The 55,553-nt window shown below is 65.7% G+C and carries 55 protein-coding genes and 4 pseudogenes; 30 read left to right on the plus strand and 29 right to left on the minus strand.

The window, feature by feature from the left end; genetic code table 11:
• Positions 1-213: 213 nt before the first annotated feature.
• Positions 214-1,428 (minus strand): annotated as a pseudogene (locus AC3IT0_RS20290) (ISAzo13 family transposase); the annotation flags it as partial.
• Positions 1,429-1,624: 196 nt separating this feature from the next.
• Between AC3IT0_RS20290 and AC3IT0_RS20295 the strand changes: the two are divergent.
• The 3 genes from AC3IT0_RS20295 to AC3IT0_RS20305 all read left to right on the plus strand — a co-directional run bounded on the left by AC3IT0_RS20295 (position 1,625) and on the right by AC3IT0_RS20305 (position 4,048).
• On the plus strand, positions 1,625-2,128 hold the full coding sequence (locus AC3IT0_RS20295) for a MarR family winged helix-turn-helix transcriptional regulator (protein ID WP_489321445.1): 504 nt from the start codon (positions 1,625-1,627) through the stop codon (positions 2,126-2,128).
• Positions 2,125-2,619 (plus strand): SgcJ/EcaC family oxidoreductase, encoded by a 495-nt coding sequence (locus AC3IT0_RS20300; protein ID WP_489321446.1) that lies wholly within the window; start codon positions 2,125-2,127, stop codon positions 2,617-2,619. Before AC3IT0_RS20295 ends, AC3IT0_RS20300 begins: the two co-directional genes overlap by 4 nt.
• 301 nt (positions 2,620-2,920) lie before the next feature.
• Positions 2,921-4,048: an NAD(P)/FAD-dependent oxidoreductase gene (locus AC3IT0_RS20305; RefSeq protein WP_489321447.1), complete on the plus strand. Its 1,128-nt coding sequence runs from the start codon at positions 2,921-2,923 to the stop codon at positions 4,046-4,048.
• Positions 4,049-4,265: 217 nt separating this feature from the next.
• On the opposite strand, the gene AC3IT0_RS20310 is transcribed toward AC3IT0_RS20305, so the two are convergent.
• Positions 4,266-4,847, minus strand: a complete 582-nt coding sequence (locus AC3IT0_RS20310; RefSeq protein WP_489321448.1) for a recombinase family protein — start codon at positions 4,845-4,847, stop codon at positions 4,266-4,268.
• Positions 4,848-5,081: 234 nt separating this feature from the next.
• Between AC3IT0_RS20310 and AC3IT0_RS20315 the strand changes: the two genes are divergently transcribed.
• Entirely contained in the window at positions 5,082-5,543 is a 462-nt protein-coding gene (locus AC3IT0_RS20315) for a putative transposase (protein WP_489321449.1), read from the plus strand.
• A gap of 216 nt (positions 5,544-5,759) precedes the next feature.
• Here AC3IT0_RS20315 and AC3IT0_RS20320 read toward each other — a convergent pair whose 3' ends face one another.
• The 11 genes from AC3IT0_RS20320 to paaZ form a co-directional block, all read right to left on the minus strand.
• Positions 5,760-5,969: a hypothetical protein gene (locus AC3IT0_RS20320; RefSeq protein WP_489321450.1), complete on the minus strand. Its 210-nt coding sequence runs from the start codon at positions 5,967-5,969 to the stop codon at positions 5,760-5,762.
• Positions 5,970-6,047: 78 nt separating this feature from the next.
• Complete coding sequence (locus AC3IT0_RS20325) at positions 6,048-6,473, minus strand: CBU_0592 family membrane protein (protein WP_489321451.1); 426 nt, start codon at positions 6,471-6,473, stop codon at positions 6,048-6,050.
• Positions 6,474-7,012: 539 nt separating this feature from the next.
• Positions 7,013-7,207, minus strand: a complete 195-nt coding sequence (locus AC3IT0_RS20330) for a hypothetical protein (RefSeq protein WP_489321452.1) — start codon at positions 7,205-7,207, stop codon at positions 7,013-7,015.
• A gap of 251 nt (positions 7,208-7,458) precedes the next feature.
• Positions 7,459-8,790 carry an MFS transporter gene (locus AC3IT0_RS20335; protein WP_489321453.1) on the minus strand — a complete coding sequence of 444 codons (1,332 nt, stop codon included), beginning with the start codon at positions 8,788-8,790 and terminating at the stop codon, positions 7,459-7,461.
• A 155-nt stretch (positions 8,791-8,945) separates the two neighbouring features.
• A complete protein-coding gene (locus AC3IT0_RS20340) occupies positions 8,946-9,737 on the minus strand; it encodes an enoyl-CoA hydratase/isomerase family protein (protein WP_489321454.1) in 792 nt (263 codons plus the stop codon).
• Positions 9,738-9,784: 47 nt separating this feature from the next.
• A complete protein-coding gene (paaE, locus tag AC3IT0_RS20345) occupies positions 9,785-11,026 on the minus strand; it encodes a 1,2-phenylacetyl-CoA epoxidase subunit PaaE (protein WP_489321455.1) in 1,242 nt (413 codons plus the stop codon).
• 9 nt (positions 11,027-11,035) lie between these two features.
• Positions 11,036-11,542 carry a 1,2-phenylacetyl-CoA epoxidase subunit PaaD gene (gene paaD, locus AC3IT0_RS20350; protein WP_489321456.1) on the minus strand — a complete coding sequence of 169 codons (507 nt, stop codon included), beginning with the start codon at positions 11,540-11,542 and terminating at the stop codon, positions 11,036-11,038.
• 5 nt (positions 11,543-11,547) lie between these two features.
• On the minus strand, positions 11,548-12,459 hold the full coding sequence (paaC, locus tag AC3IT0_RS20355; protein WP_489321457.1) for a 1,2-phenylacetyl-CoA epoxidase subunit PaaC: 912 nt from the start codon (positions 12,457-12,459) through the stop codon (positions 11,548-11,550).
• Positions 12,456-12,797 (minus strand): 1,2-phenylacetyl-CoA epoxidase subunit PaaB, encoded by a 342-nt coding sequence (gene paaB / locus AC3IT0_RS20360; protein ID WP_489321458.1) that lies wholly within the window; start codon positions 12,795-12,797, stop codon positions 12,456-12,458. Before paaB ends, paaC begins: the two co-directional genes overlap by 4 nt.
• Complete coding sequence (paaA, locus tag AC3IT0_RS20365) at positions 12,794-13,807, minus strand: 1,2-phenylacetyl-CoA epoxidase subunit PaaA (protein WP_489321459.1); 1,014 nt, start codon at positions 13,805-13,807, stop codon at positions 12,794-12,796. The genes paaB and paaA overlap by 4 nt, the downstream gene beginning before the upstream one ends.
• Before the next feature lie 104 nt (positions 13,808-13,911).
• Complete coding sequence (gene paaZ / locus AC3IT0_RS20370; RefSeq protein ID WP_489321460.1) at positions 13,912-16,023, minus strand: phenylacetic acid degradation bifunctional protein PaaZ; 2,112 nt, start codon at positions 16,021-16,023, stop codon at positions 13,912-13,914.
• 139 nt (positions 16,024-16,162) lie between these two features.
• Here paaZ and AC3IT0_RS20375 point away from each other — a divergent pair, with 139 nt between their 5' ends.
• From AC3IT0_RS20375 to AC3IT0_RS20405, 7 genes are all read left to right on the plus strand, one after another.
• A complete protein-coding gene (locus AC3IT0_RS20375) occupies positions 16,163-16,630 on the plus strand; it encodes a PaaI family thioesterase (protein WP_489321461.1) in 468 nt (155 codons plus the stop codon).
• Positions 16,631-16,694: 64 nt separating this feature from the next.
• The gene (locus tag AC3IT0_RS20380) at positions 16,695-17,168 is read left to right on the plus strand and encodes a hotdog fold thioesterase (protein WP_489321462.1); all 474 of its coding nucleotides are present in this window, start codon (positions 16,695-16,697) and stop codon (positions 17,166-17,168) included.
• Positions 17,169-17,174: 6 nt separating this feature from the next.
• Positions 17,175-18,539 carry a phenylacetate--CoA ligase PaaK gene (gene paaK, locus AC3IT0_RS20385; protein WP_489321463.1) on the plus strand — a complete coding sequence of 455 codons (1,365 nt, stop codon included), beginning with the start codon at positions 17,175-17,177 and terminating at the stop codon, positions 18,537-18,539.
• Positions 18,540-18,605: 66 nt separating this feature from the next.
• The gene (locus AC3IT0_RS20390; protein WP_489321464.1) at positions 18,606-19,226 is read left to right on the plus strand and encodes a TetR/AcrR family transcriptional regulator; all 621 of its coding nucleotides are present in this window, start codon (positions 18,606-18,608) and stop codon (positions 19,224-19,226) included.
• A 100-nt stretch (positions 19,227-19,326) separates the two neighbouring features.
• Positions 19,327-20,538 carry a thiolase family protein gene (locus AC3IT0_RS20395; RefSeq protein WP_489321465.1) on the plus strand — a complete coding sequence of 404 codons (1,212 nt, stop codon included), beginning with the start codon at positions 19,327-19,329 and terminating at the stop codon, positions 20,536-20,538.
• Positions 20,538-21,344 (plus strand): enoyl-CoA hydratase/isomerase family protein, encoded by an 807-nt coding sequence (locus AC3IT0_RS20400; RefSeq protein ID WP_489321466.1) that lies wholly within the window; start codon positions 20,538-20,540, stop codon positions 21,342-21,344. Before AC3IT0_RS20395 ends, AC3IT0_RS20400 begins: the two co-directional genes overlap by 1 nt.
• Positions 21,341-22,198 carry a 3-hydroxyacyl-CoA dehydrogenase family protein gene (locus AC3IT0_RS20405; protein WP_489321467.1) on the plus strand — a complete coding sequence of 286 codons (858 nt, stop codon included), beginning with the start codon at positions 21,341-21,343 and terminating at the stop codon, positions 22,196-22,198. The genes AC3IT0_RS20400 and AC3IT0_RS20405 overlap by 4 nt, the downstream gene beginning before the upstream one ends.
• A gap of 18 nt (positions 22,199-22,216) precedes the next feature.
• Here AC3IT0_RS20405 and AC3IT0_RS20410 read toward each other — a convergent pair whose 3' ends face one another.
• Together AC3IT0_RS20410 and AC3IT0_RS20415 are read right to left on the minus strand one after the other, a co-directional pair.
• A complete protein-coding gene (locus AC3IT0_RS20410; protein ID WP_489321468.1) occupies positions 22,217-22,960 on the minus strand; it encodes a hypothetical protein in 744 nt (247 codons plus the stop codon).
• Between the two features lie 145 nt (positions 22,961-23,105).
• Positions 23,106-23,957, minus strand: a complete 852-nt coding sequence (locus AC3IT0_RS20415; protein ID WP_489321469.1) for a LysR family transcriptional regulator — start codon at positions 23,955-23,957, stop codon at positions 23,106-23,108.
• A gap of 85 nt (positions 23,958-24,042) precedes the next feature.
• On the opposite strand from AC3IT0_RS20415, the gene AC3IT0_RS20420 reads away from it, so the two are divergent.
• The gene (locus tag AC3IT0_RS20420) at positions 24,043-24,906 is read left to right on the plus strand and encodes an EamA family transporter (protein ID WP_489321470.1); all 864 of its coding nucleotides are present in this window, start codon (positions 24,043-24,045) and stop codon (positions 24,904-24,906) included.
• 125 nt (positions 24,907-25,031) lie between these two features.
• Positions 25,032-25,505, plus strand: coding sequence for a sensor histidine kinase (locus tag AC3IT0_RS20425; RefSeq protein WP_489321471.1), 474 nt, complete (start codon positions 25,032-25,034; stop codon positions 25,503-25,505).
• 5 nt (positions 25,506-25,510) lie between these two features.
• Here the strand turns inward: AC3IT0_RS20425 and AC3IT0_RS20430 are convergent, their stop codons facing one another.
• Positions 25,511-26,122 carry an NADPH-dependent FMN reductase gene (locus tag AC3IT0_RS20430; RefSeq protein WP_489321472.1) on the minus strand — a complete coding sequence of 204 codons (612 nt, stop codon included), beginning with the start codon at positions 26,120-26,122 and terminating at the stop codon, positions 25,511-25,513.
• 196 nt (positions 26,123-26,318) lie between these two features.
• Between AC3IT0_RS20430 and AC3IT0_RS20435 the strand changes: the two genes are divergently transcribed.
• A complete protein-coding gene (locus tag AC3IT0_RS20435) occupies positions 26,319-26,453 on the plus strand; it encodes a hypothetical protein (protein ID WP_489321473.1) in 135 nt (44 codons plus the stop codon).
• 99 nt (positions 26,454-26,552) lie between these two features.
• Entirely contained in the window at positions 26,553-27,191 is a 639-nt protein-coding gene (locus tag AC3IT0_RS20440) for an SRPBCC family protein (protein WP_489321474.1), read from the plus strand.
• Between the two features lie 87 nt (positions 27,192-27,278).
• Here the strand turns inward: AC3IT0_RS20440 and AC3IT0_RS20445 are convergent, their stop codons facing one another.
• Positions 27,279-28,223 carry an SMP-30/gluconolactonase/LRE family protein gene (locus AC3IT0_RS20445; protein WP_489321475.1) on the minus strand — a complete coding sequence of 315 codons (945 nt, stop codon included), beginning with the start codon at positions 28,221-28,223 and terminating at the stop codon, positions 27,279-27,281.
• Positions 28,224-28,434: 211 nt separating this feature from the next.
• On the opposite strand from AC3IT0_RS20445, the gene AC3IT0_RS20450 reads away from it, so the two are divergent.
• Both AC3IT0_RS20450 and AC3IT0_RS20455 read left to right on the plus strand, forming a co-directional pair.
• A complete protein-coding gene (locus AC3IT0_RS20450; protein WP_489321476.1) occupies positions 28,435-28,773 on the plus strand; it encodes a hypothetical protein in 339 nt (112 codons plus the stop codon).
• A gap of 65 nt (positions 28,774-28,838) precedes the next feature.
• The gene (locus tag AC3IT0_RS20455) at positions 28,839-29,486 is read left to right on the plus strand and encodes a LysE family translocator (protein WP_489321477.1); all 648 of its coding nucleotides are present in this window, start codon (positions 28,839-28,841) and stop codon (positions 29,484-29,486) included.
• Positions 29,487-29,508: 22 nt separating this feature from the next.
• Here the strand turns inward: AC3IT0_RS20455 and AC3IT0_RS20460 are convergent, their stop codons facing one another.
• Complete coding sequence (locus AC3IT0_RS20460; protein ID WP_489321478.1) at positions 29,509-29,895, minus strand: hypothetical protein; 387 nt, start codon at positions 29,893-29,895, stop codon at positions 29,509-29,511.
• Between the two features lie 149 nt (positions 29,896-30,044).
• Between AC3IT0_RS20460 and AC3IT0_RS20465 the strand changes: the two genes are divergently transcribed.
• Positions 30,045-30,641, plus strand: a complete 597-nt coding sequence (locus AC3IT0_RS20465) for a nucleoside/nucleotide kinase family protein (RefSeq protein WP_489321479.1) — start codon at positions 30,045-30,047, stop codon at positions 30,639-30,641.
• A gap of 21 nt (positions 30,642-30,662) precedes the next feature.
• Here the strand turns inward: AC3IT0_RS20465 and AC3IT0_RS20470 are convergent, their stop codons facing one another.
• Positions 30,663-31,061: a cupin domain-containing protein gene (locus AC3IT0_RS20470; RefSeq protein ID WP_489321480.1), complete on the minus strand. Its 399-nt coding sequence runs from the start codon at positions 31,059-31,061 to the stop codon at positions 30,663-30,665.
• A 317-nt stretch (positions 31,062-31,378) separates the two neighbouring features.
• On the opposite strand from AC3IT0_RS20470, the gene bcp reads away from it, so the two are divergent.
• Both bcp and AC3IT0_RS20480 read left to right on the plus strand, forming a co-directional pair.
• Positions 31,379-31,858 (plus strand): thioredoxin-dependent thiol peroxidase, encoded by a 480-nt coding sequence (gene bcp / locus AC3IT0_RS20475; protein WP_489321481.1) that lies wholly within the window; start codon positions 31,379-31,381, stop codon positions 31,856-31,858.
• Between the two features lie 40 nt (positions 31,859-31,898).
• Positions 31,899-32,471, plus strand: coding sequence for a GNAT family N-acetyltransferase (locus tag AC3IT0_RS20480; RefSeq protein ID WP_489321482.1), 573 nt, complete (start codon positions 31,899-31,901; stop codon positions 32,469-32,471).
• Positions 32,472-32,669: 198 nt separating this feature from the next.
• On the opposite strand, the gene AC3IT0_RS20485 is transcribed toward AC3IT0_RS20480, so the two are convergent.
• Entirely contained in the window at positions 32,670-32,960 is a 291-nt protein-coding gene (locus AC3IT0_RS20485; RefSeq protein ID WP_489321483.1) for a hypothetical protein, read from the minus strand.
• A gap of 219 nt (positions 32,961-33,179) precedes the next feature.
• Between AC3IT0_RS20485 and AC3IT0_RS20490 the strand changes: the two are divergent.
• From AC3IT0_RS20490 to purM, 7 genes and pseudogenes are all read left to right on the plus strand, one after another.
• Positions 33,180-34,291 (plus strand): annotated as a pseudogene (locus AC3IT0_RS20490) (PP2C family protein-serine/threonine phosphatase).
• A complete protein-coding gene (locus tag AC3IT0_RS20495; RefSeq protein WP_489321484.1) occupies positions 34,288-36,258 on the plus strand; it encodes a glycosyltransferase in 1,971 nt (656 codons plus the stop codon). Before AC3IT0_RS20490 ends, AC3IT0_RS20495 begins: the two are co-directional and overlap by 4 nt.
• Positions 36,248-36,564: pseudogene (locus tag AC3IT0_RS20500) on the plus strand (STAS domain-containing protein). The gene AC3IT0_RS20495 and the pseudogene AC3IT0_RS20500 overlap by 11 nt, the downstream one beginning before the upstream one ends.
• Positions 36,557-36,982, plus strand: coding sequence for an ATP-binding protein (locus AC3IT0_RS20505; RefSeq protein WP_489321485.1), 426 nt, complete (start codon positions 36,557-36,559; stop codon positions 36,980-36,982). The pseudogene AC3IT0_RS20500 and the gene AC3IT0_RS20505 overlap by 8 nt, the downstream one beginning before the upstream one ends.
• A gap of 26 nt (positions 36,983-37,008) precedes the next feature.
• Positions 37,009-37,323: a hypothetical protein gene (locus AC3IT0_RS20510; RefSeq protein WP_058930964.1), complete on the plus strand. Its 315-nt coding sequence runs from the start codon at positions 37,009-37,011 to the stop codon at positions 37,321-37,323.
• A gap of 85 nt (positions 37,324-37,408) precedes the next feature.
• Positions 37,409-39,097 (plus strand): amidophosphoribosyltransferase, encoded by a 1,689-nt coding sequence (purF, locus tag AC3IT0_RS20515; RefSeq protein ID WP_489321486.1) that lies wholly within the window; start codon positions 37,409-37,411, stop codon positions 39,095-39,097.
• Complete coding sequence (gene purM / locus AC3IT0_RS20520; RefSeq protein WP_489321487.1) at positions 39,094-40,254, plus strand: phosphoribosylformylglycinamidine cyclo-ligase; 1,161 nt, start codon at positions 39,094-39,096, stop codon at positions 40,252-40,254. Before purF ends, purM begins: the two co-directional genes overlap by 4 nt.
• 97 nt (positions 40,255-40,351) lie before the next feature.
• On the opposite strand, the gene AC3IT0_RS20525 is transcribed toward purM, so the two are convergent.
• Together AC3IT0_RS20525 and AC3IT0_RS20530 are read right to left on the minus strand one after the other, a co-directional pair.
• Positions 40,352-41,131: a VOC family protein gene (locus AC3IT0_RS20525; RefSeq protein WP_489321488.1), complete on the minus strand. Its 780-nt coding sequence runs from the start codon at positions 41,129-41,131 to the stop codon at positions 40,352-40,354.
• Between the two features lie 233 nt (positions 41,132-41,364).
• A complete protein-coding gene (locus AC3IT0_RS20530) occupies positions 41,365-41,598 on the minus strand; it encodes a DUF3073 domain-containing protein (protein WP_056341155.1) in 234 nt (77 codons plus the stop codon).
• Between the two features lie 275 nt (positions 41,599-41,873).
• Here AC3IT0_RS20530 and AC3IT0_RS20535 point away from each other — a divergent pair, with 275 nt between their 5' ends.
• Positions 41,874-42,515: a septum formation family protein gene (locus tag AC3IT0_RS20535; protein WP_489321489.1), complete on the plus strand. Its 642-nt coding sequence runs from the start codon at positions 41,874-41,876 to the stop codon at positions 42,513-42,515.
• A 1,010-nt stretch (positions 42,516-43,525) separates the two neighbouring features.
• On the opposite strand, the gene AC3IT0_RS20540 is transcribed toward AC3IT0_RS20535, so the two are convergent.
• Positions 43,526-45,679 (minus strand): acyltransferase family protein, encoded by a 2,154-nt coding sequence (locus tag AC3IT0_RS20540; protein WP_489321490.1) that lies wholly within the window; start codon positions 45,677-45,679, stop codon positions 43,526-43,528.
• Positions 45,680-46,455: 776 nt separating this feature from the next.
• Between AC3IT0_RS20540 and AC3IT0_RS20545 the strand changes: the two genes are divergently transcribed.
• A complete protein-coding gene (locus AC3IT0_RS20545; RefSeq protein WP_489321491.1) occupies positions 46,456-46,668 on the plus strand; it encodes a hypothetical protein in 213 nt (70 codons plus the stop codon).
• 78 nt (positions 46,669-46,746) lie between these two features.
• Positions 46,747-48,136 (plus strand): annotated as a pseudogene (locus AC3IT0_RS20550) (IS1380 family transposase).
• 339 nt (positions 48,137-48,475) lie between these two features.
• On the opposite strand, the gene clpB reads toward AC3IT0_RS20550, so the two are convergent.
• From clpB to AC3IT0_RS20580, 6 genes are all read right to left on the minus strand, one after another.
• The gene (gene clpB / locus AC3IT0_RS20555; RefSeq protein ID WP_489321492.1) at positions 48,476-51,130 is read right to left on the minus strand and encodes an ATP-dependent chaperone ClpB; all 2,655 of its coding nucleotides are present in this window, start codon (positions 51,128-51,130) and stop codon (positions 48,476-48,478) included.
• A 406-nt stretch (positions 51,131-51,536) separates the two neighbouring features.
• On the minus strand, positions 51,537-52,199 hold the full coding sequence (locus AC3IT0_RS20560; protein ID WP_489321493.1) for a hypothetical protein: 663 nt from the start codon (positions 52,197-52,199) through the stop codon (positions 51,537-51,539).
• 67 nt (positions 52,200-52,266) lie between these two features.
• On the minus strand, positions 52,267-53,328 hold the full coding sequence (locus tag AC3IT0_RS20565; protein WP_489321494.1) for a sulfate/molybdate ABC transporter ATP-binding protein: 1,062 nt from the start codon (positions 53,326-53,328) through the stop codon (positions 52,267-52,269).
• Positions 53,325-54,188, minus strand: a complete 864-nt coding sequence (locus tag AC3IT0_RS20570; RefSeq protein ID WP_489321495.1) for an ABC transporter permease — start codon at positions 54,186-54,188, stop codon at positions 53,325-53,327. The genes AC3IT0_RS20565 and AC3IT0_RS20570 overlap by 4 nt, the downstream gene beginning before the upstream one ends.
• 19 nt (positions 54,189-54,207) lie before the next feature.
• A complete protein-coding gene (modA, locus tag AC3IT0_RS20575) occupies positions 54,208-55,020 on the minus strand; it encodes a molybdate ABC transporter substrate-binding protein (RefSeq protein WP_489321496.1) in 813 nt (270 codons plus the stop codon).
• Positions 55,017-55,427 (minus strand): TOBE domain-containing protein, encoded by a 411-nt coding sequence (locus AC3IT0_RS20580; protein WP_489321497.1) that lies wholly within the window; start codon positions 55,425-55,427, stop codon positions 55,017-55,019. The genes modA and AC3IT0_RS20580 overlap by 4 nt, the downstream gene beginning before the upstream one ends.
• Positions 55,428-55,553 lie beyond the last annotated feature (126 nt).

Here is a 55,553-nt window from a genome sequence, read left to right on the forward strand (position 1 = left end):
CGGTACGGGCTTTCGCCAGCCCGTACCGGAATGGGTTTCCATGCATATTAGAAATTTCCCTAAGCGGCCGTGCACGTAAATATCCTGGGCAATCTTGCCGTCAATTGTCCAAAGCGCTTCGCACAATTGATCGAGCAAAGCTTCCATCGCTTTCCTCACACTACTGGGCAGGCTTCAGTTAGGACGCACTGATTATTTAGTTGGTGTGTCGCCTGGTTTGAGGGTGTAGTTCCATTCGGGGTGCCATTCGTGTCTGTTCAGGGTTCCGCTGGTCTCTAGTGAGGTCATTTCGTGGTCTGGTATTTTCACGCCGGTGGGGTACTGTCCTGTGTCGAGTTCGGCCCGGACGGTGAGGCCTGTTTTGGTGGTGGTCGCGGCGATGGAGTTGACGATGACTTCGTGGCTGGACAGAGGCCGGCCGCGCCAGTTCATCGAGATGTGGGAGAAGAGCTTGTGCTCTATTTTGTTCCATTTGCTGGTGCCCGGGGGCAGGTGGCAGACGGTGATTTCCAGGCCGGTCTCGGCGGCCAGGGCGGCGAGTTCGGTCTTCCAGAGCCGGGTGCGGTAGCCGTTGGATCCGCCGCCGTCGGCGGTGATCAGCAGGCGGTTCGCCTGCGGGTGGGCGGGTTGGCCGGCGGTGTTCCACCAGGAGCGGATGGTGTTCACGGCGAAGGCTGCGGTGTCGTGGTCGGTGCCCACCGAGACCCATCCGGTGTTCGTTCCCACGTCGTAGACGCCGTAGGGGTTGGCCTTGCCGAGTTCCTTGTCGATGAAGTCGTGGACCTTGACCTGTTCCGGCTCTCCGGCCGGACGCCATTCGGCGCCGTTGTTCTTGTACTGGCCGACGAGTTCCTTCTTTTTGGTGTCGACGCTGATGACCGGCTGGCCCGCGTCCAGGTGCCCGGCGGCCTGGTCGTTGAGGTAGCCGAATTGGCCGTCGCGGTCCGGGTGTTGGCCGCCTTCGAGAGTCTTGGCGTTTGCCTGCAGGCTGAAGCCGTTGTCCTTGAGCAGTTTCGCCACGGTTTCCGCGCCCGCCGGGTGCCCCCTGCCGGTCAGTTCGGCGGCAAGCTTCGCGGTGGAGAGCGTGGTCCAGGACAGTGCCGATTCGGGGTCCCCGCGGCGGGTGGGCTCCACCAATTCCAGCAGGGCCGGGACCAGGCCCGGGTCCTTCTCCACCAGGGTCTTTCGCCCCGCACCGGGCTTGCGGACACGGCCCAGCGGCGCCTCGCCGGCCTCCAGCTCGGCGACGCCCTGCTGGACCCGGGAACGCGCAGCCCCGGACGCCCGGGCGACCGCGGCAATCCCGCCGTGGCCCAGGGAACGCGCCTCCGCTGCCAACAAAAGACGAGTTGAGCGTTCGTCGAGGTGCGGCAGGATCGCATCGAACTTTGCGCGCAAGGCCTCGACGGCTTCAGTGGAAATAGGCATACACCATCATCCCACCAAAAACCGCTAGTAGACGCACTTATTTATCAGCGTGTCCTTAGCCCGTAGGTGGCCTGTCTAGGCCGCTGTGGCACGCTGGCCCGGACATTCACCACAAGCCGCTGCGCTCCGACCACCTTTGACGCCGGACGCACCGCCATATACCTTAGTAACTAAGCGACTAACGAAGGGGTATTCGGTGAATGAGCGAGACGAGCTGGCCGAGCGGATTCTGGGCACGTTGGCGCGCCGGAACAGCACCGCCACGGTGCTGTTCCATCATGCGGTGGCCGAGCGGCTCGGGCTCGGACCCACGGACCACAAGTGCCTCGACCTGGTCGTCGAGCACCAGACCGTCACCGGCAGCGAGCTGGCCGCGATGACCGGGCTGACCTCCGGCGCAGTCACCGGGGTGGTGAACCGGCTCGAGCGGGCCGGCTACATCCGGCGCGAGCCGGACCCGGAGGATGGGCGTCGGCAGCTGATTAGGCCGGTGCCGGAGCGGTACGGTGAGGCGGAGCGGCTCTTCAGGGGCATTGCAGTCTCTGCGGCTGGCCTGCTTGAGGACTTCGACACCCATCAGCTGGAGGCCATCGCTACGTTCCTGACCAGATCCACCGAGTTCTCCCGCCAACGAGCGGCCGCGCTGCGCGCCGAGGTGCTCGGCGGTGGCGGTCGCGCCAGGAGAGAGGAGGTGTCATGACCAACGACGACACCCACATCCAGAACCTGTTCGACGACATGCTCGCGGCGTGGACCAGGGGTGATGCGCACGGCTACGGCGCGTGCTTCACCGAGGACTCGGACTACGTGTCGTACGACGGGACTCGCGCCGAAGGCAGGCAGCCCATGGTCGACGCGCACGAGAAGCTGTTCCGCGGCGTGCTGACCGGGTCCGCGCTGGTCGGGGAGATCGAGTCGATCCGCTATGTGAGCAACGACGCGGCCGTGGTGCATGCCACCGGGTCGGTGCTGATGCCGTGGCGCAGCTCGCTACCCAAGCGACGTCTGTCACGGCAGACTCTGGTCGCGGTGCGCGGGGACGACGGCTGGAGGATCGCGGCGTTGCACAACGGCAGGGTCCGGCCGATCACCGTCCCGCAGCCCGACTCCTTCCCATCGAAGGCATCGCGCACGATGTCCCGGATCGCGCGAGACTTCGGCATCGGCAGGCGTAATAGGGGTGGCTTGTGAATTAGTGAAAAATCCGACGCCTGGGCTGTTGAGCAGTGTCGGGTAACGATGGATTTCGTTACACGAGTGTCGCGCCGGTCGCTGCAGCTGACCCTCGACCTCGACGACTTCACCGACCCACGAGCTTTCGTCGCGAATCGAGCGCACCACCTGCGGCAACTTCCGACTCCTCGAGCGACTCATCCCGCAGATCGAACGCGTTCTGAAGGTCAGGGACCTCAACGCCGCCGAGTATCGAGACCCGACGGGCATCATCCATCGGGCATGGACGCCAGGCCGTCCAAGGCGCAAGATGAGGTGCATGACAACAACAGTCATGATCCTCGGCGCCGGATTCGGAGGGTTGGAACTCGCGAGCACACTGTCGGAGCGCCTTGCCGGCGAGGTCGACGTCACCCTCTTCGACCAGCACGACGCCTTCGTGTTCGGCTTCTCCAAGCTGGAGGTCCTCTTCGGGCACCAGAACGCGGAAGAGGTGCGGATCCCGTACCGCGAGATCCGCACGCCGGGCGTGGAGTTCCGCCAGGAGCGGGTGCTCGCGATCGACCCGGGGACGCGGCACGTCGTCACCGATGCAGCGGTTTACGATCCCGACATCGTCGTCGTCGCCCTCGGTGCCGACTACGACATCGCCGCGACACCCGGCTTCGCCGACGGAGGGTTCGAGTACTACACGGTCGCAGGCGCCGAGCGGCTGCGCGACGAACTGGCGGGGTTCCGCGGCGGCCGGGTGATGCTGGCCGTGCTCTCCATCCCGTTCAAGTGCCCGCCCGCGCCATACGAGGCGATCCTGCTGCTCCACGACCGACTCGTCGCCCGCGGCATCCGCGAGGGCAGCAACCTTCACATGGTCAGTCCGCAGCCGTCGCCCGTCCCGGTCTCGCCCCAGGCATCGGCCGCGCTGGAACGCGCGATGGCCGAGCGTGGGATCGCGTACACGAAGCGCCACCGGATCCACGGGATCGACCCCGACGCGCGGGTCGCGCAGTTCAAGGACCACGACGAGCCGTACGACTTGTTCATCGGCATCCCGACCCACAAGGTGCCCGACGTGCTCGTCGAGTCGGGCCTGACGCAGGACGGCTGGGTCGCGGTCGACCCGGTGACGCTGCAGACGCCGTACGCCGGGGTGTACGCGATCGGCGACTGCGCCGGGACCGGGATCCCAAAGGCCGGCACCTTCGCCGAGAGCGCGGCCCACGTCGTCGCGGACGGCATAGTTCGCAGCATCCGAGGCGCCGGCAGACTTGCATCCGGGGGCACCGGGCTCTGCTACCTGGAGTTCGGCCACGGCGACGTCGGCCGCGTCGACGTCGACTTCCACGCTGACGGCGGGCCGACCGCGCCGCTCCTGGGGCCGTCGCCGGCGTACGCTGCTGAGAAGGCGGAGTTCGGCGCGGTGCGACGCGCCCGCTGGTTCGGGACCTGACGCGCCTCGCACGTTCGGGCGACGGGCGTTCGGGTGTCGCAGGACCGGGGCGGCTAGTGGAGGCATGCCCGGCCCGCGTCGCACCCGAGCCCCGGGCGTGGTGCGGGCGCGGCGGACGCTCGGCGTGTTCCGGCTGTTACTCACGGCCCTCAAGATTCGTCGCGATCGTCGGGAACGGGGTCCGAGGAGGATCGGTACGGAAATTCACGCTAATCGATCATGTAGTGTCGCCTGCACGTTTGATTGCACGGTAGACGGTTGAGCGGGCTACCGCGAAGAGTTCGGCAAGTTCCACCGTGGTGCGCGTCCCTGCCCGGTGAACGGAGACCAGGTGGGCTTCCTGTGCTTTGGAAAGCTTGGGCTGTTCCCCCCGTAGGCGGCCCTTTTGCCCGGCGACGGCCATGCCTTCCCGGGTTCGGGCCCGGATCAGGTCGGCTTCGAATTCTGCAACCATGGCCAGGACGTTGAAGAGGAGCCGGCCTACGGGATCGGTCGGGTCATGGACGGAGCCGCCGATGCTCAGCTTGACTTCGCGGCGGGTGAGTTCGTCAACAATATCCTTCGCATCGCGCAGCGACCGGGCCAGGCGGTCGAGTTTGGTCACGACCAGGGTGTCCCCGGCCCGGCAGGCGGCCAGCGCTTCCCTGAGTCCCGGCCGCGCCCGGTTGGCGCCGGTCAGGCCCTGGTCTGTGAACGTCTTCTCCGACGACACTCCAAGAGCAACCAGGGCATTCTTCTGAGCAGTGAGGTCTTGGTCGTTCGTGGATACGCGCGCGCACCCGATCAGCAGTCCGGTCACTGTCTTGAACGTACCGTTTATCCCCCCATCGCCGGGCATTTTGCGGGCGGGTACTACGGGAATCGACCGGCCATGGAAACCCGGCGATCGAGATGCGAAGAATTTTGAGTAGAACTTGCCCCAGTCCTGGCCGCCAGGACCCGGTATGAAAAGACCCTGGCCGACACCGACGCGGCGATGCTCGCGGCCCGGACCCCGCCGCCGGGAACGTCCACGCTCCTGTACACCAATACCATGCACAACACGATCACCGCGGACCTGCTCACCGCCGAAACCGCTCTCGAGGCCGCGAAGGCAGCCCACAAGGCGATCCCGGCCCGGGTCCCCCTCGGCGAGATCGCCCCGGGACAGCAGGTCCTGGAGACCGAAACGAAACTCCTCAGCCACGCGATCCGGATGGCCGCGTTCAACACCGCGTCCGCCCTGGCGAGGGAGATCCGCACCAACACCGGCTACGCCCGCGGCGAAGACGAAGCCCACACCCTGATCCGGCAGGCCCTCACCGGAAGCGGAGACATCGACCCCCGCGAGGACGGCTATCTCACCATCCGCCTCGATCCCCTCCCGACCCGCCGGGCCACCAGAGCGATCAGTGAACTCTGCACCCACCTCAGCGCCACCGAAACCCGGTACCCCGGCACCGACCGAATCCTACGATTCGGAATCAAAAACCAGGAAACGTCACCCACAAATTAAATGGCTATGTCAGGAGTCCTGAGGACTAGGTTCAACCCAGGATCCAGACCGCAGCCAGCAGCAGGGGTGCGGCGAGGACGGTCGTTATCACGGCTGCAGATTGGGCTATTTTTTGCCCAACCCCGTACATGACTGCATAGAGGACGACGTTTTGGCCTGTGGGAAGGATGGCGCAGGCCACGACGACGAAGGTGCTGAACGGGTCGAGGTGGAATATTAGTCAGGGATCTGGATTCCGGAAGCGCTGACCAGGATCCCCAGTACAGCGGCAACCGTCACTGGGTTGGGCAGCGGAATGGAGAGCGTGTGCCGCAGCGAGACGTTCTTCCTGGACGGATCCGTGAGATCGAGGATCGTCAGGGCCCCAATGGTCGTCCGGCGAACACCCCAGCGGCCGATCGCTCCGACTACGGCGAACAGGAGCATGACCGCCGACGACGAAGAAGCCTTTTAGCACTCCGTCCAAGCGTGGGCCCTCATTTCAGTTCGCGGTGCAGTGCGTGCTCAGGTTTTCATGGGCGTGGAGTGCACCGCGTGACCGTCGCGCAGGCTTGCCTCGCAGGCGGCCGCGCGTCCCTCGACGTCGCCGTGAACGGCGGCGGTAATCGCCTCAACAACGGCAATTTGCCCGGTGGTGTCAGGAACGCCGGGGAACTGAACCTGCGTTTCCTCAGCAGCCGTCCCAGCCGCCTCAGCCGCCGACCGCATGCGAACAAGCGCGACGGCGGAAATGAGGAACCAGGCGATGTTCGTGACCACGGACGGCCACGCTTCGTGGACCGCACCGTTGACAATGAAGGCACAGGCACCGATGAGGTTTGCCGTCTGGAAGCGTTTGCCGGCCTTCAACCAACCCATGGACACGGAAAGGTATGCGCTCAGAATCAGGGCCGCGCCAGTCCATCCGGCGATTTCCCACAGCACTTCCATGGTGTCCTTTCAGGGGTGTGCCCGGCGGCTAACGGCCGGGCGGTTTGTTGATGGGGAGTTTGTTTCCGTGGGAGCCGTTGCCGAGTGGATCAGACCGCGCCGGACAATACGTCTGCTCAAACCGGTCCTCCGGGCGAGGTCCTGGTTCGTTGGGCAACGGCCTAAATCATACTCTGCTGCAAGGACTGTTTTGACCCGCTGGATGGCCCATAGTGGCTTCTGCATCGTGTGCCGCGTAGGTCAGGCCGATGGCAAACACCTGCCGTGGGCAGGGAGCCGGACTACCGAAGTGCTGGCGAGGAACGGAAGTGCTGGCGAGGAACGCTGGCCAACGGTTGGCCACCGCCGGGCTCCAGGGAGCCCACGACGTCAAGAACCCCGTCCCAGCGGTCGTAGCACTCCTGGACGCCGGGACTGATGCGTCCCCCTGTTGCCTGCGAGACATCCACCACCTGCTTGGGGGAACAAGCGGCGCCAGCCAAGCGGTCAACCACTGGCAGTGCGGGGCAGGTCCGCTCCTGAGAGCGGGGCGCAAGTTCTCATCCGTCCCGCTCGCTTGGTTGCGGTTGGCCGACGGCGTGAGGGCTAATGATCTCCACCAGCATGGCGATCAGTGCGGCGGGGATCAGGAAGTACCCAGTGAGGACTCCCCAACCGCCGTCCTCAAACTGGAGCGCCAGGCCGCCAACCACCACGGCGGGCAGGGCGGTCAGGACGGTGACCCCTCGCGCCACCGGAACAGGCTCGTGGACTGAACGTACCGCATGCCCCCGTCGGACGCTAAATGATTGGAAGCCCCCACGCGAGGTGAACTCGAGCGCGGGGGCTTCCTAGGTTTCGTGGGGGTCCGAAACCGAGATCAATCTACCGGCTCTCATGGGACCCAAATGACGGCTTTGGCCAGTTCCCCAAAATCTTGAGTGAACCTTGAGCCCGCCTGCAGGGTGGGCACCCGCGGGCGCCCACCCTGCCAGCGGCGAAGCAATCAGTGGTGGCTGATGCCCAGCGGGCGGCCCCTGGTCTCCTTGGCGAGCAGGACACCAATTGCCGAAATAACACAGAGGATCATGATGTAGATGCCGATGGATCCGGTCCACTTGGTGCTCTGCAGCAGGGATTCGGCGATGGTTGCCGCGAACGCACCACCGAGGATGGCGCCGAAAGCGTACCCGATGGATATGCCGGAGTAGCGGACGTTGGCAGGGAACATTTCGGCGTACATGGCCGACATCGGCCCGTAGGACAGGCCAAGTCCGATGGTCAAGACAAACAGTGCCACGCCATACAGCATGATGTTCTTGGTGTCGATCAGGGCAAACATCGGGATCATCCACGCAAAGACGATTCCGTAGCCGATCAGGAACGTCTTGACCCTGCCGATCTTGTCCGAGAGCCAACCGCCCACGAGGGTAAAGACCAGCCAGCCGAAGGAGGCAAGCGTGGTGGCGAGCAGAATTTCCGGTACCGGCATCTTCAGCGTCCGTGTGGCGTAGGAGATAAAGAAGGCGATCAGCAGGTAGCCGGCAGCGTTGTTGCCGATGAAGATCATGGTCGAGTAGAGAACCGGCCGCTTGTGGCTCCGGATCAGCTCGCCGAGCGGCGCCTTGCTCTCTTCCTTGCGCGCAGCCATTTCCTTGAAGACCGGGCTCTCGGCAACGGCGCGGCGGATGAGGTAGCCCACCACGATCAGCACGATGGACAGCAGGAACGGCACCCGCCAGCCCCACGAGGCGAAGTCCTCCTTGGACATGTTCGAGTTGAGCACGAACAGCAGGCCGGTGGCGAGAATCATGCCCACCGGAACACCGATCTGCGGGTAGGCACCGAACACGCCGCGCTTGCTCTTGGGTGCATGCTCCACGGCCATCAGCGCCGCCCCGCCCCATTCACCGCCGGCAGAGAAGCCCTGCACAATGCGCAGGAGGATCAGCAGGACCGGAGCCCAGAAGCCGATCTGCGCGTACGTGGGCAGCATGCCGATCAGCGCCGTGGCCGCACCCATCATGATGAGGGTAAAGACCAGCATGGCCTTGCGGCCGAGGCGGTCACCCAGGTGGCCTGCAACAATGGCGCCGAGCGGCCGGAACAGGAAGCTGATGCCGATCAACGCGAAGGACAGGATCTGTGCCAGTCCTGGGTTGGAGTCGTTCAGCGGGGCCAGGAACAGCGGGGACAGCAGGGTCCCCGTCAACTGGGCAAAAATGAAAAAGTCGTACCACTCGATGGTGGTACCCACGAGGGTCCCCGCAAGGACTTTTCGCTCCTCGTGCTTGGAGCTGGGGCCCATCTCTGAATCGACGCGTGAAGTTGCGGTCATTGGAACTCCATGGCTGGGGGCAGCGCTGCTGCCAGGGGTGAGTTTCGAGCGATTTACTGATCGAACGTTCAGTTATTCTAGATAGTACTATGAATGTTGCCTGGAACACACCTAAAAGTTTTCGTCCTTTGGTCCTCGGTGACGGCGCTAATGCCCTAGCGCGCCACAGTTCCGGTGAACACCGGTGAACGCTTTTCCTGGAACGCCCGGAAGCCCTCGGCGTAGTCGTCGCTCTTGCAAAGCCGGGCCTGCTCGGCGTTCTCTTCTGCCATGGCGTCCCAGAGGCCCAGCCGCTGGTCGCGGATGTGGGCCACCAGCTCCTTGCTCGCGGTGAACGCCCCTGTGGCGCCCGCGGCCACCCTGGACACAATGTCCCGAGTACTCGGAAGGAGTTCATCGGCAGGCATGGCACGGCTGAACATCCCCTGCGCCACGGCCTCCGTCCCGGACATGAGCTCGGCGGTGTAGATCAGGTCCAGGGTGCGGTGCATGCCCAGCCGCTCGGTGAAGTACCAGTGCCCGCCTGAATCCAGCGTGGCGCCCAGCTTCGCGAACGGTGAGCCGAACTTCGCATTCTCCGCCACGTACACCACGTCCGTGGCCAGCAGCAGGCCCAGCCCCACGCCCAGGCAGGCGCCCTGCGCTGCGGCGAACGTCGGCGCCGGGAACTCACTCATCTTCTTGAGCAACGGCTGGACCAGTCCGGCGAGATACGCTTCGGCGTCGTCGCTCTCCGGCGTCACGTTCTGGATGTCCCGGCCCGCACAGAAGGCGCGGCCCTCTCCCCGGAGCAGCAGCGCCCGCACCTCACCGCGCGAGGCGGCGGCAGCGGCGTCGTCGTACGCCTGGGTTAAATCAGCGAGCGCCTGCTCATCCAGTGAATTCAGCTTGTGGGGTGCGTCCAGGACAACTTCGGCGACGTTGTTGGCGATGGAGAGGGAGATCATGGGGGTCTTCTTTCTGGGTTTCGACAGGCTCAACCACCGGTCCCGGACTAGACGTCGAAGTCGACGGTGACTTCCTTGCTGGTGGGGTGGCTCTGGCAGGTCAGGACGTACCCCTTGTCCAGTTCATCCTGCTCCAGCGCGTAGTTTTCGTCCATGGTCACGCTGCCGGTGACCACCTTGGCCCGGCAGGTGCCGCAGACTCCCCCGGCGCACGCGAACGGCACGTCCGGGCGGACCCGCAGCGCGGCGTTGAGGATGGACTCGCGGGCGTGGGTGGGGCTGGCCACCTCGCCCTGCAGGCCGTCGAGCTTGAAGGTGATCTTGTACGTTTCCTTGGACTCGTCCACCAGCACCGGCCGGCCGGCGTGGCCTTCCGGGCGGTCCGGTTTGCCCGAGGTGAACAGCTCAAACCGGATGGTGTCCGGGCTGACGCCGCGCTCGGCCAGGGTGTCCCGGCACAGCTGCACCAGCTCGAACGGCCCGCACAGGAACCACTCGTCCACATCGTCGGCGTGGATGGCGGTGCCCAGCAGCTGCTGGAGCTTCCCGGCGTCGATCCTTCCGCTGAGCAGCGGCGCGATCCGCTGTTCGCGGGACAGCACATGGTGGATGGCGAGGCGCTGCGGGTACTTGTCCTTCAGGTCCGCGAGCTCCTCCAGGAACATCACGTCCATGGCGGCCTTGTTGGCGTAGATCAGGTCGAACCTGCTCTCCGGGTTGGCCACCAGCAGCGTGCGGGCGATCGCGATCACCGGGGTAATGCCCGAGCCAGCGGCGATGGCCACGAAGCTGGCCTCACCGGTCGACGCGATTTCCCCTGCCAGTTCCTCGGGGTGGTTCATGGAGTTCATCCGGTTCTGCTGCAACGCTTTGCCGTCCCGGCCGTGCTTGGACACAAACGCGCCCATGGGGCTCATGACGTCCAGGGCGTCCCCCGCCTTCAGCTCGGCGTTGGCCCACGTGGAGAACAGCCCGCCCAGGTCCTGCTTCACGGCCACGCGGATCTCGCTGCTGCCGTCCTCGAAGCTGCGCGGCTCGGCGCAGATGGAGTAGCTGCGGCGGATTTCCTTTAGCTCGCCGGTCTCGTCCGGGAGCGTGGTGCGCAGGGCCACGTACTGGCCCGGCAGGTAATCGAACTGGCCGGCCAGCTCCGTGGGGACGTGGAAGGAGACTTCGATGGCGTCCTCGGTGAGCCGGCGCACCTCTTTGACGGCCAGGGTGTGAAAGGACGGACGACGGCGGCCGGTGGCCTGCGCCGATTCGGCGGCGGTCTGGCGAACAACAGGCATGGGGCTTCCTTACAGGACTTTGAAGTAGTCGAACGGTTCCAGGCAGTCCTTGCACACATACAGCGCCTTGCAGGACGTGGAACCGAAGCGGGTGAGTTCCTTGGTGTTCAGGGACGAGCACTGCGGGCATTTCACGGCCATGGTCAGCCGGATGGGACCCGCGTGCCGGGCGGCATTCGACATGCCCGACGGCGGCGCGATGCCGTACTCCTGCAGCTTCGCCTTCCCGGCGTCGGTCATCCAGTCGGTGGTCCAGGCCGGGGCGAGGACCAGGTCCACATCGACGATGGGGTAGCCAGCCGTGGCGAACGCTGTTTTCAGGTCGTCGCGGATGGCGTCCATCGCCGGGCAGCCCGAGTAGGTGGGCGTGATGGTGACGCGCACGCTTGTCCCCTCGGCCTCCACGTTCCTCAGGATGCCCAGGTCCTCAATGGTGAGGACGGGGATTTCCGGATCGCAGACCGTGGCGGCGATGTCCCAGGCCTGCTGCCGGGCGGTGACGTTTTCAGTGATCACGGCGGTCACCAGCTGGCTCCGGGATGCTCGCGGGCCAGCACCTGCATCTCGGCCAGGATGTAGCCAAGGTGCTCCGAATGCTTGCCCTGCCTGCCGCCGCCGGGAGCCGCCGGAACATCCGGCACCTCCAGCTCAGCCTCGGCCAGGATTTCCCCGGTGAGCCGGTCAAAGTCCGCTTTGAGGCTGGAAGACGCGACGGCGGCGCCCGCTTCAGTCAGGCGCGCGGTCAGCGCGTCATCCTGGAACAGCTCATGCACGTAGGGCCACACGAGCTTGAGGCCGTGGATCATCCGACGGCGGGACTCGTCCGTGCCGCCGGCCAGCCGCAGGACCCACTGGGCGCTGTGGTCCCGGTGGTAATCCACTTCCTTCACGGCCTTGGCGGCGATGGCGGCCAGCGTGGCATCGGTGGACTGGATGAGCCGGCGGTAGAGCTCGAACTGGTAGTAGCTCACCACGAACTGGCGCGCGATGGTGGCCGCAAAGTCGCCGTTGGGCTGCTCGAAGATGTGGGCGGACCGGAACTCGTGTTCCCGGCGGAAGTAGGCCAGATCGTCCTCGGACTTGGCCTCACCGTTTTCTCCCAGCGCACCGCCGGCGTAGGTGAGGAAGCTGCGGGCATGGCCCAGCTGGTCCAGGGCGATGTTGCCCAGGGCCACGTCCTCCTCCAGCTCCGGGGCGCGGGAGATCCAGTGGCCCAGGCGCTGGGCGAGGATCAGGGCGTCGTCGCCCAGGCGCAGCGCGTACTCGGCCACATCCTCGCTGGGCTTGACCAGGCCGGTGCGGACCTCCAGGGCGATGTCCTCCGGGCGGAGGGCGTTGCCGGGGGTGATGCGGGTGGCGCTGGCGTTGCTGTCGCCGCCGGCCACACCGGTGGAGATGTCACCATGGCCGGTTGCTGTTTCAGGGGTGCTCACAGGTGCTTCACCCCTTCGCTCTTGGTGTAGTAGGTGGCGTGCCGGTAGTCCTTGCCCTGCGGGGACTCGAAGAACGAACCCTTGGAGTCCGGGTCACTGGCGGCGATGGCGTCCGCGGGGACCACCCAGATGGACACGCCTTCGTTGCGGCGGGTGTAGAGGTCGCGGGCGTTGCGCAGGGCCATTGCGGCGTCCGGCGCGTGCAGGGACCCGGCGTGGACGTGGCTCAGGCCGCGGCTCGACCGGACAAAGACCTCCCACAGGCCCCAGGCGTTGCGGGTTTGACCAGGGGTTTCGACAGGCTCAACCACCGGGGACGTGTTTGTTGTGTCGCTCATGCTGCGTATTCCTTCGTCTTCAGTGACTGTTTTGCTGCATACGCCGCCGCTGCCTCGCGGACCCAGGCGCCGTCGTCGTGCGCTTCCCTCCGGCGCTCGAGGCGCTGGGCGTTGCAGGGGCCGCGGCCGGCGAGGACTTCGTGGAATTCGTTCCAGTCCAGCGGGCCGTGCTCCCACTTTTTGGTGTCCTCGTTGAAGCGGATCTCGCTGTCCGGGAGGGTGAGGCCCAGCACCCGGACCTGCTCCACCATCATTCCCACGAACCGGCTGCGGAGTTCATCGTTGCTGAAGCGCTTGATGTTCCAGGCCATGGACTGCTTGGAGTTGGGCGAATCGTCGTCCGGCGGGCCGAACATCATCAGGGCCGGGGCGTACCAGCGGTTCACGGCGTCCTGCGCCATCTGCTTCTGCCCGGGGGTGCCGTGCGAGAGTTCCAGCAGGATTTCGAAGCCCTGGCGCTGGTGGAACGACTCCTCCTTGCAGACCCGGACCATGGCGCGGCCGTACGGGCCGTAAGAGGCACGGCACAGCGGCACCTGGTTGCAGATGGCGGCGCCGTCCACCAGCCAGCCGATGGCACCCATGTCCGCCCAGGTCCGTGCCGGGTAGTTGAAGATGGACGAGTAGCGGGCCTTGCCGGCAATCAGCGCATCCATCATCTCGTCGCGGGACTGACCCAGCGTCTCGGCGGCTGAGTACAGGTAGAGCCCGTGGCCGGCCTCGTCCTGGACCTTGGCCATGAGGATGGCCTTGCGCTTAAGGCTCGGGGCGCGGGAAATCCAGTTGGCTTCCGGCTGCATCCCGATGATCTCCGAGTGCGCATGCTGCGAGATCTGGCGCAGCAGGGTCTTGCGGTACGCCGCCGGCATCCAGTCCCGCGGCTCGATCCGCGAATCCTGCGCCATCACGCGGTCAAAGTTCGCCTGGCCGTCCGCGTCGCGCCGGGCAGCGGCTTCCAGTTCTTCCGGGGACAGCTCAGCGGTCACTGACTGCAGATTCTGCACTGCCATGGTTGCTCCTAATGCAAAGGCCTTCAAGGGGCGAATTGTTTACCGACCGTTCGTTCAGTATATGGGCCGATGAGGGATGAGGGCAAGGCCGCCGAACTTTTAGTTCAGCCCTTCGCCACGAGCGTGAGGACGTCGTAGGTGGCCACTATCTCGTCGTTCTGGTTGGTCAGGACCGCATCCCAGGCCACCTCGCCGTATTCGTCGGTTTCGCGCGGGGTGATCTTCTTGGCGGTCAGGGTCACGCGGATGGAGTCCCCTGCGGCCACGGGGGTGATGAAGCGCAGGTTCTCCAGCCCGTAGTTGGCCAGGACCGGGCCCGGCGCCGGCTCCACGAACAGTCCCGCGCCCCAGGCAAGCAGCAGGTACCCATGCGCCACAATGCCCGGGAAGAACGGGTTGGCTTCCGCCGCTTCCTGGTTGGTGTGCGCGTAGAAGGTGTCGCCGGTGGTGTGGGCGAAGGCGGCGATGTCCTCAAGGCTGACCTGGCGCAGGTCGGAGCGGACGGCGTCGCCGATGCGCAGCGTCTCGAGCGACTTGCGGAACGGGTGCGTACCTTCGGTCTCCACCGTGAAGTTACGGTCTGCGCCGGCGTGCCAGACGCCGGTGACGGCGGTCAGCATGTTGGGTGAGCCCTGGATGGCGGTGCGCTGCATGTGGTGCATGACCGAGCGGATGCCACCCAGTTCCTCGCCGCCGCCGGCGCGGCCGGGTCCGCCGTGGACCAGGTGCGGCACCGGGGAGCCGTGGCCGGTGGAGCTGCGGGCGTCCTCGCGGTTGAGCATCAGGACACGCCCGTGGTGCGCCGCGATCCCGGTGACGAGTGCCTGGGCTGCGGCTGGATCGTTCGTGCAGACCGTGGCCACGAGCGAGCCGCCACCCCGGGCGGCGAGGCGGACGGCGTCGGGCAGGTCCGTGTATCCGATCACGGAGGCCACCGGGCCGAATGCCTCCAGCGAGTGGATCGCTTCCGTTTCCGGGTCATTCCAGCCCAGGACAACGGGTGACATAAATGCGCCCTCCGCCACTACGCCGGTGGTTCCGTCCGCGGAGGTGACCGACGGCGAATCGAGCGTTCCGTACGCAAGCTCACCGCCGGCGTCGAGCATGGACTGCACGGCCGCCCGGACATCGGCGAGCTGTTCGACGGACGCCAGGGCACCCATGGTGACGCCCTCGGCGCGCGGGTCACCGAGGACCACGCGCTCCTGGATGCGCTTGCCGACGGCGGCGATCACCGCCGGGACCAACTCCTGCGGGACGATGGCGCGGCGGATGGATGTGCACTTCTGGCCCGCCTTGACCGTCATTTCGGTGACCACGGATTTGATGAAGGCGTCAAACTCGGGAGTGCCCTCCACCCCGTCCGGGCCCAGGATGGCGGCATTGAGGGAGTCCGTTTCCGAGGTGAACCGTACCCCGCCCTCCACCACATTCGGGTGCGACTTCAAGGCGAGCGCGGTGGAGGCGGAGCCGGTGAATGCCACCAGGTCGCGGTAGTCCAGCACGTCCAGGAGGCCGCGGACGGAGCCGGAAATCAGCTGCAGCGAGCCCTTGGGCAGGATGTTGGATTCGATGATCGCCTTCACCACGGCAGCGGCCACATAACCGGTGGGAGTGGCAGGCTTAACGATGGTGGGCACGCCGGCGATGAAGGCGGGCGCAAGCTTCTCCAGCATGCCCCACACCGGGAAGTTGAACGCGTTGATCTGGACGGCGACGCCCGGGATGCGCGTGTAGATGTGTTCGCCCGCAAACGAGCCGTCCTTCGACAGCACCTCCATGGGGCCATCCACCACCACCTGGGAGTTGGGCAGTTCGCGCCGGCCCTTGGAACCGAACGTGAACAGCACGCCGATGCCGCCGTCGATGTCGATCATCGAGTCGATCTTGGTGGCACCCGTCTGCGCCGAAAAAGAGTAGAAATGCTCGCGCCGGGCGTTCAGGTACTGCGCCAGTTCCTTGAGCTTGAGCGCGCGCTGGTGGAAGGTCAGCTTGCCGAGTTCGGCCTGGCCGACGGTGCGGCCGTAATCCACGACGGCGGCAAGATCCAGGCCCTCGGCGCTCACCTTGGCCAGGATTTCCCCGGTGCTCGCATCCCGTACGGGGACGGCGGAAGCTGCCGAACCGGCGTCGGGCGTCCACCACGAATCCTGCACAAAGCTGGGAACGGTCTCGACGGTATTGACGGTGGCTTCGGCAGTTGCGGTGGTGGTCATCGTTGACGGGTCCTTCCAACACGGGGACAAAACGGTAAAAGGCCAGATCATTACTGACCGTCCGTTCGGTAATATAACTACAGTACATGAATGATCTGTGCTGCACACTGAAAGATCAATGCCCCAGCAAGGAGAGCCGATGAAAGCAGCATCCAAGCACAGCCCGGAGCCGGCCCCTGAACATGCCGAACCTGAACTCTGGAAAATCACCCTGGGCGAGCTCGACGAGAAGATGGGCGTGAAAATCGTCGAAGAATCGGTGGAGCGGGTGGTGGCCACGATGCCCGTGGAGGGCAACAGGCAGTCGTTCGGGCTGCTGCACGGCGGCGCGTCCCTGGCGGTGGGCGAGGCCGTGGGTTCCTGGGCAGCGGTGATCCACGCGAGTACGCTGGGGAAAACTGCCGTGGGTGTTGACGTCTCCGCCACCCACCACCGCTCCGCCCGCGAAGGGCTGATCACCATCACTGCCACACCCATCCACCTCGGCGGCACACTGACCACCCACGAGGTTCTGATCACCAACGCCGCAGGCCAGCGGCTCTGCACCCTCCGCATCACCAACCTGCTGATGAAGCGGAAGCACCAGCCAGCGACGCCGAGCCCTTGACACCGGCACCCCTTTTGGGATTACCTAATGAACATTCGGTAAATAAAGCTGGAGGCAATGACGCATGACTGAAGCAGCCCTCTCCGGGGTCACCCACCCCATCCTGGAAAACGACTACGCCTCCGAATGGATGGGCATCGAAGTCCTCGCCGTCACCGACGGCCACGCCACCATCCGCATGACGCTTCGGCAGGAAATGCTCAACGGCTTCGGCATGGCCCACGGCGGAATGATCTTCGCCTTCGCCGATACTGCCTTCGCCCTGGCCTGCAACCCGGTGCACCCGGGCCCCGCGGATGCGGACAGCATCACGGTGGCCGCCGGCGTGGACATCAACTTCCTCAAACCCGCCTACCGCGGCCAGGTAATCACCGCCGTCGCGGACCGCCGTTCCAGCGCGGGCCGCAGCGGACTCTACGACATCCAGATCTTCGCGGCCGACGCCGGCGCACAGCCCGAACTGCCGCTTAGTTCAGGCACGTTTGGCGAACTCATTGCGGAGTTCCGCGGACGCAGCCGCACCATCCCCAAGAAGTAGGAAACCATGAGCCTCCACGTCCCCGAAACGCCCACCTCCCAGTCCACCAAGGCAGGCACCGACGCCGTGCTGGACCCCGAAGAGACCATGTCCCGCGACGAGCTGGAAGCCCTCCAGCTCAGCCGCCTGCAGCACACGGTGGCCTACGCCTACGACCGCGTGCCGCTCTACAAGCGCAAATTCGACGACGCCGGCATCCACCCCAGTGACCTCCGCGAACTCAGCGACCTGGGCAACTTCCCCTTCACCACCAAGGACGATCTGCGCGCGGAGTACCCGTTCGGGATGTTTGCCGTGCCGCAGTCCGAAGTAGCCCGCGTGCACGCCAGCTCCGGCACCACGGGCCGGCCCACCGTCGTCGGATACACCAAGCAGGACCTGGCCGACTGGGCCAAACTGGTGGCCCGTTCGCTCCGCGCCTCCGGCGTCCGCCCCGGCATGAAGGTCCACAACGCCTACGGGTACGGCCTGTTCACCGGCGGCCTGGGTGCGCACGCCGGCGCCGAAGCACTCGGCTGCACCGTCATCCCCATCTCCGGCGGCCAGACGGAACGCCAGATCCAGCTCATCCAGGACTTCAAGCCGGACGCCATCCTGGCCACGCCCACGTACCTGCTCACGATCGCCGACGCAATGGCGCACATGGGCATCGACCCGACGTCGACCTCCCTCAAGTACGCCGTGCTCGGCGCGGAGCCGTGGACCGAGGAGATGCGGCACGAACTCGAGGTGACCATGAACATCAAGGCCTGCGACATCTACGGGCTTTCAGAAGTGATGGGCCCGGGCGTTGCCGGCGAGGCCGTGGAAACCCAGGACGGCAGCCACATCTGGGAGGACCACTTCCGACCCGAGATCATCGACGCCTTCAACCCCGAGGTCGGCAAGGAAAACGTCCTGCGCGACGGCGAACACGGCGAACTCGTCTTTACGTCACTCACCAAGGAAGCACTGCCCATCATCCGCTACCGCACCAAGGACCTCACGCGCCTTATGCCCGGCACCGCCCGCCCCGCGCACCGCCGGATGGGACGCATCACCGGCCGCAGCGACGACATGATCATCCTGCGCGGCGTGAACGTCTTCCCGTCCCAGATCGAGGAGATCGCGCTCCGCATTCCGGAGCTCAGCCCGCACTTCCAGCTGGAGCTCACCCGCCCGGAGGGCCAGCGCATGGACCAGATGACCGTCAAGATCGAACGCCGTGAGACCGTGTCGTTTGAACAGAGCACGACGGCGGCGCGCACCTTGCAGGAGCAGATCAAGATCCACGTGGGTTCTTCGTGCACCGTGGACGTGGTGGAGCCCGGGTCCCTCGAACGGTCCATCGGCAAGCTGCGCCGCATTTACGACCTGCGGCCTAAGCAGTAAGACCGCCAGGCGGTGCAGCCTCCCGGCTGCACCGCCTGACCGACCGTTCGTGAGAAACTAGACACCATGCCCAGCACCACTGAAACAGCCAGCACCGCCGCCACCAAGCGAGGCCGCCCCGGTTATGACCAGCAGTCCGTGCTGCTCATCGCCGTCGACGTTTTTAACCGGCACGGCTACGATGCGACCTCCATGGGCATCCTGGCCGAGAACCTGGGCATCTCCAAGTCGGCCATCTACCACCATGTGCCCTCCAAGGGGGACCTCCTTAAGCTGGCGCTGGATCATGCGCTCGGCGGCCTGGAGGCCATCCTGGAAGCCCCTCAGGCCAGGACCGGCGCGGCTGACGCACGGCTGGAATTTGTGCTGCGGCAAACGGTGGCGGTGCTGGTGGAGCGCCTGCCGTTCGTCACGCTGCTCCTGCGCTTGCGGGGCAACACCGAGATTGAACGCGACGCCCTGGAACGCCGCCGCGCCTTCGACCACGAGGTGGCGGGGCTCATTTCGGCGGCCCGCGACGAAGGATCGTTGCGGCAGGACATTGACCCGCGCACCGTGACGCGGCTGCTGTTCGGCACCATCAACTCGATCGTCGAATGGTACAAACCGGGAGGCTCCCTCTCACCCGAAAAGCTGGCCGACGACGTCATCACCATCGCTTTCGACGGACTTCACGCGGCCCGCTAGCAGTTGACCTCCGCGGCTTGGCATGCAATCTTTATAGAACGAACGGTCGGTAACTAATTCTTGTCCGGCCCCGGTTGCCTGGTGTAAAGGATTTGTTCTTATGGTTGAGGCTTTTCTTGTTGGCGGCGTCCGCACTCCCGTGGGCAGGTACGGCGGGGTGTTGTCCTCGGTCCGCCCCGATGATCTGGCCGCACTGGTGGTCCGGGAGGCGGTGTCCCGTGCGGGCCTTGACCCGGACAGCATCGAGGAAGTCATCCTGGGCAATGCGAACGGTGCGGGCGAGGAAAACCGCAACGTGGCCCGGATGGCAGTCCTGCTGGCAGGACTGCCCCTCCACATCCCGGGGATCACGGTGAACCGGCTGTGCGCGTCCGGACTGAGCGCCATCATCCAGGCAAGCCAGATGATCAAGTCCGGCGCTGCGGATATTGTGATCGCCGGCGGCGTGGAGTCCATGAGCCGCGCGCCGTGGGTCCAGGAGAAGCCGGCCACGGCATTTGCGAAGCCGGGCCAGATCTTCGATACGTCCATCGGCTGGCGGTTCGCCAACCCGAAGTTCCAAAAGGGTGAGCTGGCGCGGGACGGCAAGATGACGTACTCCATGCCGGAAACTGCGGAAGAAGTGGCCCGCATGGATGGCATCTCCCGCGAGGACGCGGACGCCTTCGCGGTCCGCTCCCACGAACGCGCCCTGTCCGCCATCGCCGAGGGCCGGTTCAAGGACGAGATCGTCCCGGTGACGGTCAAGACCCGCAAGTCCGAAACGGTGGTGGACACCGATGAGGGCCCCCGTGCGGGCACCACCCTGGAAGTCCTGGCCGGGCTGCGACCGGTGGTCCCGGGTGGTTCCGTGGTGACCGCGGGAAACTCCTCCACGCTGAACGACGGCGCGTCGGCCATCATCGTGGCCTCCGAAGCCGCGATCCAAAGGCTGGGCCTGACACCGAGGGCCCGGATCATCGACGGCGCCTCGGCCGGCTGCGAACCCGAGATCATGGGCATCGGCCCGGTCCCGGCGACGCAGAAAGTGCTCGCACGGAGCGGCCTCAGCGTTGGTGACCTGGGCGCCGTCGAGCTTAACGAAGCGTTCGCCACGCAGTCGCTCGCGAGTATGCGCCGGCTCGGGCTGGACCCGGACACGGTGAATAACGACGGCGGCGCCATCAGTCTGGGGCATCCGCTTGGTTCCAGCGGCTCGCGGCTCGCCATCACCCTGCTGGGCCGGATGGAACGCGAGGACGCGAAGATCGGCCTGGCTACGATGTGTGTGGGCGTGGGCCAGGGCACCGCGATGCTGCTGGAGCGTGTCTGATGCCCACCCCCTCAAACGGCGCGAACGGACACTTAAGCACCCGTGACTTCAGCACCCTCGTGGTCGAGGAGCGCGAGGACCGGGTGGTGGTCCTGCTCAACCGCCCGGAGGTCCGGAACGCCATCGACCAGCAGATGGTGGACGAACTGCACGTGGTCTGCGCGGCACTGGAGCAGAATCCCAAAGTCCTGATCATCGCCGGGGTCGACGGCGTTTTCGCCTCGGGTGCGGACATCGCCCAGCTGCGCGATCGGCGCCGGGACGACGCCCTGCAGGGCATCAACTCCACCATCTTCGTGCGGATCGCCAAGCTGCCCATGCCGGTGATCGCCGCACTGGACGGGTACTGCCTGGGCGGCGGCGCCGAACTCGCCTACGCCGCGGACTTCCGGATCGGCACGCCCAGTGTCCGGATCGGCAACCCCGAAACAGGGCTGGGAATCCTCGCCGCCGCCGGAGCCAGCTGGCGCCTAAAAGAGCTGGTGGGCGAACCTCTGGCCAAGCAAATCCTGCTGGCCGGCCTGGTGCTCCGGGCAGAGGACGCCCTGGCCGCGAACCTCATCACCGAAATCCACGAAGCCCCCGAGCTGATGGACGCCGCGAACAACCTCGCTGACCGGATAGGCCGCCAGGACCGGCTGGCGGTGCGCATCACGAAGTCCGTGTTCCATGCCCCGGCCGAAGCGCACCCGCTGATCGACCAGCTGGCGCAGGGAATCCTCTTTGAATCCCAGGCCAAATTTGACCGCATGCAGGCGTTCCTCGACAGAAAATCAGGCGACAACAGGACAGAGAAGAAACCATGACGAAGCCGAACCTTCCCTCCAACGTCGGCGTCCTCGGCGGCGGCCGCATGGGCGCCGGAATCGCCCACGCCTTTCTCGTCAACGGGGCCAACGTCCTGGTGGTGGAGCGCGACGAAGCCTCCGCAGCAGCCGCCCGGGACCGCGTGGAATCCGCCGCCGCGAAGAGCATCGAACGCGGCGCCACGGACGCCAACCTGGATGAGATGGTGTCCCGGCTCGCCGTCACGGTGGATTACGACGACTTCAAGGACCGCCAACTCGTGGTCGAAGCCGTCCCCGAGGACTGGGACCTGAAGGTCACCTCGCTCCGCGGCATCGAGGAACGCCTGGCCGAGGACGCCTACCTCGCCTCCAACACCTCGTCGCTGTCGGTCAACGGCCTGGCCCGTGAACTCAAACGCCCGCAGAACTTCCTGGGCCTGCACTTCTTCAACCCCGTCCCCGCGTCCACCCTCATCGAAGTGGTACTCGGCGAGCAAACCTCCCCGGACCTGGCCGCGGCCGCGAAAAGGTGGGTCGAGGCACTCGGCAAAACCGCCGTCGTCGTCAACGACGCACCGGGCTTTGCCTCCTCACGGCTGGGCGTGGCCATCGCGCTGGAAGCGATGCGCATGGTGGAAGAGGGTGTCGCGTCTCCGGAGGACATCGACGCCGCCATGGTCCTGGGCTACAAGCACCCCACGGGCCCGCTGAGAACCACTGACATTGTGGGCCTGGACGTCCGGCTGGGCATCGCCGAATACCTGCAGTCAACGCTCGGGGAGCGGTTCGCCCCGCCGCAGATCCTCAGGGACAAGGTGGCCCGCGGCGAGCTGGGCCGCAAGACCGGCAAGGGATTCTTCGACTGGTCCTGACCATGTCGATTCGCGTCATCATGCTGGCCGCAGCGACGTGATCATCCGCTTGATGTCCTGGTACTCGTCCGTCTCGGCGTACTTTTTGGCCTGCTCCAGGTAGGGCAGGGACTCGGCACCCGGCGTCACGTTGTTCTCCGGGCTGTAGAACGCCCCGAACATCGCAGCAGTGGGCGGCCAGGTGAAGAAGTGGAAGATGGCGCAGGCAGAGTCACCGGTGGGCAGCGCACTGGTTTGGATGCCGTAGGCCGCTGCCGGGGTGTCGGCCGGACCTGGCATTGCATCGTTGCCGCGGGTCTCAAATATGTACCGGGGCGCTGTGCCGTTTTGTGCCAGGGCCGGCAGCTCTTCTGACTCCAGCACCGAATACGGGTACCGCTCCATGCATGTGGAGCCGGTGGCCATATTAGTCCGGAGGGTAGCAAGCGCCTTGCCTGCCTGGTTGGTCACCTCCGCGAAGGCGCCGCCGCCTTCAGGCAGTTCCCCTGCGGGATCCCTGACGCTCCACGCCGCCGGGTGTTCGAACGTCAGTTGGCCGTCCGCCGTGGTGAAGCTCGTCCAGGCGGCCGACGGCTGCGCGGTTGCGGTGGGTGAGCCGTCGGCCGTCGGAGTCGTTGTTGGGGTAGCGGTCGCGGAAGTGACTGTGGAGCTGGGACTGGCCGACGTCGTCGGCGGTCCCGCCTGTGGACCGCAGCCGGCGAGCAGCAAGGCGGACAGAAGAACCGTGGGAATTACCGCGCCTGACGCGGCGGGACTGCGCATCACACCCTCCTTTGGGCCTGACTTTTGGTCCTTAAATTGTGGTGCTGCCGGGCGCATAAGGATCCAACGGCGGCCCGATTGGCACCGAACCGTTGCAGGGATAACAAAAGGATCCTGCAAACGCCCCGGTCAGGAGTCGCCCCGGTCAGGAATAAAGGGCCGCAAGCAGCTCGACGACGCCCTGGAAGCCCACGGGCGGGTCGGACTTGGACCAGGCAACGTAAACGGGGACCGGGGCGGCATCCCGCACGTGCCGGTACACAACACCCTTGCGTCGGTACTGGTGCGCCGTTGATTCTGCCGTGATGCCCCGCGCCTTGCCGCTGCCGATCGCCGTCAGCCAATCGTCGACGTCATCCGTGGCGATAGTGCGCTGCGGCTGCTGGCCTTTCTGCCACAGGTCCAGCCGCGTGCTTCCGGTGCGCCGGTCCAGGGCAATGGGTTTGGTCGCGGCTTCTGCAAGGGTGATGCTTCGCTTGCCGGCAAGGGCGTCATCCGCTGCCATGGCACAGAAGCGGCTCTCGAGTCCGATGAGTACAAGGCTGATGGCCGCCGTGTCAGGGACCCGCCGCAGGATGGCAAAGTCACTGGTTCCTTCCGACAGCCCCGCCGTCGGGGTGTTGGTCCGGATGAGGCGCAGCTCGGTGTTGGGAAACGCGTCGGCCCATCTGCGCTGGAACTCCGTGGTGTGCCTGCCCAGCGCGGACCAGGCGTAGCCGATCCGGACTGTTCCGCCGCCGTCGGCCGCCTCCTGCTGGATGGCCTCAACAATCGAGAGGACACGGCGGGCATGCCGGACCGTCCGGTCGCCGGCGGCGGTGAACTCAATGCTCCTGGTGGTGCGGTGCATCAGGCGCACGCCCAAGGCGCGCTCCAGCGCAGCGATGTTGCGCGACACCGCCGCCTGCGACATCCCCAGGTCAATGGCGGCGTCAGTAAACGTGCCCGCCTCGGCCACCCCAACCAGGCAACGCAGGTGCCTCAGCTCCATGTCCATGAGGCCAGTCTATTCATACGCGGGACGCATAAGAGAGCCCGTCTATGCATTTTGGACGCAACCCCGGCGGCCCCACACTCCAAGGATGGACAACACACTTACCGCAGGCCGCGGCCGGGCCGGCGCCATTCTCGTGGCGAGCGCACTCTCAAACCAGCTGGGTGCGGCCAGCGGTTCACTGGCCTTCCCTGCGATCGGCCCGGTGGGCGTGGTGGCAGCTCGGCAGCTCATTGCCGCGGCTGTGCTGCTGCCCCTGGTCCGGCCACGCATCTTCTCCTTCACCCGCCACCAGTGGTGGCCCATACTTCTGCTGGCGCTGGTGTTCGGGACGATGAACCTTTCCCTGTACGCGGCGGTGGAGCGCATCGGGCTGGGGCTCGCGGTCACGCTTGAATTCCTGGGTCCCCTGGCCCTCGCCCTGATCGGTTCACGGACCAAAGCGAGCGCAGCCTGCGCCCTCCTGGCTGCTGCTGGCGTTGTGGCCATCACCCAGCCGGAGGCGTCCACGGATTACATGGGCATCGGCCTGGCGCTGGTTGCCGCCGGCAGCTGGGCCGCCTACATTCTCCTGAACAGGACCGTGGGCAAGCGGATCCAGGGCATCCAGGGGACAGCTGCCGCAACGGGCCTGTCCGCGGCGCTGTTCCTCCCCGTGGGGCTGGTGACGTTCGTCAACCACCAGCCCGACGCGTTCACCATCCTCTGCGCAGCAGGCGCCGGCGTGCTGGCGTCCGTGGTCCCGTACGTCGCGGACGTGATCACCCTGCGTCGCATCCCGACCAGCCTGTTCGGTGTTTTGATGAGCATCAACCCCGTCTTTGCGGCATTGGTCGGGGCGCTGGCCCTCGGCGAAGCCTTAGGGATTGTGCAGTGGGCCGGCATTTTCCTGATCGCCGCGGCCAATGCGGCCCTGACCGCCGGGGCCGGGCGGCGCCCAACAGCGCCATAGGACAGATCGCGCCAATTCCATCGAAAAATTGATCCAAACTTGAGCCAACCCTTGGCAACTCATGCAGTTGGCGGTCCACGCTGGATTTAGCACCACAAGAAAACGGCGGGGAAGCAGGAAGATTCATGGGGAACGAATCAGCTCTGGGCGAGGTCGACGCGGTGGGAGGAATGATCACGGATCACCACCCACTCGACTTCCACACCTTGGGGCTGGCCGGTTGCATTGACCGGCTGACCGCCCCGCTCCGCCAGCAAGGAACGGCAGTCCGCTGGGATACTCCGCACTGGGGCATCGAGATCCCGGCGGACTGCGCGCTCCTCCTCTACCAATCGGCGCGCGAAGCGCTGAGCAACGCCTTAAAATACTCCGACGCCGCCGAGCTCACCGTCCAGTTGTCCGCTGTTGACCACGGCATTCGTCTTGTAGTGTCCGACGACGGCACGGGCTTTGACTGCGACCTCGCGTTAAGCGGCAAGAATCACGGCTACGGGCTGCGGCTGATGTCCGTGGCAGTACATGAGGCCGGCGGCACCGTCAGCGTCTGTTCGAAGCCAGGGCAGGGCACCACCGTGACGGTAACCCTGCCACTGGACTGACGCCCTTACCGGGACAGCTTCTCCGGGTCCGGCTCGAGATCGCCGATGTGGCCCGGCGCGTTCGCTGCCAGCACCCGCTCCACGAAGGCGCCGTATTCCTCCATGTAGTGCCGCAGGAACTTGGCGGTGCCCTCATCCCGGATCTCGCCGTCGTCGCCGAAGACCTCCGGTTTGTAGTGAATATAGACTTCCGGGGCATTCAATTGGGGGGCGTCCAGGAAGCTGAGCACGCTGCGCATGGAGGACTGCATCACGGCAGTGCCGATACTGCCCGGCGAGGCGCCGATGATGCCGGTCGGTTTGCGTGCGAAGGAGTTGGTACCCCAGGGCCGCGATGCCCAGTCGATGGCGTTCTTGAGCGCTCCCGGAATGGAGCGGTTGTATTCGGGTGACACAAAGAGGATGCCGTCCGAGGCCTCGATCGCGTCCTTGAGGGCGCGGCCCGCCGGCGGGAAATCGGCGTCGTAGTCGTAGCTGTAGAGGGGCAGGTCCTTGATGGGGATCTCGGTGAATTCGAGGTCCGCCGGGGCCAGCTTGATGAGGGCCTTGGCGAGTGTGCGGTTGATGGAGCCGGTGGCCAGGCTCCCCACGAAGTATCCGATTTTCTGCGTTGCCATGAGATTGTTCCTTCCCAACAGCCGGCTGAACCGGCTGGCCGTGGAGCTTTTACAGGATAAAGCGGGCACAGTGCGTCCCCAGTCCAGCACAGAACACGTGCCACGGCCAGAGCTCTGGAATGGTTATTGACACCCCGCTTCGGGAGGCGCTGAATGATGATTGAGGCACATTCCACACACCACGGGAGCGGTTCACATGAAGGAAAAACCAGTAGCGGCACTACGCATTCACAGCGAGGCTCCGGCCGAAGGTGACGAGGCCGCGGATCCCACTGACATCCGCATGCACTCGCAGGAACCCGCCGAAGGTGCCGACACCGACGACGATTAGCCGCCCTCCTCCTCTGGCCCACGCGCCCCGACGGCGATACGGTAAGGCCACTGACTACATTCAGTCTGTCATCAGCCCGTTCCAGCCAAAGGAGACGTTGTGAGCAGCAAAGTGGAAAAGCGGATTGTGGTCGATGTACCGGTCAGCACGGCCTACAACCAGTGGACCCAGTTCGCGGATTTTCCGCAGTTCATGGGTGGCGTGGAGAGCGTGACCCAGCTCAGTGACGACCGCCTGAAGTGGGTGGCGCACATCGCCGGGGTCCGCCGTCACTGGGAAGCCACCATCGTGGAGCAAATCCCGGACCGCAGGATCGAGTGGGCGTCCACCGAAGGGGCCACGAACTCCGGCGCCGTGGAATTCTCCGACGCGGGCGGCAACAAGACCGAAATCTCCCTCACGCTGGAGTACCAGCCGGAGGGCATGGTGGAGAAGGTAGGCGACCTGCTCCACGTCGTGGCCCGCCAGGCGGAGCACGACCTGAAGAAGTTCAAGGCATTCATCGAACACGAGGGCCATGCCACCGGCGCCTGGCGGGAATCCGTCCCCACGGGCGAGCCGTCGGCCTACAACCGGTACACGCACCCGTTCGACCAGACCGGCGGCCTGGTGGATCTTGAGGGCGAGTCGGACGGCTCGGCAGAGGGCGAGATCCGCAGCGCGGCTCAACGCAAGGTCAAGAAGCCGGACGACGGCGGCACCATCCCGCCGCTCGGCGGCAGCCTGGGCGACCGCTAAAGTACGCGGCATCAGCGGCCCTGCCCCGCACGAGCGGTCCTGCCCAGCACCGTTCGTGCGGGGCAGGACCGTCCCTATGTGATTCGCCTAGTCCCTTGCCGGCACCAGCACCACTTCGTGGGGGCTGGCCGGCCGCCTGAACTGCGCGTTCACGGCCGCCAGCGTGTTCCCGAAGCGCGCCACCGTGGTGGGGACATCGAAAGCGCGGCTGGTGATGGTGTCCTCGATCTCGCCAGACGAGAGATCGTTGGAGAGGTCGATCCGGACGATCTGGTTCAGGAAGTTCTGGACCGCCCAGACTGTGTGGCCACGGACCAGGATGCCGTCAACATTCGGTACATCCACATCCTCAATCAAGGCGCTTTCGCCGGTCTCCGGATCCACGGTATAGAGGGCCCCGTTGTTCGAATGGGCCACGATCAGGACCCGGTCGCCCTTGGCGGCGGCAATGCCGTTGATGTTGAAGGGACCGGTCAGCCCGGCGGCAGGCCCGCACAGTGGAAGGGGCTTAACATCGCCCAGTTCGCCGTGCCTGCCCACCGGGAGGAAGTAGAGCTGGCCGGCGGCGGAGTTCGTAAACCAGGCGCCGTCCCGCGTCAGCGCGACGTCGTTGATGAAGCCCGGAGCGAGGGTGATGTCCGCAACCGGCTTCCCCGATTCCGTGTCGTACACGAAGGCCTTGCCGGTGCCGCCGCCCGCTACGAACAGCAGGTTGTTGCGGGTATCGGCCTTCATGCCGACGGCGGCCCTGGGCTGCGAATCAAAGTCCGATACGTCGATGAACAGTTCTGAAGTGCCTGCGCGGATGTCGCCGCGGTAAATGTCTCCCAGTGCCAGGTCGCCGGCGTAGAAGGTGGTTCCCTTGCCGGCGGCGATCCCCTCGGCGGACGTGGCGCCCTTGAGCACAATGACGGAGTCTTCCGGCGGCGACGCCGAGGCCGGGAGGACAGGTGCCAACAGCCCCATCAGCGCGATGAACCCAATGGCGGTACGGCGTTGTACTTTTCCTGAATTCTGGGTTGCGCGGGCCATGATTCTTCCTTGAATTTAGGTGGTCCGCACGGGCCAACCTGCGGCAGGCCCGCACGATTGTCCTGCCAGTCTATGCACCCCGAGAACCGGCCCGCCAGAGTCCGGAGCCCCCTCCTTGCCTGGTCACACTCCACCCTCCGGAGCCCCCGGATCGGCACGCTGCCGCGGTCTCTGCTTACAATCGAAACCTCAATCAACTACTGAGGGACCCATGAAGAAACTCGCCACCGCCCTGATCGCTGCCGGCCTCGTGCTTTCCGCTTCCGCATGCACCACACCCACCAAACTCTCCACCCCCGAAACCTGCGACCGCGTCAAGGCTGTCCTGTCGAACCCCGCGAACAACGTGGGCAAGACCGGCCTGGTGCGTCTCGCCAACCAGATCCGGCCCATCGAAGTTGTGGCATCGGATGACCTCAAGCCCGCACTCGGATCCATCATCGCGTTCACCGATGAGTCCGCCAAGGAAGCCCCGGACGAGGCGAAGCTCGCCGAGCTTGAGGCGAAGTACCAGGAAGCCGGCGCCGCCTTCACGAAGCACTGCAGCTAAGACGCCTCCTGCGCTAACGTTCGACGGCGGCCGGTTGGCCGCCGTCGTCGGCTTATCCTTGGCTCGTGGATCTTTTTCAGTCACTGCTCGCGTTCGGCCTTGTGGCCGGGCTCCTGACGCTGGTTCCGGGCATCGACACGGCGCTGGTGCTCCGTTCATCCCTCGCCAGGACCCGCGGTTTCGCCTTCGCCACGGCCCTGGGCATCTCCACCGGACTGATGGTGTGGGGAATCGCGGCAGCTGTGGGTGTTTCGGCGCTGCTGGCAGCATCGGAACTGGCGTACCGGGCGCTCACCATCGCCGGTGCCGCGTACATGGTCTGGCTTGGCGCTTCCCTGCTGTGGAAGAGCCGGACCGAGGGCCCGTTGTCCGCCTCGCCTGCTGTGGAGGTTGAGGTCCCGGCCGCCTCCCAGCTGTTTCAGGGCTGGCTGACCGGGACAGGCACTAATCTGCTCAATCCGAAAGTCGGCGTTTTCTACATCGCCACCATTCCCCAGTTCATCCCGCCGGGGGCGCCTCCGCTGCTGATGGGAATCTTGCTGGCCGGCGTCCACTGCGTCCTGGGCCTTGTGTGGCTGACCTTCCTGATTTTCGGGGCAGGTTTCGCCTCCAAATGGCTGAAAAGCGCCCGCAGCCTCCGGATCATCGACCGCACCACCGGCACTGTCCTGATCGGCTTCGGGCTGCGGCTCGCTCTCGAACCACAGCACTAGGCTGGTCCCCTTGGTGCCGAGCCTAATTCAGTGACAGGACCAGGTAGAGGGCTGTCAGGATGACCACCGTGGGTGTCATGACAAGGCGCTCCGGCTTGCTGCGTGAGATCCCGTTCAGCACGATGCCCACCGCGAAATAGGCCGTCAGCATCCAACAGAACACATCCGTGAAGCCTGCGTTCACCAGCGGGGCAGCCATACCGGCCTTGGCCAGCGCAACATAGGCGATGAGGACGTACAGGACGATCGAGGTGGCGCTCCCGATCCGCAGCTTGGTGGGCAGGACGTTGTGCTGGCCACCCCAGGCGAACCTTCCCAGCGGTGCTCCCGCGATCAAGGCGGCCTGAAATACGGCGAGCGCGGCCAAAAGTACGCACGCCGTAATTGCGGCAAGCTGGGCTAACTGCATCGAAGATCCCCATTCCTCTTGGTGTGGCTGCAGGCCCCTTGCATGCACCGTCCGGACGCCAGTTTAATGTGACCTCCGCCTCATGATGGGACAATCACACTGTCCCTTCCGTTAAACCTTCCGTTAAACCATTGGCGAAAGGAGGCCATGTGCTTATTGTCTTAACCGGAATCGACGGCTCGGGAAAATCCACGGCCGCCCGCGCCCTGGTGGATGCGGCCCAGGCTGACGGCGAAAACGCCCTGCTGCTCAGCAACCACGCCGGCAGGCGGAGCATGTCCGTGCTGGCTGAATGGCCGGGCATCCGCTGGCCCCGCCGCCTGGCCGACGGCGCGGAGACCACCCTCCGCGTGGCCAACGTGCTCATGTCCCATGCCCGGGTCAGCCGCTTCGACGGGCTGGTGGTGATGGACCGGCACCTGCACTGCCAGCTGGCCCTGCGGACGGCCAAGCGTCTGTCCCGCGGCCGGCTGCTCCCCTGGCTGATTTCGTCCCTGCCGGCACCTGACGCAGTGGTGCACCTGGACGTTGAGCCCGCGCTGGCACACGAGCGCATCGTGGCCCGCGGCACCGACGCAGAAACGTTGGAAGACCTGATGGCCCTGCGGGACGCCTACCGCGCCATGCCCGAATATCCGGGCTTCATCCAGCTCGACGCCGACTGCCCACCCGCCGAGGTTGTGGCAAGGCTCAAGCGGATCGTGCACAACGGAATCGTGCGTGCGGAAACTGCCGTGGCTGTTTAGCCCCGGCAGGCCAGCACAGGCTCAAATCAGCGCGTGGGATCCCCGGCTCCGCGGCCGGCCGAAGGACGCCGTACCCAGGAACTCAATGGCGACGAACGGCTCGGAGCCAACCACCCACTCATCATGCCCGGGAGGCAGCGCATAGGTGTCATGGGCGCGGATGGTGGACCTCACGCCGTCGGACGTTTGAATCTCCAGGCTCCCGGAGACGCAGTAGCCGAGGTGGTTGTGCTCGCAGAAGTCCGTCAGTTCCGTGGGCTTGGCGGACTCGGACCAGCGCCAGCCAGGAGAGAGGATGAGGCGGGCCACTGAGTAGTCGTCCACGGTGACGAGATCGAACTCGGCCTTGTCCGGACACCGCTTCTTGTCCGGGATGTCAAGGGATTTAACAGCCAGTGCTCTGATGAAATTTGCGGTCATGTGGAAACAGCCTTGGGATCATTTGCGGCGGGCGCTTAGGGCTGGGACCAAGCGGGTGTGCGTGGATGCCGGCTAGCGGCTACGTAGTGCGGATCACGTACTGCGGAGACCTGTAGTGCGTACCTCTAACCGTATCCATACGGCGCCTCAAGTCAATGGACCGCCGGACATTCGTGGAACGGGTAACTGCCCCCCGCACAGGTCCCTGCCCCGGACCAGCCGGAATACTTCAAATGACGCCGGAGTTGTTGTTTAAAGTGGAAAGCCGATTCACTGGTTTCCTGTCTTTTGCCATCAGAGTCTCCCAAAGGAACGCCATGATCCCCCAACTGACCATCAAACTTCAGCCAGGTACCAAGGCCCCCGATTTCACCCTGCAGGACGCCGAGGGCACCGAAACCTCTCTGGCCAAGTACCGCGGCAAGAACGTCATCGTGTACTTCTACCCGGAGGCGGCAACCCCCGGCTGCACCATCGAGGCCTGCGATTTCCGCGACAGCCTTTCATCGCTCCAGGGCTCCGGCTACGAAGTCCTGGGCATCTCCCCCGACGCCCCGGAGAAGCTGGCCAAGTTCATGGGCGACTTTGACCTGACCTTCCCGCTGCTCTCCGACGAGGACCACGCAGTGGCCCTCGCCTACGGCGCGTGGGGCGAAAAGCTGGTCGACGGCGAGATCGTCGAAGGCCTCGTCCGCTCCACCGTGGTGGTGGACCCCGACGGCAACGTGGCGCTCGCGCAGTACCAGGTCAAGGCGCAGGGCCACGTCGCTGCCCTGCGGGAGTCCCTGGGGGTCTAGTCTGGCGGGGCACAGGTAGCCCACAGATCGGGAGTCAGGCATGGCGATCGAAGTCCGCCCGGGAACGCTGTTCGAGGACGTCAAAACGCTGGTTGGCCCTAAGCGGCCCGATGCCAACGTGTGCTGGTGCCTGAGCTACCGCATCCCGTCCAAGCAGAACCTTGCGCTGCGCGGGACGGCCCGCGGCGACCTCGTGAAGGAACTGGTGGCGCAGGATCCGCCGCCAGGGGTTCTGGCGTACGACGGCGGCGAAGTAGTTGGGTGGGCAGCTGTCCACCCGCGCGCCGACACCAGCTTTGCCCGCAACCGCAGGATCCCGCACGTGGATGACCTGGACGTTTGGTCTGTGTGGTGCATCCGGGTCCGGCCCGGTTACCGCGGCAAGGGGATCTCCCATCACCTGCTCAAAGGTGCCGTGGAGCTGGCCCGCAGCCACGGCGCGCCCGCCATTGAGGGGTACCCCGTGGATAACGGCGGCCGCAAAGTGGACCTCACCATGGCCTACGTGGGCACGCGCAAGCTCTTCGAGAAGGCCGGGTTCGTCAAGGCCGCCGATACGGATTCGGTGCTCAACGGATTCCCGCGCGTCCTGATGCGCCTGGACCTGCGCTAAATCAGGGCTTCTTCCACCAGCTATCCGGCCAGTCGTTGTCTATGAACCACAAGGCCAGCAGCACCGCGTCCATGGTCATGAGCCCAGCTAAAAGGTAAGCCCACCCTGTGTACCAATGCACGGCAATCTCCTGACCTGGTATCCCCCAGCCACTTGATTGTCCTCCAGTGTGGCACGGAACAGGTCAGTAGGGAACGGCTACTTTACGAGCGCCGCCAGGCGGCCGTGAAGTTCGGTCTCGCGGTTGAGGAGACGTGTGAGCTGTTCGACTTTTTCGGAAAGCTCGACGCCGACCTCCAGCCGGTCCCCCGGCCAGCTCGAGGCCTCCCAGGACTCCCCCAGGGCTTCGGCCAGCCGCCGGGACAGCGAGCGGAGTTTCCAGGCATGGCTCAGGTAATGAGCGGTGCTGCGCGGGCGGCGGCCCTGCTTCAAGAGCCGCCACGAGCGCGCCAGCCTGCCCGGCAGCTTTACGGATTCAGTTGGTTCCATCAGTCCAGCACCGTCCTCCGCAATCCGCTCATTCCTTCACCTCGTCCTTCGAGTGTGGCCAAGGAGCCTCAAGGTCCCATCAAGGCCGGGCCAATATTCCGGCAAGACCGGTGCGCGCGTGGCCGCCGGCCCTGGAAGCCTGCTACTGCACCGGCTTTCAACCTGCGCTGTCAGGTCCATGACATGCTTCACCGGCCTTAATACGGTAGAAGTAGAGGCATGCCTTCCATGCCCGAACCGCGTCGCGCCGTTGTGATTGAGGACGATCCGGACATCCGAGGCCTCCTGGTCCGGGTCCTGGCCAAGCAGGGCTTCGAGGTCACGCACGCCGAGGCCGGCCTGCCCGGCGTGGAGGAGGTCCGCCGCGCCAGGCCGGATCTGGTCACCCTGGACGTGAACCTCCCGGACGTGGACGGGCTGGAAGTCTGCAAACTCCTGCGTGAATTCTCGGACGCGTTCATTGTGATGCTGACCGCCCGCACCGACGAACTGGACAAGCTCACGGGCCTGGACAACGGCGCCGACGACTACATCAGCAAGCCCTTCAGCCCGCGCGAACTCCAATCCAGGATCAACGCCCTGTTCCGGCGCCGGCAGCCCTCCGCCGCGGACACAGCGGTGGCAAGCGAGCTGGAACGTGCCACCGAGGTCCAGCAGAGCCTGCTGCCCCAGGAGGACGTCCGGGTGGACGGGTACGACGTCGCCGGTGTCTTCCGCCCCTCCCGCAGCGTGGGCGGGGACTTCTACGACTGGTACCGCACGCCCGAGGGCCTGCACCTGACATTCGCCGATGCCATGGGCAAGGGCATGGGCGCCGCCCTCATCGCGGCCACCGTCCGGGCCGTGATGCGGTCCACGGGACAGCGCCAGGACCTCGACGCCGCCTTCGCGTCCGCCAGCACCACCATCGCGGCGGACCTGGATTCCTCCAACTCGTTTGTCACCCTCTTCCACGCCCGCCTGGACGCCGCTTCCGGCGTCGTCAGCTATGTCGACGCCGGCCACGGACTGGCGCTGCACCTCACCGCCGCAGGGTCGGCGCACCGTCTTCCGAGCGGCGGTCCGCCCGTGGGGGCCTGGACCGGTCCGCCTGGCCGCAGTCCGCCGTCGGCCTGGCCCCTGGAGACTCCCTGGTGGTGGCCAGCGACGGTGTGCTGGACGTCTTCGACTCGGTGGAACAATTCACCGAGGCAGTGCGCGCCGCCGCCCAGGGCCAGATTTCCGCGCAGTCCGCCAGTGACGCCATCATGGCCCTGGCCCCTGCCGAAACCGCCGAGGATGACGTCACCGTAGTGGTGGTCCGCCGTCTGCCTGAGCCTGCCACGGCATGACGCGCTTCTGGACCCGCCTGGTGGTGGTCCTGACGGTCCTCCTGGGCCTGAACTACGTGGGCTGGCGCTGGACGGCGTCGCTGAACTGGGATGCCTGGTGGATCGCCGTGCCCCTGGTGCTGGCTGAGACGTACAGCCTGATCGACGTGATGCTGTTCGGGATGACCGTGTGGCAGCTCAAGATCCGCAAGGGAGCACCCGCGCCGCCCCACGATGCCACCGTGGACGTCTTCATCACCACGTACAACGAAGACCTGGACATGGTCATGACCACTGCCCTGGCGGCCCAGCAGATCCGGCACCCGCACAGCACCTGGATTCTCGACGACGGCGCCCGCCCCGAGCTGAAGGCCCTCGCCGACGAGCACGGGCTGGGGTATGTGACGCGTAGCGGGGACTGGACCGCCAACGTGCCGCGCCACGCCAAGGCCGGCAACCTGAACAACGCCATGATGGTCACGGACGGCGAATTCCTGCTGATCCTGGATGCGGACCAGATCCCCGAGCCGGACATCCTGGAAAGGACCCTGGGCTATTTCAACAACCGCCGGGTGGCCCTGGTCCAGACGCCGCAGTACTTCTCCAACGTGCCCGCCCACGATCCCCTCGGCAGCCAGGCACCGCTGTTCTACGGGCCCATCCAGCAGGGCAAGGACGGCTGGAACGCAGCCTTCTTCTGCGGCTCCAACGCCATCCTGTGCCGCGAAGCCCTGATGCAGCTGGGCCTGGTGGGCTACGTCAAGGAAACCGAAAAGAGCATCCGCCGCGCCCTCGCCGCCTCCCGGTCCGCCATCCGCCAGGCGCGCAAGTCCGCGGACGTGAACACCCCGCTCGTGGCCGAAGTGCTGGACGCGGTGGAAGCCGCCACCCGCGAAGCCCAGGACCAGCTGGCGGACGGCCAGCCCCTGAGCGAGATCACCTACCGGGTCCGCCGCCGCGTGGACGCGGCAGTGCAGACCCTGGTCCAGGCTGACATGTCCGCCCTGCAGGCCGACCTCGAAGAGATCGCGGCCATGGAACTCGCCCGCGTGGGTGACGCCGGCGTCCCGGTGGTGGCCGATGACGCCGTCGAGCGTATGTCTGCCCGCGACTGGTCCCCGCTGGGCGCGCTGGAATCTGTGCAGGCGGTCCTGGATGCCCTGAACGTGGAGCGGAACGATGAAGCCCAGCCGGTCATGCCGCTGGCCACCATCTCCGTCACCGAGGACATGGCCACCGCCATGCGCATGCACGCCATGGGCTGGGAAAGCGTCTACCACCACGAGATCCTGGCCTATGGCCTGGCGCCCGAGGACCTCAAGACCATGCTCACCCAGCGCCTCCGCTGGGCGCAGGGGACCATCCAGGTGCTTCTCCGCGAAAACCCGCTAGTCCAGAAGGGCCTGAAGATCGGCCAGCGGCTGATGTACTTCGCCACCATGTGGACGTATCTGAGTGGTTACGCGGCGATCATCTACTTCGCCGCCCCCATCATCTACCTGCTGCTGGGCGTCCTGCCGGTGTCCAGCCTCAGTTGGGACTTCTTCCTGCGGTTCATCCCGTTTATGGCCGCCAACCAGCTGCTGTTCGCGGTGGCCGGCCGCGGGATCCCCACCTGGCGCGGGCAGCAGTACAGCCTGGCGCTGTTCCCCACCTGGATCAAGGCGTGTTCGACGGCGGCCCGGAACGTCTGGTTCGGCCGCCCCCTCGGGTTCGCCATCACCCCCAAAGCCCGCCAGACCGGCGGCCCCAGCTGGAGCCTCATCCGGCCCCAGATCGTGGTGAGCGTCCTGCTGGCGGTGGCCGCCGTCGTCGGGATTATCCGGCTGGCCACGGGACTGGCCGAACCGCTTGGCACGCTGGTGAACGTGGGCTGGGTTATTTTTGACCTGGTGGTCATGAGCATCCTGGTCCGGGCTGTTTTGTACAAGGGCTACGAACCCGCCGTGGACGTTGATGCCGGAGAGAGGAAAGCCGATGGAGTTTAGTTACGAGGTCAAGGATTCGTACGCGGAGGTTAAGGCGGACGGGCGGCTGAACATGGTGTCCGCGCCCAAACTGCGCGAATTCGTCACCGAAGTGATCGCCGGCGGTTCCTCGCGGATCGTGGTGAACCTGGAGAACACGGCGTTTATGGATTCCTCCGGACTTGGCGCGCTGATCGGCTGCCTCAAGGCCGCCCGCCAGGCCGGCGGGGACCTTCGCATCGCAGCGGTCCAGCCGCAGGTGAAAATGGCATGGACCGGGTGCTGACTGCCTACGCCTCCGCCGACGAGGCGTTCCGCAATGACTGAGGTCCTGGCCCGGCGGAGCTTCCGGGGACTGGCCGCCGCTGACGCCGTCGAATCCGTCCATGACGAGCTGGACAAGCTCTGGGAGGACGCCCCGTTCGTCCAGGCCATGGACCAGATGACCTTCACCACGGCGGTGATCGAGTCCGCGTCCAACATCGTCCAGCACGCCCGGCCGGCCAAGGCACAGAAGCCCGTGGAGCTGGGAGTGGACATCAGCGTCCAGCCCACGCTCCTGCAGGCCCGGGTCAGCGCGTACTTCGCCAAGCCTCCGTTCGGCCCCCTGGAACCGGGAACCCCGGACGACGATTCCGAGTCCGGCCGCGGCCTGGCGCTCATCGAGGCGCTGGTCACCACCGTGACCTTCGAACGGCAGGACGGCACCAACACCTGGATCCTGTCCCGGACGTCACAGCACTGACCCCAATGATGAGTAGGCTAGAGGGCATGGCTTTTGAAGAAACCCCCGCTGAGCGCCGCGAGGTCACCGTCCGCCGGGCACCGAAATATGTGCCGTTCCTCATCCTCGGTGCCCTCGTGGGCGCAGCGGTGGCTGCCGCCGTCGCGTACGGCCTACCCGGTGACGAATCCTTCGAGCGCGGCTCGGTGTTCGGCTTCTTCCTGGTGATGTTCGGCGCCGGCGGCGCTGTGCTGGGCGCCGTGGTGGCCCTGCTGCTGGACCGGCGGAGCGTCAAGCGCCAGAAACGCGCCATCGTGGAAGCGGTCCCGGATTCAGAGCCCGACGACGGCGCCCAGCCGTAGGCACAACCGCAGGCGGCCGGCCTGCGGACCGGTCACAATGCCGGCGGCGGAAAAGTCTTACCCCATCTCGTGAGATAATCGACCAGTGGCACGCGGCGATGGAAAACTTTCTCATGATCTTCTCCCTGGCGAAAAGGGACCTCAGGACGCTTGTGGCGTTTTCGGGGTCTGGGCACCAGGTGAAGAAGTAGCAAAACTCACCTATTACGGGCTGTATGCATTGCAGCACCGCGGTCAGGAGTCGGCTGGTATAGCTACCAGTGACGGCAAGCGGATCAACGTCTACAAGGACATGGGCCTCGTTTCCCAGGTCTTCGACGAGACCACGCTGAACACCCTGACCGGGCACCTGGCGGTGGGACACTGCCGCTACTCCACCACCGGAGCCAGCCACTGGGCCAACGCCCAGCCCACCCTCGGCGCCACCAGCACGGGCACGGTTGCACTGGCTCACAACGGCAACCTGACCAATACGGCCGAGCTCAACGCCATGATCATGGAACGCAACGGCGGCCAGCTCAGCGGCGAAATGAAGCAGGGCAACACCTCGGACACCGCCCTGGTCACGGCGCTGCTCGAAGGCGAGGAGGGCAAGACCCTCGAACAGACCGCCATGGAACTGCTGCCCAAGATTAAGGGCGGCTTCTGCTTCGTGTTTATGGACGAAGGCACCCTTTACGCCGCACGCGACACCTACGGCATCCGTCCGCTGGTCCTGGGCCGGCTGGACCGCGGCTGGGTGGTGGCCTCCGAGCAGTCCGCCCTGGCCACCGTGGGCGCCAGCTTCATCCGTGAAATCGAGCCGGGCGAATTCATCGCCATCGATGAGGACGGCGTGCGTTCCAAGCGCTTCGCGGAGGCGACGCCGGCTGGTTGCGTTTTCGAATACGTGTACCTCGCCCGTCCGGACGCCGCCATCGCGGGACGTTCCGTGTACGAGTCCCGTGTTGAGATGGGCCGCCAGCTGGCCCGCGAAAACACCCAGGAGGCGGACATCGTCATCCCGGTTCCGGAGTCCGGCACCCCGGCCGCCGTGGGCTACGCCGAAGAATCCGGCATTCCCTTCGCGCATGGCTTCGTCAAGAACTCCTATGTGGGCCGCACGTTCATCCAGCCCTCGCAGACCCTGCGCCAGCTGGGTATCCGGCTCAAGCTGAACGCCCTCGAGTCCGTGATCCGCGGCAAGCGCGTGGTGGTGGTGGATGACTCGATCGTCCGCGGCAACACGCAGCGCGCCATCGTCCGGATGCTCCGCGAGGCCGGTGCCGCATCCGTCCACATCAAGATCTCCTCCCCGCCGGTCAAATGGCCGTGCTTCTACGGCATCGACTTCGCGTCCCGCGCGGAACTGATCGCCAACGGCGCCACCATTGAGGAAATCTCCCATGCCATCGGCGCCGATTCCCTCGCGTACATCTCTGAAGACGGCATGATCGAAGCCACCAGGCAGCCGCGCGGGCGGCTCTGCACCGCCTGCTTCACCGGCAAGTACCCCATCGAGCTCCCGGGCGCGGACAAACTGGGCAAGAACCTCCTGGAGCGCACCGACCTCGGCGGCCTCACGCCGTCGCCCTCTGCTCTCCCCGGCGCAACGGCGGCACTGGCCATGTCCTCCGGCGACGACAGCGAAGACCCGGCCGAGAAGGCGGGCGCCACCGGCTGCGATCCGGGACCGGACGCCGAGTTCGAGAACCTGCTCACCGAAGAAGACCACGTGCCCGCGATCCACCACGTAGCCACCACCCCCGGCGCTGAAAAGAAAGAGTCCGTATGACTTCCGCAATCCCCGCCGCCGGCAGCGCTTCAGAGAAGGGCGCGGGCATCACCTACGCCTCCGCCGGTGTTGACGTTGAAGCCGGCGACCGCGCCGTCGAGCTGATGAAGGGTGCCGTCAAGGCCACCCACAACTCTTCCGTGATCGGCGGTGTGGGCGGCTTCGCCGGCCTGTACGACGTCTCGCGGCTCCTGACCTACAAGCGCCCGCTGCTGGCCACGTCCACCGACGGCGTGGGCACCAAGGTTGCCATCGCCCAGGCCATGGACATCCACGACACCATCGGCTTTGACCTGGTGGGCATGGTGGTTGACGACATCGTGGTGGTGGGCGCCGAACCGCTCTTTATGACCGACTACATCGCCTGCGGCAAGGTTGTTCCGGAGCGCATCGCGGACATCGTCCGTGGCATCGCCGCGGCCTGCTCCGTGGCCGGCACCGCCCTGGTGGGCGGCGAAACAGCCGAGCACCCCGGCCTGCTGGGCGAGCACGAATACGACGTCGCCGGTGCCGCCACCGGTGTTGTTGAGGCCTCCGACCTGCTGGGCCCGGACCGCGTCCGCGCCGGCGACGTTGTGATCGGCATGGCCTCCTCCGGCCTGCACTCCAACGGCTACTCCCTGGTCCGCCGCGTCATCAACCACGCCGGCTGGTCCCTGGACCGCCACATCTCCGAACTCGGCCGCACCCTGGGCGAGGAACTGCTGGAGCCCACCCGCGTCTACGCCGCCGACTGCCTGGACCTGGCCCGCGCCTTCCCCGTGAACAGCGCCAATGCCGTGCATGGCTTCAGCCACGTCACCGGCGGCGGCCTGGCAGCGAACCTGGCCCGCGTGCTGCCGCAGGGCCTCGTGGCCACCGTGGACCGCGCCACCTGGGAACTCCCGGCCATCTTCAAGCTGGTCTCCGAGCTGGGCAACGTCCCGCTGGCCGACCTGGAGCGCACGCTGAACCTCGGCGTGGGCATGGTGGCCATCGTGTCCGCCGAGGCTGCCGACGCCGCCGTGGCCCGCCTCAACGACCGCGGCGTGCCGTCCTGGATCATGGGCACCGTCACCGCGGACTCGGATTCAATCCTGAAGACCGGTCCGGACTACGTCCAGGGCGCCAAGGGTGTGGATGGCGGCGCCGTCCGTTTGGTCAACGCCTACGCCTAAGCCTCGCACACGCAGGCACCATCGACTGCTCCGTAAACGCCCTTTTGACCCTTCAAAAAGGCGCTTACGGAGCAGTCGATGGGTTTAAGTAGGCGGTTTAGACCTCCAGCAGGCTGAACACACCGCCCTGCGGGTCCTTGAGGGTGGCGGTTGCGCCTGGGGTATCGTCGTCATCCGGCTCCGGCGCGATCAGCACTTCCGCCCCCGCCGCCACGGCGTTCCGCACGGCATCGGCCACATCGGAGACGCCGAAGTAGATCTGCCACCTCGCAGGCGCCTCGGCCGCGACGATCCCGGCCACCTCCGCGCCGTTCACCATCAGCGTGGTGTAGGTCCCGCCGTCGTCCTGGGGATACTCGGTCACCTCGTGGCCGAACAGCTGCTGGAAAAACGCGACGGCGGCCCGCGGCTCGGGCGTCAGCAGTTCCGTCCAGGACAGCGCACCGGCCTCGTTGTACCGGCCGGAGCCGGTGTGCGTGCCGGGCTGCCACACGCCGGTGGTCCCGCCGCCGGGAGGATCCACAAAAACCATCACGCCGGTGTCCGCCACTTCCTCAGGGCCGAACTGGACTCCGCCGCCGGCGTGGGGAACTTCCTCGGCCAGCGCCTCGGCGTCCTCCGCGGCGAAGTAGATGTTCCATTGGGCGTCCGTGCCGAGTGATTCCTGGTGCGGGTTCTGCGGCGCCACCACGGCCACCAGGTCCTCCCCCACGAACGCCTGGGCATAGCTGCGGCCATCGGGCGTGGGCAGGTCCTTGAAGGTCCACCCGAACACCGCGGCGTAGAAGGCCTTGGCTGCTTCCACGTCCCGGGTCTGGACATCAGCCCAGCACGGTTCTCCGTGGCGGTAGCTGGGGGACGACGATTTTCCTGGCATGGGAGGTCCTTTCGCGGGCGGCACAGCGCATCAACGCCTCCAGTCAACACCAAAAAGCCCGCCGCCGGCACCGGGTACCGGCGCAGGCAACGGGCCTGATAACTGAGGCCAGCACCGCGGGTCCACTCGGATCCGGGGTGCTGAAAAGAAGTGCTGTACTTACGAACAACTGCGGCGTCCGAACGTACTGCAGCGTCGCGGGCCGGGCGCCTTACGGGACCGGCGTGCGACGACTAGCCGATGCGACGGGTGTGTACCTCGTCGTCGTCTTCTTCCAAATCGTCCGCGTACTTATCCACATAAGCCGAATAGTCCGGTTCAACCGGGTCATTCGCGAAATGGCTCGTGGCACGACCTTCAGGACCTTTGAGCTCGCGCTGAAGGGCCGAATAGTCAGTGTTCGGGGAATAGTACTTAATATCCCGAGCCTGCTTGGTAGCTTTTGCCTTTTGACGGCCGCGCCCCATGGCGTGACCCCCTTTTGTACTCGGACCGGAGGTGGTCACCTTGGCTATCGGTGAGGCCCCGGAATGTTTGGTCAATTTGTCGTAACACCTAGATTACATGCTTTCCGCGCCCAGTGCTGCCCGGCCCGTGCGCGCGGACGACATGTCGGGTACCCTTTCCGCCGCGACGCGCACGGTTCCCGGCTTTTTTGTTGGATAGAGTCTCTTCATCAGCTGCCGATCCGGGTGCCCGGAGCGTGCAGCATCCCGCGGCGAAACCCAGGAGGGGTATCCGGATGGACAACCAGGAACTGCGCCCCATCCCGCCCAAACCTGCCGCTCCGCCCACCGCAGGGTTGCCGCAGGTGGCTGTCCCGGCACGGGCCACGGAGCACCCGGCGCGGAAGCGCGGGCGGGTCGCATCAGCGCTCCTGAAAACTCTCTTCGTGCTGGTTCTGCTCGGCGTGGTGGGAGGCCTGGTGTGGCTCGCCGTGTGGCTGGAGTCCGTGGCGCCGGAGACGTCCGACGACGGCGGCTCCGGGATCGTGGAAACCTCACCCACTCCGCTGGCCACCCCGTTCCCGCTTCCCCGAGAGGGTGTGGAGCCGCCGGACTACCGGCTGGGCGACTGCTTCAAGGATTTTGACGCCGAGGCCTTGCGGTCCACGGTGGTGGCCTGCGACACCGGCCACTCGGCCCAGCTCGTCGCCGTCTTCCGCTACCCCGCCGTCGGCTCCTATCCGGGCCGCGAGGCCCTGGCAGCCAAGGCCCTGGAGGCGTGCCAGGCGGCCAGGCTGGCGCCGGCCGCCGACGAATATACCCTGAACTTCCAGCGGGCCTACCCCAGCAGCACCAGTTGGGAATCGGGAGACCGGCGCGTGGACTGCTACGTCACGGCCGACGGCGGGAACGTCATCAACGCGAATGTGCTGCCCTAACAGACCGCATTACAAGCGAGCGGAGACAGAGCCTTCGGCTTCAATGCATTCGGCGGTTCGCTGGGTTGAGCTTTGGGCTGGGGGTTTAGACTCGGGGCATGTCAGCTCTTTGGGGGACGCAGACTCAGCACACACGGGTCCTTTTCGTTTAGGCCGCACTTGTGGTGTCGCTGACGGGCTGTGAGTACGGTGGCCCGTCTGAGGGTGCAGCTGGCTCCTCGCCCCAAGGCGCAACGGCGCAGCCCCGGTCAACCGGGGTTACTTTGGCGCCGAACAGCGACCCGCGGGCATCATCGCTCGAAGACATGAGTGACTGGTCATCTCAGCAGCTGAAACCGGCGTTGCCCGGCCAAGTGGCGGGCAGCGCCAGTTCGAATTCAACCACCGGCTACGGGATGACGGCCAAGCCCGGCAATTACGAACTGCATTTCCTGTGCGAAGGACCCGCCGACGTCGAGTTGTCAGTGGCGAGCTGGGCAGGCGCCGCGGCACCGCTCCGAGCTGGTCGCGCAGTAGCGTCCACATGCCCGTCCGCAGGTCCGCCGTCGTCCGCGTCGTCGCAAACGCGGCGCGCGTCGCGAGCAGGCGCAGCCTCCCTCAGGTGTGGCGCCGCCAACTCGATGATCCGCAGTTGCCTGTCGATGAACGTGGTCGGTCCACTCCTGTGGAGTGACAGCTGGTGGAAGTTCGCGCCGTCCATCCCGAGGAAGACGAACACCTGGTCTTCCCGCGCCACGAAGTGCCGGAACGCATCCCCTGTACACCGGGCGCTTAGACCACTGCCGCAGCGACAGAAAGTCAGACATGCGGGGGGCCTCGAGTGTGGGAGGCAGAGGCACGGCCGCCCGTACGGGGTGTCGATCAGCCACGCAAGCGGACCGTTGGTTTACAGAGACGTGCGTCTGCCAGTGCGGCGCATGTATCGGTCACAGGCCGCCCCTTTCGTTATGGGGCTTGCTTGACTCCCAAACGCCAACCCACCGGGCGCGCACAACGGTGCTGACGCCGCGTCAGGGAAGCAAGGCGGCCGCCTCAGCAAGAGACCGACGCAACCACAGGGCGTAGTTGGTGGAGATGTGCTGAGCATCCTCATGGGTTGCATATCCCGCGACAACCGCGGGACAGACATCCTCCGCGCACAACCACGGAACAACGTCCACGTATTCCGCGCCACCGGCCTCGGCGACGCGCTTCTCCATCTCATTGTGTTCGGTGTCCACCGCGTAACTCCGCTGAGTGTGGCAGCGACGGACGTCGTCGGAGTTCGATGTGACGCAGTCCTGGGGATCCTTTTCCGAGTACGCGATGTCCCCAATCACGACCACGCGATCACTTATCGCGCTCAACGACTTTATGGTCGAGGCGAGACCCTTCTCCCAGGCGGCTTCCGTGTTTTCTTTGTCAGGGCGCCCATCCTTCTCAAGCCAAGTACCCTGACGCTGACCCGAGATGAGGACGACGCTGGGGTGAAGTGCCTCGATCTTCGCCAGCGAGTCAGCACGGAATGCCTTGCACTCGGGATAATCACCCTTGCGCTTCGCGTTGTAGACCGAAAAGTCGGCTGGCGGACACGAGAACATCGAAAAGACTTCGAAGCGCCGCCCAAGTTCAGTGGCTGTCACGCCGAGCGGACTTTCCCACATCTGAGCGTGCGAGTCGCCATAAACCACGACTGTCTCGCCGCCGCTGGCGTCACCATAACTGCACGTGACTTTACCTGTTGGGGCATCTAGGCCCCTTATGCACGCATGCTGATTGAAAAGGAACCTCCCAACAGGCGGCTCCGGCGGCCACCCTGCAACGTTTACGCTGTCAGCCACGGCCTTTGCCACTTCGTCAGCCGTCGGTAGGTCACTGCCAGGGGCAACTGCAAAATCGTCTAATTTGTCTGTGGGGGAAGGCGTGGGCAGGATCGACACCAGAATGCTCGTGAGGCCAAGTGATAGCGCCACCAGTGCGGCGCCGAAAGCCACGCTGACTGACGGCCGGCGGGCCTTGAGCCAACTGGAGTTCCGTACGGGCAATTCCACATACTTGAAGGTAACGACAGACAAGGCCAGCGCCACACCGACAAAGGCAAGCTTGGTGGTCATCGCCAGTTCGGTCCCGAGCGATGCCGCGGCGAGGATCAGCACGGGCCAGTGCCACAGGTACAGTGAATAAGAGAGCTTGCCAAGCCATTGCAGAGGTCGACACTGCAGGAGCACTTCGGCTCCTCGCTTCGGTGTGATTGTCCCGCCGATTATCACAAGAGCCGTTCCGCCAACCGGAAGAATAGCAGCGGACCCTGGGAACCTGGTGTACTCGTCCAGCGTGAGCGCTGCTGCCGCAATCGCGATGAGTCCGGACACACTCGTAACGGCAGCAAGAAAAACCGGCAGCCGCATGATTGTCGGTGTGAGCACGGCAAGAATTGCGCCAGCCCCAAGTTCCCAGGTCCTCGTCAAGGGAGAGAAGTAGGCCGCACTCGCGTTCTCCGTCGTCGCGTACACCGACCACGTAAGGGAGACTGCAATCGTGACAGCGAGGAGAACCGTCAGTCGCGTGCGTAGCGGAACTCTCCGTCCGATCGCAGCGACCGCCATCATTAAGGCTGGCCAGAACAGGTAGAACTGCTCTTCTATGGCCAGTGACCAATAGTGCTGTAACGGGGATGGAGAAAGGTCGCTGGCCCAGTAGTCCGTCCCTTGCGAGGTTTCGCGAAAATTGCTGGCGAAAAGCGCGGCCCATTGCCCGTCTTCGGCGGTTCGAGCAGCACTCGTACCGCCGATCAAAGCGAAGGATGAGACTACTGTGACGGCGAGGACAAGAGTCGCGGCAGGCAGGATTCGCCGAGCCCGTCGTGCATAGAACCCCAAAAGGGAGATCCGCCTACCCCGTTCAGCTTCTTTGAGCAGGAGGCCGGTGATGAGGAAGCCGGAGACCACGAAGAAGACGTCGACACCGACGTAGCCTCCTTGCAGCGCCGGCACGCCTGCGTGGTCCAGCACGACCAGTAGAACTGCGATCGCGCGAAGACCCTCTATGTCCGGACGGAACGTGCGTGGAACGGATGAAGAGCGATCGGCTCCCTTCGTGGCACGCTTACTCATCAGTCGATGGCGTGGGCGTTTACGCGCGTCAACGTGGTTTCCACTGAGCAATCCACTGGCCAGTTGCATCATGTCGCCCCTTTGGCCCGACGTCTCTTACCGGCTCGTGCGGCCGACCGTACCGCTCTTTGCGGGCCGCCGCCTCCGGTCATCAGCATATGGCCCTTACTTTGGAATGCGCTCGAGTAATTGCTACGCGTTTTTAGAACCGAGGTACCTGCCCACAGGTTTGTGATGTTTAGTTGGCGCTGAGTGTGACATGCCACCTAGCAATCAGTCGGCTGGCCCCTATGAGGGGAAATTCAGCCTTTGGGATCCGCCCACGACAACGTCGACTCGCCCACCGCGGGGAGACGGTACAGATCCGGTCGAGCCAAAAATTAGCTATCAATGGTGTCATCGCCGTCCGTGATGTGCCCTTCGTCGTTCAGAAACACCTGCATCCTGGTGCTGAGATGCCCTGGGTCGCTGACACTCTACGATCGGCATATCGGTATACGCGATGCCGCAGTAGCAGCAGCTAGGAATGCGCGACTAGCGACCCCCTCAGTGGACCGTCCGCAGCAGGGCACAGATGGTCGAAATCAGGGAACCGCACGTAGGCCGAGCGAAGGCTGAAGTGGTTGGTCCAATAGTTTTTGGGCTACTTTCGCACTCCTACAAGCCAGACCCGAGAAAACGATCTCCCTTCAATCAGGTAACTTGGCTAATCGAGAAAAACGATCGCTTGAAAGCTAAGCACCCACGGGAGAGTCTTGACCTAGTTTGCGTTGCCAACATGGGCAGTTACTCCGATCCGCTTCGTTCGGAACATTGAGCTCGCCAACAGGTTTTATTCCACCCTTGGGTTGAACGAGAACGCTGCAGCAACAAGCGGAACCTGGGCGGACCTGCACGGCAACGGCGGGCAACTTGGGCTCCACATTGCCCAAGCGGGAACCACACACTCAGATGCCGGAGCGGTAGCGCTGCACTTCTCCACCGACGAAAGGCTGGAGCTCACCACAGAGCGACTAAGCCTTGATCCACCGATGATGGTCGGGGCGCACACGGCGGTTTAAACCGAGAATGCCCGTCTTTTCAAGGAAAATGGAGCTTGTCTAGAGCACATTGACCACCGAAAAGAGGGCATCTCGTAGATGCAAGTTTCCCATAAGCGTGCCGCCGTGTCAGTTTCCTTCTACGAGCCCAACCTCGTGTCGGCTGCCGGGCTACTGCCGGTGATGACCTTGGCACGGGATGCCGGATTACAGGAACTGGCCGACGACTGGCTGTCCGTGCCGTCGGACAAGGGTGCGAACGCGGGACTGAAGCTGGCGTCCCTGGTGGCCGGGATGGTCGCCGGCGCGGACTCGATCGATGACATGGCCCTGCTGCGCCACGGGGGAATGCAGCGGCTCTTCACCGCCTGCTACGCGCCCTCCACCCTGGGTTCGTTCCTGCGGGCCTTCACATTCGGTCACGTGCGCCAATTGGACGCTGTTGCCTCCCGTTTCCTGGCCAACCTGGGGACCCTGACCCGGCTGCTCGGGAGCCCCGGGGTGGCGGACTTCGTGTTCGTCGACGTTGACGACACGATCATCGAGGTCCACGGCTACGCCAAGCAGGGCTCCGGCTACGGATACTCGGGAGTCCGCGGGCTGAACGCGCTGCTGGCTACCGCCTCGACGAAGGACACGGCCCCGGTGATCGCCGCCCAGCGGCTGCGCAAGGGAGCGGCGAACTCGGCCCGGGGCGCGAAACGCCTGATCACCGACGCCCTGTCCACGCCGTGTCCAGACCTGCGGGCGTGTGCTCTGCCGGTTCGATTCGGCCTTCTACGGCCATGCGGCGGTTTCCGCGGCCCTGGCCGGCGGGGCGGAGGTCTCGGTGACCGTGCGCATGGACCCGGCCATCAAACGCGCCATCGCCGGGATCCCTGACACGGCGTGGGAAACGATCGAATATACCGACGCGGTCTTCGACGAGGCCACCAGCACCTGGGTCTCGAAGGCCGAGGTCGCCGAGACCGTGTTCACCGCGTTCTCCTCCCGCAAAAAGGCCGAGCAGATCACCGGCCGTCTGGTCGTGCGCCGCATCCCGGAACTGAACCCGAAAACCGCCGACGGGCAGGAAACCCTGTTCGACACGCACCGGCACCACGCGTTCTTCACCACCGTCGACGCCACGGTTCTGGACACCGTCGCGGCCGACAAAACCCACCGGAAACACGCCATTATTGAGCAGGTGAACGCCGATCTGAAAGACAGTGCGCTGGCCCATATGCCCTCCGGTGTTTTCGCCGCGAACTCGGCCTGGCTGGTCGCCGCGGTCATGACCTACAACCTCACCCGCGCCGCCGGGCTCCTCGCGGCCGGGCCCTTCGGCAAAGCCAGGACCGGCACGATCCGCCGCAAACTCATCCACGTCCCGGCCCGCATCGCCACCAGCGACCGACGGATCCGTCTTCACCTGCCCGAAGCCTGGCCCTGGAAAACACCATGGCAGGCCCTGTCCGACCACCTCTACCCGCCGCCGCGACCTGCCTGACCCCCCCGTCAACCCAGCCGCACGGCGCGACCAGAACAACCAGTGGAACACCGAAGGGGCAGCGAGGCCCGGCACCCCAGCACGCCCTCTGCTCGCACAACGAGCTGAAACCGGATTCAGATCATCGGCCCAGGCAGATCGGTGGATCAAGGCTAAGAGCTGCCGGATATGCCCCCTCGGACATCATGGACGAAACCTTCGGCCGCTTCATCACTGTAAATGACCCCGACGGATACCTCATCCAAGTCAACGAAATGGATGCGGACCGCCAAAACCTCAGCTATGAAATACGGGAATCTGCTGCCCTGAAATAGGTTTCGCCCGAGCCTTGCAGGACCGCTATTCCTTCCGCCGCACCACCAGGCCCGTGCCAGCGGGAGCGCCGCCGTCGGGCCCTGCGAGGGCCTCCAACCCTTCGATGGTGAGTTCGTCGACGTCGGCCGCGGTGTCCACGAGCACGGTGTCGCCGTCCGCAATGTCGCCGGACAGGATGGCCTTGGCCAGGCGGTCACCGATCTCGCGCTGCACCAGCCGGCGGAGAGGCCGGGCACCGTACGCGGAATCGAAGCCGGACATGGCAAGCCAGGCGCGGGCGCCGTCGGTCACGTCCAAACTGAGGCGGCGCTCGTGCAGCCGCCTGCTGAGCTCGGCCACCTGCAGTTCCACAATCTGCGCCAGCTCGTCCACGGTCAGGGCTTCAAATAGCACAATCTCGTCCAGCCGGTTCAGGAACTCGGGCTTGAAGGAGGAGTTGACCATGGTCATGACCGCGGTTCGCTTGGCCTGCGCATCAAGGCCCTGGTCCACCAGGAACTGGCTGCCCAGGTTGGACGTGAGGACCAGGATGGCGTTGCGGAAGTCCACGGTGCGGCCCTGGCCATCGGTGAGGCGGCCGTCGTCGAGCACCTGCAGGAGTAGGTCGAAGACCTCCGGGTGGGCCTTCTCCACCTCATCCAGCAGAATCACAGAGTACGGCCGACGGCGGACGGCCTCGGTCAGCTGGCCGCCTTCCTCGTAGCCGACGTACCCCGGAGGGGCGCCCACCAGCCTGGCAACAGTGTGCTTCTCGCCGTATTCGGACATGTCCAGGCGCACCATGGCGCGTTCGTCGTCGAACAGGAAATCCGCGAGCGCCTTGGCCAGTTCCGTCTTGCCCACGCCTGTGGGCCCGAGGAACAGGAACGAACCCGTGGGCCGGTTGGGGTCGCTGACGCCGGCCCGGGCACGGCGGACGGCGTCGGACACCGCGGCCACCGCCTTGGACTGGCCGATCAGGCGTTTGCCGAGCTCCTGCTCCATATGGAGCAGTTTCTGGCTTTCGCCCTGCAGCATTCGCCCGGCGGGAATGCCGGTCCACGCGGAAATGACTTCGGCAATGTCGTTCGCCGTGACCTCGTCAGCCACCATCTGGGCCGGCTTTTCCGTCACCGCCTCGGCTGCGGCCGCCGCATTCAGCTCCCGCTCCACTGCGGGAATCTCGCCGTACAGGATCCGTGACGCCGTCTCCAGGTCGCCTTCGCGCTGCGCCTTGTCCGCCGTGGAACGCAGCTCATCGAGCTTGGCCTTCAGGTCACCCACCCGGTTGAGTCCGGCCCGCTCGGCAGCCCAGCGCGCATTCAGCGCGTCCAGCTCCTCACTCTTATCCGCCTTATCCGCGCGGAGGGCCGCCAGGCGTTCCACGGACGCCGCGTCCTTCTCGTTCGCGAGGGCCAGTTCCTCCATGGTCAGCCGGTCCACGGCGCGCCGCAGCTGGTCGATCTCCTCCGGCGCGGAGTCGATCTCCATCCGCAGCCGCGACGCGGCTTCATCCACCAGGTCGATCGCCTTGTCCGGCAGCTGGCGGCCGGAAATGTAGCGGTTGGACAGGGTTGCGGCGGCCACCAGCGCGGAGTCGGCGATGGTGACTTTATGGTGCGCCTCGTACCGTTCCTTGAGGCCTCGCAGGATCCCGATGGTGTCCTCCACGCTGGGCTCACCCACGTACACCTGCTGGAAACGACGCTCCAAGGCGGGGTCCTTCTCGATATTCTCGCGGTACTCATCCAGCGTGGTGGCACCGATCAGCCGCAGCTCGCCGCGGGCCAGCATGGGCTTGAGCATGTTGCCCGCATCCATCGAGGACTCCCCCGTGGCACCGGCGCCCACTACCGTGTGGATCTCGTCGATGAACGTGACGATCTGCCCGTCCGAATTCTTGATCTCCTCCAGGACGGCCTTGAGGCGCTCCTCGAACTCGCCGCGGTACTTCGCCCCGGCCACCATGGACGCGAGGTCCAGACCAATCAGCGTCTTACCCCGCAGGCTTTCCGGAACATCGCCGGCCACAATCCGCTGGGCGAGGCCTTCGACGACGGCGGTCTTGCCCACGCCCGGCTCACCGATGATCACGGGGTTGTTCTTGGTGCGGCGGCTCAGTACCTGGATGATGCGCCGGATCTCGGTATCGCGGCCGATCACCGGGTCCAGCTTGCCCGCACGCGCCATCGAGGTGAGGTCCGTGCCGAACCGCTCCAGCGACTGGAACGTGTTTTCCGGGTCCGGCGTGGTGACCTTGCGGTCGCCGCGGACACCCGGCAGGGCGGCGAGCAGCGCTTCATGGGAGGCACCGGCGTCGCGCATTAACCGCCCGACGGCGTCACTCCCGGCAGAGAGCCCCAGCAGCAGCACTTCGGTGGAGACATACGTGTCGCCCAGCCGGTCCGCTTCATTCTTGGCATTCTGGATGGCCTGCAGCGCGGGCCGGGACAGCTGCGCCTGCTGCGTGGATCCGCCCGACGTCGCCGGCAGCGCCTTGATGGCACCGCTCGCGTGCACGCTGACAGCATCCGGGTCGGCACCCGTGGCGCGGAGAAGCGCGACGGCGACGCCCTCCCTCTGATCCATCAGTGCCTTGAGCAGGTGGGCGGGTTCCACCTGGGGATTCCCTGCCGTAGAGGCGTTCATGGCTGCTGCCGAAAGAGCCTCCTGGCTCTTGGTGGTGAATTTGACGTCCAAAGAGAGCTCCTTCCGGGGATGCGCATTTTCGCTAAGTTGAGTCTATAACGCTCAACTTTGAGGATATGCCCTCTACGCCTCATGTTTGCCGACGGCGAACCGCGTGTCCAGAGCCGTCCGGCTACCACGGGAAATCCGGTCCCGGCACCCCTGCCGCAGCAGCCCGCAGAGCCCGGGCAGGGCTTAAGCATCCCGGGCGGGCGGCTCCCCCAATGAGCCACCCGCGCGGTGGTCTGTTTACGCCGACCAGATCAGGCCATCAGCGGTCCGCCGTCAGCCGGGTCAGTTCCAGTGCATGGACCGGCCACCGGCGCGGGCGATCCACAGGCGACATTACCGCCAGATGTGAAGCCTGTCACGTTAAATGACAAATCAGTCAACTACCTGTCAGTAGGGCCAAACGAACTCAGGGATATCCGGCCGCAGGCTTGGTTTCGATGTAGTTGATCACCAGGAACTCCCCCGCCGGGACGAGCTCCACATACCAGCGCGTCGGCTTGTCCAGGTCCTCCCAGCTGCCCTGCCCGGCAATCACGGGGCGGTAGACGGCGTCGAACTTCAGGAACGTGCCGCTGTCCGTGGCGCTCGAATCGATCTCCTGCAGCAGCTCAAACGTGCCGCGCCCGCCCGTACCCGCCTCGGCAACGCGGACCGCCGCGAGGTTCTGCTGGTTCATCACCTTCACCGCCGCAAAGTACTCCTGCCACGCGACGTCGCTGTGGGTGGTGAACAGGGTGCTCGAATAGGCCTCCGCGTTTTTTGCCGCAAGGTCCGCGACGCAGTTTTCCGGGACGGCCTTGCGGCTCCAGGCCGTGATCAGCTCGGAGCCGGCGTTGAGCCAGCCGCTGTAGGCGTTCAGGACGCTGCCGATGCTTTCGCGCGGCGAGCCCTTGGGGATCCGGACCGGCGACACCTCATCACGGCCCACAAACGGGCACTCCGGCGGAAGCACGGACACGGGCGTGGCCGGGGCGATGTCCGGCAGTGGCGTCGGCGACGGGAACAGGCTGCACCCGGACAGACCCGCCAGCAGCGCAAGGACGGCAGCCGCCGTCGTAATTTTCTTCATGGTTTCCCCCAATACCGCCGCCGCGTCCGGACGACGCTGACCAGCCTACCCGCGGATTCCCGCCGGTTCAGCTGGGGTAGATGGCGACGGCGCCGGCCTTGATCACGAAGTACACGGGCATTCCGGGCGCCAACCCGAGATCGACAGACGCCGCCGGGGTGATGTCCGCGCTCAGCTGCCCGCCCTCCCCGGCGCGGACGCGGATCCCGTCCCCGTGCGGCTCCAGGTCCGTGATGGTCACGGCGAAGGAGTTCCGCGGGCTGCCGTGCGCCTCGGTGAGGAATACGGAAACGGCCGACGGCGGGAAGACAGCCACGCCCGGCTGTCCGGTGGGGAGCGGGCTGGCTGCGTCGTGGTGGCCATAGAGGTTGAGGGCGCCGGCCTGCAACCCGTGTTCGGTGAGGTGGCCGGCCACAAAGTTGAGCCCGGCGAGCCCGGCCGCGAACCGGCTGCGCGGGCGCTGGAGGACGTCGCGGGTGGTGCCTTCCTCGCTGATCCGCCCGTTTTCGAGGATGACCACCCGGTCGGCCAGCATCAGGGCATCGAGGACGTCGTGCGTGATGATGATGGCGCGCCGGCCCGTCAGAACGCGCTTGAGCAGGCGCCGGAGCAGCGGCGCGGCATGGATATCCAGCGCGGCCATCGGTTCATCCAGGAGCAGGAGCCCGGGGTCGGCGGCGAGCGCCCGGGCCACGGCAACGCGCTGCGCCTGGCCGCCGGAGAGCTCGGCCGGGCGGCGGGACTGCAGCTCCGTCGCCTCCACTTCCGCGAGCCACCGCAGGGCGGACTCCCGCGCGGCCTGCTTCGAAGCCCCTGCACTCCGGGGCCCAAAGGCCACGTTCTCCAGCACGCTCAGGTGCGGGAACAGCAGCGGTTCCTGGGCCAGAAGCGCCGTGCCGCGCCGGTGCGGAGCCGTCCACTGGCCGCGCCCTGCGGTGAGGTCAAACAGGGTCCTGCCGTCCAGTTCGGCCGTGCCCGAGTCAGGGTGCAGCAGGCCAGCAATGACGTTCAGCAGGGTGGATTTGCCCGCGCCGTTGGCTCCCATCACGGCCACCGTTTCGGCCGGCCCCACCGCGAGGGAGACATCGAAACCTCGGCCAGCCACTGCCGCCTGAACCGAAAACGTCACCGGGCCGCACCGCCCGGGGCGGGCGCCGGCGTCGTGCGTTCCCCGCTTGGTCCGGGGGCCCGTTCAGCGGCGCGGGGACTGCGGTACGCGAGTGCCACCACGGCAACCGCCACCGCCACGAGGACCAGGGAAAGCGCGACGGCGGCGTCAGCGTCCGTTTCCCGCTGCAGGTAGATTTCCAGCGGCAGGGTCCGGGTCACCCCCTGCAGGCTTCCCGCGAATGTGAGGGTGGCGCCGAATTCGCCCAGGCTGCGGGCGAAGGACAGCACCGCGCCGGAGGCGAGTCCCGGCAGGACGAGCGGAAGAGTGACGCGGCGGAGCACTGTGGTGGGCCGGGCGCCGAGCGTCGCGGCCACGGCTTCGTAGCGGTTTCCGGCGGTCCGCAGGGCGCCCTCAAGGCTGACCACCAGGAAGGGAAGGGCCACAAACGTCTGGGCCAGGATGACCGCCGTCGTCGAAAAGGCGATCTGCAGGCCTGCCACTTCCAGCGTCCGGCCCAGCAGCCCCTGCCGCCCGAAGGTGTACAGGAGGGCGATGCCGCCCACCACCGGCGGAAGCACCAGCGGCAGGAGGACCAGGGAGCGGAGGACGCGCTGGCCCGGGAAGCTGCCGCGGGCCAGGACCAGGGCGAGCGGCACACCCAGGACGATGCACAGGACAGTGCTGGCCGCGGACGTGCGCAGGCTCAGTCCAAGGGCCTGCAGCGACGCGTCGGACGTCACCAGCGGGATGAACTGGCCCCAGTTGACCTTGGCCACCATGGCCGCGAGCGGCAGCACCACGAACAGGCCACCGGCAGTCGCAAGTACATAGATCCAGCGCGGGACGCCGCCGTACCCGCCGTTCCTGGCCTGTTTCATGGTCTCCTTGTGGGCGGGCCTACGGGGCGCCGAAGCCCGCCTCGCCGAGGGTTTTTTGGCCCTCTGCAACGGTCACCATGGCGATGAAGGCCGCCGCCAGTTCCTTGTTCCGGCTCGAGCCTACTGTGGCGATGGGATAGGTGTTGACTGCCGTGCCGGATTCGTCGAACGGGATTCCCTTGACCTTATCCCCGGCGCCCTTGACGTCGGTGACGTAGACCAGCCCGGCGTCGGCCTCGCCCGAGGTGACCTTGCCCAGGACGTCCGTCACGGATGATTCCTCGCTGACCGGTGCGAGCGTCACTCCCGCAGCCTTTTCCACCGTGTCCGCCGCAGCCCCGCACGGAACCTGGCTGGCACAGACAGCCACCTTGACGCCGGGTTTGGCCAGGTCGGCGAAGGACGCGATCGACGCCGGGTTGGACGGCGGGACGGCGATCTCCAGGACGTTGGTGGCGAAGTTCTTCGCGGTGCCGTCCAGGAGCCTGGCGTCGGCCATCTTGGTCATGTTCTTCGTGTCGGCGGAGGCAAAGACATCCGCCGGTGCGCCCTGGGTGATCTGGGTGACCAGGTCCGAGGAGCCGGCGAAGCTCAGCATGATCTTGGTGCCCGGGTTGTTCGCCTCGAAGTCACTGGCCAACTTGGTGAACGTGACCTTGAGCGACGCGGCGGCGAAGACCGTGATGGTCCCCGACACCTGACCGGTAGCGTCCGGGGAATGCGAGGCGGACTGCGAGGCCGTGGGTGTGGTGGCAGCCGGTGCGCACGCGGCCAGGCCCAGAGCGAGCGCGGCGGTGACGATGGCGGCTGCGCCGCATTTGCGGGTGCTCAAATGATGCTCTTTCCGTGCGGGGTTTCGATGATGACGGTGGTTGCCTTAACCACCGCGGTGGCCACGGAGCCGAGTTCGAGGCCTAGCTCGCGGACGGCTTCGCTGCTCATCAGCGACACCACCCGGAACGGCCCGCACTGGAGTTCCACCTGGGCCATGACTTTGTCCGCGGTGATGCCCGTGACCAGGCCAATGAACCTGTTGCGCGCCGAACTCCCGGCACGGTGCGGGTCCTCGGGAAGCTGCGCGAGCTTCTGGGCGTGCCGGGCCAGCTCCAGGCCGTCCACTGCCAGCCGGCCGGCGTCGTCCTTTACCGGGGTGAGGCTGCCGTTCTCTGTCCAGCGCCGGACGGTGTCGTCACTGACGCCCAGGAACCGGGCGGCTTCGGATACGCGAATAGTGGGCATTTCCTGATCATAGTCCGCATTTGCGAGTTCATTCACTATTTTTCGCCGCGAATCCGAAAATGACGGCGTGCTGGTTTCGCCTCCGCTCGAGGCCTTGGACCGGTCTCCTATGGAACCCCCGGCGCC

It is taken from the genome of Pseudarthrobacter sp. KH_020_B (genome assembly GCF_057840185.1).

Coding starts and splice junctions, on each gene's coding strand:
- AC3IT0_RS20390 (WP_489321464.1), top strand. CDS start 18,606: ATGCCCAGCACCACTGAAACAGCCAGCACCGCCGCCACCAAGCGAGGC.
- AC3IT0_RS20405 (WP_489321467.1), top strand. CDS start 21,341: ATGACGAAGCCGAACCTTCCCTCCAACGTCGGCGTCCTCGGCGGCGGC.
- AC3IT0_RS20325 (WP_489321451.1), bottom strand. CDS start 6,473: ATGGAAGTGCTGTGGGAAATCGCCGGATGGACTGGCGCGGCCCTGATT.
- paaB (WP_489321458.1), bottom strand. CDS start 12,797: ATGAGCGACACAACAAACACGTCCCCGGTGGTTGAGCCTGTCGAAACC.
- AC3IT0_RS20560 (WP_489321493.1), bottom strand. CDS start 52,199: ATGAAGAAAATTACGACGGCGGCTGCCGTCCTTGCGCTGCTGGCGGGT.
- AC3IT0_RS20410 (WP_489321468.1), bottom strand. CDS start 22,960: ATGCGCAGTCCCGCCGCGTCAGGCGCGGTAATTCCCACGGTTCTTCTG.
- bcp (WP_489321481.1), top strand. CDS start 31,379: ATGATCCCCCAACTGACCATCAAACTTCAGCCAGGTACCAAGGCCCCC.
- AC3IT0_RS20305 (WP_489321447.1), top strand. CDS start 2,921: ATGACAACAACAGTCATGATCCTCGGCGCCGGATTCGGAGGGTTGGAA.
- AC3IT0_RS20340 (WP_489321454.1), bottom strand. CDS start 9,737: ATGATCTCCCTCTCCATCGCCAACAACGTCGCCGAAGTTGTCCTGGAC.
- AC3IT0_RS20470 (WP_489321480.1), bottom strand. CDS start 31,061: ATGACCGCAAATTTCATCAGAGCACTGGCTGTTAAATCCCTTGACATC.
- AC3IT0_RS20375 (WP_489321461.1), top strand. CDS start 16,163: ATGAAAGCAGCATCCAAGCACAGCCCGGAGCCGGCCCCTGAACATGCC.
- AC3IT0_RS20580 (WP_489321497.1), bottom strand. CDS start 55,427: ATGCCCACTATTCGCGTATCCGAAGCCGCCCGGTTCCTGGGCGTCAGT.
- AC3IT0_RS20395 (WP_489321465.1), top strand. CDS start 19,327: ATGGTTGAGGCTTTTCTTGTTGGCGGCGTCCGCACTCCCGTGGGCAGG.
- AC3IT0_RS20535 (WP_489321489.1), top strand. CDS start 41,874: ATGGACAACCAGGAACTGCGCCCCATCCCGCCCAAACCTGCCGCTCCG.
- AC3IT0_RS20315 (WP_489321449.1), top strand. CDS start 5,082: ATGCACAACACGATCACCGCGGACCTGCTCACCGCCGAAACCGCTCTC.
- AC3IT0_RS20435 (WP_489321473.1), top strand. CDS start 26,319: ATGAAGGAAAAACCAGTAGCGGCACTACGCATTCACAGCGAGGCTCCG.
- AC3IT0_RS20530 (WP_056341155.1), bottom strand. CDS start 41,598: ATGGGGCGCGGCCGTCAAAAGGCAAAAGCTACCAAGCAGGCTCGGGAT.
- AC3IT0_RS20420 (WP_489321470.1), top strand. CDS start 24,043: ATGGACAACACACTTACCGCAGGCCGCGGCCGGGCCGGCGCCATTCTC.
- AC3IT0_RS20335 (WP_489321453.1), bottom strand. CDS start 8,790: ATGACCGCAACTTCACGCGTCGATTCAGAGATGGGCCCCAGCTCCAAG.
- AC3IT0_RS20460 (WP_489321478.1), bottom strand. CDS start 29,895: ATGCAGTTAGCCCAGCTTGCCGCAATTACGGCGTGCGTACTTTTGGCC.
- AC3IT0_RS20320 (WP_489321450.1), bottom strand. CDS start 5,969: ATGCTCCTGTTCGCCGTAGTCGGAGCGATCGGCCGCTGGGGTGTTCGC.
- AC3IT0_RS20300 (WP_489321446.1), top strand. CDS start 2,125: ATGACCAACGACGACACCCACATCCAGAACCTGTTCGACGACATGCTC.
- AC3IT0_RS20480 (WP_489321482.1), top strand. CDS start 31,899: ATGGCGATCGAAGTCCGCCCGGGAACGCTGTTCGAGGACGTCAAAACG.
- AC3IT0_RS20415 (WP_489321469.1), bottom strand. CDS start 23,957: ATGGACATGGAGCTGAGGCACCTGCGTTGCCTGGTTGGGGTGGCCGAG.
- AC3IT0_RS20525 (WP_489321488.1), bottom strand. CDS start 41,131: ATGCCAGGAAAATCGTCGTCCCCCAGCTACCGCCACGGAGAACCGTGC.
- AC3IT0_RS20570 (WP_489321495.1), bottom strand. CDS start 54,188: ATGAAACAGGCCAGGAACGGCGGGTACGGCGGCGTCCCGCGCTGGATC.
- AC3IT0_RS20485 (WP_489321483.1), bottom strand. CDS start 32,960: ATGGAACCAACTGAATCCGTAAAGCTGCCGGGCAGGCTGGCGCGCTCG.
- AC3IT0_RS20540 (WP_489321490.1), bottom strand. CDS start 45,679: ATGATGCAACTGGCCAGTGGATTGCTCAGTGGAAACCACGTTGACGCG.
- AC3IT0_RS20430 (WP_489321472.1), bottom strand. CDS start 26,122: ATGGCAACGCAGAAAATCGGATACTTCGTGGGGAGCCTGGCCACCGGC.
- paaZ (WP_489321460.1), bottom strand. CDS start 16,023: ATGACCACCACCGCAACTGCCGAAGCCACCGTCAATACCGTCGAGACC.
- paaA (WP_489321459.1), bottom strand. CDS start 13,807: ATGGCAGTGCAGAATCTGCAGTCAGTGACCGCTGAGCTGTCCCCGGAA.
- AC3IT0_RS20400 (WP_489321466.1), top strand. CDS start 20,538: ATGCCCACCCCCTCAAACGGCGCGAACGGACACTTAAGCACCCGTGAC.
- AC3IT0_RS20380 (WP_489321462.1), top strand. CDS start 16,695: ATGACTGAAGCAGCCCTCTCCGGGGTCACCCACCCCATCCTGGAAAAC.
- AC3IT0_RS20495 (WP_489321484.1), top strand. CDS start 34,288: ATGACGCGCTTCTGGACCCGCCTGGTGGTGGTCCTGACGGTCCTCCTG.
- AC3IT0_RS20510 (WP_058930964.1), top strand. CDS start 37,009: ATGGCTTTTGAAGAAACCCCCGCTGAGCGCCGCGAGGTCACCGTCCGC.
- paaK (WP_489321463.1), top strand. CDS start 17,175: ATGAGCCTCCACGTCCCCGAAACGCCCACCTCCCAGTCCACCAAGGCA.
- AC3IT0_RS20445 (WP_489321475.1), bottom strand. CDS start 28,223: ATGGCCCGCGCAACCCAGAATTCAGGAAAAGTACAACGCCGTACCGCC.
- AC3IT0_RS20450 (WP_489321476.1), top strand. CDS start 28,435: ATGAAGAAACTCGCCACCGCCCTGATCGCTGCCGGCCTCGTGCTTTCC.
- AC3IT0_RS20505 (WP_489321485.1), top strand. CDS start 36,557: ATGACTGAGGTCCTGGCCCGGCGGAGCTTCCGGGGACTGGCCGCCGCT.
- purM (WP_489321487.1), top strand. CDS start 39,094: ATGACTTCCGCAATCCCCGCCGCCGGCAGCGCTTCAGAGAAGGGCGCG.
- paaE (WP_489321455.1), bottom strand. CDS start 11,026: ATGCCTGTTGTTCGCCAGACCGCCGCCGAATCGGCGCAGGCCACCGGC.
- AC3IT0_RS20425 (WP_489321471.1), top strand. CDS start 25,032: ATGGGGAACGAATCAGCTCTGGGCGAGGTCGACGCGGTGGGAGGAATG.